Origin of the sequence: Streptomyces sp. NPDC046716, assembly GCF_040645755.1 — a bacterium.
Classification (GTDB): domain Bacteria; phylum Actinomycetota; class Actinomycetes; order Streptomycetales; family Streptomycetaceae; genus Streptomyces.
On record NZ_JBEYYU010000029.1, the window covers coordinates 53,549 to 110,057 of the forward strand.

Genomic DNA, 56,509 nt, shown 5'->3' on the forward strand with positions numbered 1-56,509 from the left:
CCGGCCGAGCCGTCCCGGAGCCTGTGGGGGCGCCTGCTCGGCAGACGAGGCTGAACTCCCCAGCGGGAGCGCCTATTCGGAGCCGTCCGCCGAGCCGCCGCCCTCGACGGCGTCCAGATCCCGCGCGTAGTACTCGATCGCGGGCCGGTACCCCACGATGTCCGGATCGGCGCTGGTCGCGGCCAGCACCGTCAGCAGCATCCGCATGCCGTCATGAGCGCGCCCCACGTTGTACAGCGCCATCGCCAGGAACGTCTTGAGGGCGTTGTCCTCGGGGAACTCGACGGTCGCCCCGCTCAGCGTGGCCACGGCGTCCGCATGGCGGCCGAGCGTGCGGTAGGTACTGCCGAGGCCGAGCATCGCACCGCGTCGGTCCTCCGCGGACAACCCGGCGCCCGCGAGCGCGTCGACATAGTGCGGGACGGCGTCCGCCTCGAGGCCGAGGACGTCATGGACCCACGCCGTCTGGAACGCGACACGGGCATCCTCGGGGAACCGGGCACGAAGGGCGAGCAGTTGCTCACGCGCCTCCTCCCGGCGGCCGCTCTCGCGCAGCCGCACGGCCTGCGCCAGCAGCGTCTCCGGATCGTCCGGCTCCACGGCGCTCACGACCCGAGCTTCCGGAACAGACCCTCCTGCACCACGGACACCAGCAGCCGCCCCTCGGCGTCGTAGATGCGGCCGCGGGCCAGACCGCGGCCACCCGTCGCGATCGGCGACTCCTGGTCGTACAGGAACCACTCATCGGCACGGAAAGGACGGTGGAACCACATGGCGTGGTCGAGCGAGGCCATGTCGAAACCGCGCGGACCCCACAGCGGCTCGATCGGCAGCCGCACGGCGTCGAGGAGCGTCATGTCGCTGGCGTACGTGAGCGCGCAGGTGTGCACGAGCGGGTCGTCGCCGAGAGGGCCGACCGCGCGCATCCAGACGGCGCTGCGCGGCTCGGCGCTCTCGACCTCCTCCGGGGTCCAGCGCAGCCGGTCCACGTAGCGGATGTCGAAGGGCTGGCGCCGGGCCATGCGCTCCAGCGCCTCGGGCAGCGCCCCCAGATGGCCCCTGATCTCTTCGGCGATGGTCGGCAGCGACTGCGGGTCCGGAACCTCCCGGGCCGGCGGCAACTGGTGCTCGAAGGCTCCCTCTTCGGGCTTGTGGAAGGAGGCGGTGAGATTGAAGATCGTGCGACCCTGCTGGACGGCGGTGACCCGCCGCGTGGTGAACGAGCGGCCGTCGCGGACCCGCTCGACCTGGTACACGATCGGCACGCCCGGACGACCCGGGCGCAGGAAGTACGCGTGCAGCGAGTGCACGGGACGGTCGCCCTCGGTGGTGCGGCCCGCGGCCACCAGGGCCTGCCCGGCGACCTGCCCGCCGAAGACACGCTGCAGGGACTCCTGCGGGCTGCGCCCACGGAAGATGTTGACCTCGATCTGCTCCAGGTCGAGCAGGTCGACAAGCCGCTCCGCGGGATTCGTCATGCGTGGTTCTCTCTCGTGTGGGCGCCCGGACGGATCCGGCGCGGGGACGCGGCCGGACCCTGACGTCCGGCCGGCCGGGAGACTACAGCTGACCGACGTCCGTGACCCGGACGACGGCGCGGCCCTCGGCGTCGGAGGCCGTGAGGTCGACCTCGGCGCTGATGCCCCAGTCGTGGTCGCCGTTCGGGTCGGCGAAGGTCTGGCGGACCTTCCACAGACCGTGCTCGGGATCCTCCTCGATCATGAGCAGCTTGGGGCCGCGCGCGTCGGGTCCGGTGCCGAGGTCCTCGTACTCGTCCCAGTACTTGTCCATGGCGTCGCCCCAGGCGTCGGCGTCCCAGCCGGCGTCGCCGTCCAGCTCGCCGAGTTCGTCGACGTTGTCGAGCGCGGCGAGCTCCACCCGGCGGAACATCGCGTTGCGGACGAGGACGCGGAAGGCGCGCGCGTTCGCGGTGACCGGCTTGACCTGGTCGGCCTTCTCCTGGGCCTCCTCGGCCGTCATGACCTCCGGGTTGGCCAGCTGCTCCCACTCGTCCAGCAGGCTGGAGTCGACCTGGCGCACCATCTCGCCCAGCCAGGCGATCAGGTCCTCCAGGTCCTCCGACTTGAGGTCGTCGGGCACGGTGTGGTCGAGCGTCTTGTAGGCGCTGGCCAGGTAGCGCAGGACGATGCCCTCGGTGCGCGCGAGCTCGTAGTGGGAGACGAACTCGGTGAAGGTCATCGCCCGCTCGTACATGTCCCGGATCACCGACTTCGGCGACAGCGGGTGGTCACCGACCCACGGGTGGCTCGTGCGGTACGTGTTGTAGGCGTGGAAGAGCAGGTCCTCCAGGGGCTTCGGGTACGAGATGTCCTGAAGCCGCTCCATGCGCTCCTCGTACTCGACCCCGTCCGCCTTCATCAGGGCGACGGCCTCACCGCGCGCCTTGTTCTGCTGGGCGTGCAGGATCTGCCGCGGGTCGTCGAGCGTGGACTCCACGACCGACACCATGTCGAGCGCGTACGACGGCGACTCCTTGTCGAGCAGGTCGAAGGCGGCGAGCGCGAACGTCGACAGCGGCTGATTGAGCGCGAAGTCCTGCTGGAGGTCGACGGTCAGCCGGACGATGCGGCCCGTGGCGTCCGGCTGGTCCAGCTTCTCGACGATGCCGCCGTCGAGCAGCGAGCGGTAGATCGCGATGGCCCGGCGGATGTGCCGCAGCTGGGCCTTGCGCGGCTCGTGGTTGTCCTCGAGCAGCTTGCGCATCGCGTCGAACGCGTTGCCGGGGCGGGCGATGACCGACAGCAGCATCGTGTGCGTGACGCGGAAGCGGGAGGTCAGCGGCTCGGGATCGGAGGTGATGAGCTTGTCGAAGGTGCTCTCGGTCCACCCGACGAAACCCTCGGGAGCCTTCTTGCGGACGACCTTGCGCCGCTTCTTCGGGTCGTCGCCCGCCTTCGACAGCGCCTTCTCGTTCTCGATGACGTGCTCGGGCGCCTGGGCCACGACGAAGCCCGCCGTGTCGAAGCCGGCCCGGCCGGCCCGCCCCGCGATCTGGTGGAACTCACGGGCGCGCAGTGTGCGCACCCGGGTGCCGTCGTACTTGGTGAGTGCCGTGAACAGCACCGTTCGGATCGGGACGTTGACGCCGACGCCGAGGGTGTCGGTGCCGCAGATGACCTTCAACATGCCCGCCTGGGCGAGCTTTTCGACGAGGCGCCGGTACTTGGGCAGCATGCCCGCGTGGTGCACGCCGATGCCGTGCCGCACGTAACGGGACAGGTTGCGGCCGAACTTGGTGGTGAACCGGAAGTTGCCGATCAGCTCGGCGATCTGGTCCTTCTCCTCGCGCGTGCACATGTTGATGCTCATCAGCGCCTGCGCACGCTCGACGGCCTGCGCCTGCGTGAAGTGCACGATGTAGACCGGAGCCTGCCGCGTGTCGAGCAGCTCGGTCAGCGTCTCGGTGAGCGGCGTGAGCCGGTACTCGTAGGACAGCGGCACCGGGCGGGTGGCCGAGCGGACCACCGAGGTGGGCCGACCGGTGCGGCGCGTCAGGTCCTTCTCGAACATCGAGACGTCGCCGAGCGTCGCCGACATCAGGATGAACTGCGCCTGCGGCAGTTCCAGCAGCGGGATCTGCCAGGCCCAGCCGCGGTCGCCCTCCGCGTAGAAGTGGAACTCGTCCATGACGACCTGGCCGATGTCGGCCTGGGCACCGTCGCGCAGCGCGATGGAGGCCAGTACCTCGGCGGTGCAGCAGATCACGGGCGCGTCCGCGTTGACCGACGCGTCGCCCGTGAGCATGCCGACGTTCTCGGTGCCGAAGATCTTGCACAGCTCGAAGAACTTCTCGGAGACGAGTGCCTTGATCGGTGCCGTGTAGAAGGTGACCTCGTCACGTGCGAGTGCGGCGAAGTGCGCACCCGCCGCGATCATGCTCTTGCCGGAGCCGGTGGGCGTCGACACGATCACGTTCGCACCCGACACCACCTCGATCAGCGCCTCCTCCTGGTGCGGATAGAGGGTGAGACCACGCTCCTGGGCCCACGACTCGAAGGCGTCGTAGAGGGCGTCCGGATCTGCGGTCTGCGGGAGCTGATCGATAAGGGTCACGTCACCATCTTGCCTGGCTTCCGCTCCGATCCGGCAATCGGATGCCCGTACGAAGATCACGAAGGTTACCCTGGGTCGCCGACGGGGCGTCAGGGTGCGCACACCCTCAAGGGGTCAACAGAGCGTCGGTACAAGGGACATGTCGACACGACGCGGACGGTCGGCACAAGTGGGACAGGGGCGGAACAGAGCCATGATGGGACCGGCACACTCGTTGTCAGGAGCGGCGGCCTGGCTGGGGGTGGGCGCGGCGGCGGCGGCCGCGGGGCACCCGATGCCCTGGCCGGTCGTCCTGGTCGGCGCTCTGATCTGCGCGGGCGCGGCCCTCGCCCCCGACCTCGACCACAAGGCGGCGACCATCTCGCGCGCCTTCGGCCCGATCTCCCGATGGCTCTGCGAGATCGTCGACAAACTCTCGTACGCCGTCTACAAGGCGACCCGGAAGCCGGCCGACCCCCGTCGCTCGGGCGGACACCGCACGCTCACCCATACGTGGCTGTGGGCCGTCCTGATCGGTGCCGGCGCTTCGGTCGCGGCGATCACCGGTGGCCGGTGGGCCGTCCTCGGCATCCTCTTCGTCCACATGGTGCTCGCCATCGAAGGACTGCTGTGGCGGGCCGCCCGCGGCTCCAGCAGCGACGTTCTGGTCTGGCTGCTCGCCGCGACCAGCGCCTGGATCCTCGCCGGCGTCCTGGACCAGCCGAACAACGGATCGGACTGGCTGTTCACCGACCCCGGCCAGGAGTATCTGTGGCTGGGCCTGCCGATCGTGCTCGGCGCCCTGGTCCACGACATCGGGGACGCCCTCACGGTCTCGGGCTGCCCGATCCTGTGGCCCATCCCCGTCGGCCGCAAGCGCTGGTACCCGATCGGCCCGCCCAAGCCCATGCGGTTCCGGGCCGGCAGCTGGGTCGAGCTGAAGGTGCTCATGCCCGTGTTCATGCTGCTCGGCGGAGTGGGGTGCGCGGCCGCGCTCAACTTCATCTGAGCCCCGCCGCGCACCACCCCCCGGCACGGTCACCCGTGCCAGGACCGCCACAGGGCGGCGTACGCCCCGTCGGCCGCGACCAGCTCGTCATGGCTGCCCAGCTCGCGGATACGGCCGTCCTCGACCACGGCGATCACGTCCGCGTCGTGCGCGGTGTGCAGCCGGTGCGCGATGGCGACGACGGTGCGGCCGTCCAGGACCCGCGCGAGCGAGCGCTCCAGGTGGCGGGCCGCACGCGGGTCGAGCAGCGAGGTCGCCTCGTCCAGGACCAGAGTGTGCGGGTCGGCGAGGACCAGCCGGGCCAGGGCGATCTGCTGGGCCTGGGCGGGCGTGAGCGCCGTCCCGCCCGAGCCGACCTCGGTGTCCAGGCCCTCGGCCAGACCCCGCGCCCACCCGTCGGCGTCGACCGCGCCGAGCGCCGCCCACAGCTCGGCGTCCTCGGCGTCGGTGCGGGCCAGTCGCAGGTTGTCGCGGAGCGAGCCGACGAAGACGTGGTGCTCCTGATTGACCAGCGCCACGTGCGAGCGGACCCGCTCCGCCTGCATCCGGGACAGCTCGGCGCCGCCGAGCGTGACCTGCCCTGTCCGCGGCGCGTAGATCCCGGCGAGCAGCCGGCCCAGCGTCGACTTGCCCGCGCCGGACGGGCCGACCAGGGCGAGCCGGGTGCCAGGCCGCACCTCGAGGGACACCTCGCGCAGCACGTCGACGCCCTCTCGGTAGCCGAAGTGCACCTCGTCCGCGTGCACGTCACGCCCGTCGGGGCGGACCGAGGCGTCGCCCGCGTCCGGCTCGATGTCCCGTACGCCGACGAGCCGGGCCAGGGACACCCCGGCCACCTGGAGCTCGTCGTACCAGCGCAGGATCAGGCCCACCGGGTCCACCAGCATCTGCGCGATCAGCGCGCCCGTCGTCAGCTGGCCGACGTCGATCCAGCCCTGGAGGACGAAGACGCCGCCGATCAGCAGGACGGACAGCAGCACCAGGACGTGCACCGCGTTGATCACGGGGAAGAGGACCGAGCGCAGATAGAGCGTGTAGCGCTCCCACGCCGTCCACTCCTTGACGCGGCGCTCGGACAGCTCCACACGGCGCTCGCCGAGCCGGTGCGCCTCGACGGTGCGACCGGCGTCCACGGTCTCCGCGAGCGCCGCGGCGACGGCCGCGTACCCCGCCGCCTCCGAGCGGTACGCGGACGGTGCCCGCCTGAAGTACCAGCGACAGCCGATCACCAGGACCGGCACCGCGATCAGGATCACCGGGGCGAGGGGCGGCGCGGTGACCGCGAGCCCGCCGATGAGGAGGGCCGCCCACACGACACCGATGGACAGCTGCGGCACGGCCTCCCGCATCGCGTTCGCCAAGCGGTCGATGTCCGTGGTGATCCGGGAGAGCAGATCGCCTGTGCCGGCCCGCTCCAGGACGCCCGGCGGCAGCCCGACCGAGCGCACCAGGAAGTCCTCGCGCAGATCCGCCAGCATCCGCTCGCCGAGCATCGCCCCGCGCAGCCGCACCTGCCGCGTGAACACGGCCTGCACGACGAGAGCGAGCGCGAACACGGCGATGACGCGCTCCAGGTGCAGGTCGCGCAGCGCGCCCGCGCTGTCCGTGACGTCCTCGATCACCCCGCCCAGCAGATAGGGCCCGACCATGGACGCGACGACCGAGACCGTGTTGACGCCGATGAGCAGCAGAAAGGCACGCCGGTGGCGCTGGTACAGCTCGCGCACATAGCCGCGCACCGTCGCCGGTGCGCCGACCGGCAGGGTGTTCGCGGTGGTCGGGGCCGCCGGATCGTAGGCCGGTGGCGCTACGCCGATCATGCCGTCTCCTCGATGTCGATCTCGATGTCGGCTTCGTCGGCCGACCGTGGTCCCGAGCGCACGGCAGCGGGCTCTTCGTCGGTCTCGCGGGTGACGACCGCGCGATACCGGGGTTCTGTACGCACCAGTTCGCGGTGCTCGCCGACCGCGACGGCCGTGCCGTCCTGGACGAACACCACCCGGTCCGCACGGTCCAGGAGCAGCGGGGACGAGGTGAGGAGCACCGTCGTGCGGCCCTGCCGCAGGGCGCGCACCCCCTGGGCGATCCGGGCCTCGGTGTGCGAGTCCACGGCGGACGTGGGCTCGTCGAGGACCAGTGCCTCCGGGTCGGTGACCAGCGACCGGGCCAGCGCCAGACGCTGGCGCTGGCCGCCCGAGAGGGAGCGGCCGCGCTCGGTGATCCGCGCCTTCATCGGATCCTCGTCCAAGGACGCCTGCGCCAGGGCGTCGAGGACGTCCGCGCACTGCGCCGCGGCCAGCGCCTCGTCGGGCCGGACCGACCCGGAGGACGGCACGGAGAGGAGTTCGGCGAGGGTGCCGGAGAGCAGCACCGGGTCCTTGTCCTGGACGAGCACGGCCGCGCGGGCGACGTCCAGCGGCAGCTCGTCCAGCGGCACCCCGCCCAGCAGGACGGAGGGCAGCCCGGACTCTTCGGCGTCGCCGGCTGTGCCGTCCGCGGTGTCCGGAGCATCGGTCGGCTCCGTCGAGGCGGGGTGTCCGCCGAGCCGGTCGGCGAGCCGGCCCGCCAAGTCCGGGTCACCGCACACGACGGCGGTGAGGAGCCCGGTCGGAGCGAGCACACCGGTGGCCGGGTCGTACAGATCGCCGGACGGCGCCGGCGCGTCCAGGAGTCCGCCCGCGGGCTCGGTGACGCGTTCCAGCGAGAGCACCCTCGCGGCACGCTGCGCCGACGGCCGGGAGAAGGAGTACGCCATGGCGATCTCCTCGAAGTGCCGCAGCGGGTAGTTGAGGGTCATCACCGCGCTGTACACGGTGACCAGTTCCCCGACGCTGATCCGGCCCTCGCGGGCGAGGTGGACGCCGTACCAGACGACCACGATGAGCAGCAGCCCGGGAAGGAGGACCTGGATCGCGGAGATGAGCGACCACATGCGGGCGCTGCGCACGGCGGCCTTGCGCACCTCCTGCGAGGCGCGGCGGTAGCGGTCGAGGAAGAGTTCCTCGCCGCCGATACCGCGCAGCACGCGCAGTCCGGCGACCGTGTCCGAGGCGAGTTCGGTGGCGCGGCCCGCCTTCTCCCGCTGGTGGTCCGCGCGCCGGGTGGCGCGGGGCAGCAGTGGCAGGACGGCGAGGGCGAGAATCGGCATGCCGACCGCGACGACGGCACCCAGCGCGGGCTGGTACACCACGAGGGCGACGCAGACCAGGACGACGGTGAGCGCGGCGGCGGCGAAGCGCGACAGCGCCTCGACGAACCAGCCGATCTTCTCGACGTCACCGGTGGACACCGCGACGACCTCACCGGCGGCCACCCGCCGGGTCAGTGCGGCGCCGAGCGCGGCGGTCCTGCGGGCGAGCAGTTGCTGCACCCGGGCGGCCGCGGTGATCCAGTTGGTGACCGCGGTGCGGTGCAGCATGGTGTCGCCGAGGGCGATGGCGACGCCGAGCAGCGCGATCAGCCCGCCGGCGGCGGCGAGCCGGGCGCCGGAGCCGTCGACGACGGCCTGCACGGCGTAGCCCACGCCGTAGGGGAGGCCGGCGATCGAGCTGAAGTGGAGCAGTCCCCAGGCGAGGGACTTGAGCTGGCCACCGATCTGGTTCCGGCCGAGCCAGAGCAGGAACCGGGGGCCGGAGCGCGCGTCGGGCACGCCCGGATCGGAGTACGGAAGGTCGGAGATCTGCATGACGTCCCAGGTATCGACATGTCGATAAGAAGATGAAGGGGATGGCGAAGTCGGCGGAGACGGAGAAGAGAGAGGGGAGAGGGAGGAGGTCGCGAGGGGCGAAGCGAGGGAGAAAGAGGAGATCAGGAGGGGTGGAGACGGGAAGCGGGCGGGAAGAGCGGAAGCGGACGGAACAAACCGTGAAAGGTTCGCGCCCCTCAGTGACCGGAGGCAAACGGTTTTTTGTCGGGCGGCAAAGATTCGGCCGGGTACGACGGTGGCAACCGGGCCCGACGCCGGAGTTCGCCGGTCGGGGTGCGAGCATGGAACGCATGCGTATTGCGGGTGCGGTTCGGGCGGGTGTCGCGGCGGCGGCCTGCGGGGTGTTGCTGACGACGGTGGCGGCGTGCGGCGCGGACGGCGGAAGCGCCACGTCAGGGGCGCACAGCTCCGAGGACGACGCGCACACCGACGCGGCGCGGGCGGCCGACTCGAAGACGATCCCCGACGTCGGCGCCCGCTACCAGAAGCAGATTCCGGCGAACTCACGGCAGGTCGTCGCGGTCTACGGGGACGGGAAGAACTCCGCGGACTCGACGATCGTCCTCTACACCAAGTCGGGCGACACCTGGAAGAAGGCCCGCAGCTGGTCCGGGCACAACGGCAAGAAGGGCTGGACGACGAACCACCGGGAGGACGACAAGCGCAGCCCCGTCGGTGTGTTCACGCTCAGCGACGCCGGAGGCGTCCTGGCCGACCCGGGGGCGAAGCTGCCCTACACGCAGACCGCGTCGATCCAGGCTCCGCACTACTGGGCGAAGTCGCACTGGCACGACTTCGACTACGTCATCGCGATCGACTACAACCGCGCGAAGGGCACCCCGCCCAACGATCCGACGCGTCCGCAGGGCCAGACCAAGGGCGGCAGCATCTGGCTGCACATGGACCACGGCAGCGGCACCTCGGCCTGCGTGAGCCAGTCGAAGGCGAACATGGAGTACCTGCTGAAGACACTCGACCCCGCGCAGCACCCGGTCGTGGTGATGGGGGACAAGGCCGAGCTCAAGGCGGCCTGACAGCAGGCCCGGTCTCAGCGGGCCCGCCGGGGACGGCCACGGTGCGACAGCCCGTGAAATACCGCCCGATGCCGGAGGCACCGCGCGAACGGGCGAGCGGAACGGGCCCGTTCGCGGAATCGGGCGGCGGACCCCAGCGGGCGTAGCTGATGCGGCCCGAGTACGGGCGCCCGGGACCGTACCGGTCCCGGGCGAGTCGGCCGGAGGCTAATCCTCGGCAGGCTTCTCCGAGTCGACGCCCCCGCGCTTCGTGCGCCAGCCGCCGCGCGTGAAGTCCGGGATCGGCTGGGGCGCGCCCTTCGCCTTGATGGAGAGATGGCTCAGCGGTACCGGCGAGGTCCAGGTCGCCGCGTCGTACACGTCGAAGTCCGGGACAAGACCGAGCCGCATCGTCTGCATCAGGCGGTAGATCATGATGTAGTCCATCCCGCCGTGGCCGCCGGGTGGATCGGCGTGCTCCTTCCACAGCCAGTGGTCCCAGTCGGCGTACGTCGAGAAGTCGCCCCAGGCGTCGTCCTTGTGGTCCGGCTCGATGTAGATGCGCTCCGGATAGTCCTCGAACACACCCTTCGTGCCGCCGAGTTGATTGATCCGCGAGTACGGGTGCGGGGTGCTGACATCGTGTTCGAGCCGGATCACCCGGCCCTTCGCCGTCTGCACGAGGCTGATCGTGCGGTCCGACTCGATGTAGGACTCCTTCCAGCTCGGATCGCCGGCGGGCATATGGGCGGCCCGGTACTCGGCGAGACCGAGGGACGGAGTGCCGAAGCTGGAGATGTGCGTGACCCGGTCACCACGGTTGACGTCCATGTAGTTGGCGACCGGACCGAAGCCGTGATTGGGATAGAGATCGCCGTGCAGCCGGGTGTGCCACAGGCGGCGCCACGGGCCCTCGTAGTAGTCGGGGTCGAACATCAGGCCACGCAGATCGTGGTTGTACGCCCCCGCACCGTGCAGCAGTTGACCGAACTTGCCCGCGTGAGCCATCCGCAGCACCCGCATCTCGTTGCGGCCGTAGCAACAGTTCTCCAGCTGCATACAGTGCCGGCGGGTGCGCTCGGAGAGGTTCACCAGCTCCCACAACTGGTCGAGCTGGAGCGCGATGGGGCACTCGACGCCGACGTGCTTGCCGTTCAGCATCGCCGTCTTCGCCATCTCGAAGTGCCAGTCCCAGGGCGTCGCCGCGTACACGAAATCCACGTCGCCGCGCTTGCACAGATTCTCGTAGTCGTGATCGCCCTTGGTGTACGTCGCCGGGGTCGGCTGCCCCGCGGCCGTCACCTTGGCGGCGGCCCGCTCCGTCTTGTCCTTCACCGGGTCGCACAGCGCGACGACCCGCACGCCCGGCATCGCCAGGAAGAGGTCGATCATGCTGCCACCGCGATTGCCGAGGCCGATGATCCCGACGCGCACCGTGGTCCGCCGCTCGAACGGGACACCGATCATCGTCGCGCCCTGCCGGGCGGGCACCGCGCTCGCCGACGTGGGCTCCTGCGCGGCCGACGCGGCGTGCGCCGGACCCGACTCCAGCGCGCCGAGCCCGAGGCCGATCCCCGCCCCGGCGACACCCGCCGTGCGCAGCACATCGCGGCGTGAACGGCCCTCGGGCTCAGGGGTGTCGAGGGGAAGGCTGTCGTCGTGCATCGGACCTCCAGGGTGGTGGGTGCGGTGCGTGGCAAACGCAAGCCACCCTGGAGGCGGGGAGAGCGGGGCGCAAGAGCCCCGAGTGGTCGGGGAGTTGGACTTCCTTTACCGGGCCTTTGGACTCCCGTGCACGGACCGATCGCCGCGCGCGGGACGGGTCGCACGCTCCAGCTCCACGAGAACCGAGTAGTAGGTGCGGCCCGTGGCGTGATCCATGCCGACCTCGCACATCCGGTTCGCCGACAGATGCGCGTCGTAGGAGCGGGACGTGACCTCCGCGGCCTCCTTCGCCGTCGCCGACTCGGTCAGCTCCTTGTGGAGCATGCCGCGGTCGCCCGCGAAGGCGCAGCAGCCCGCGTCGTCCGGCATCACGACCTCGTCGGCACAGGCCTCCGCGACCGCCCTCAACTGGTCCACGTCTCCCAGGTGTTCCATCGAGCACGTGGGATGCAGCACGGCCGAGCCGACCGTCCGCTCGATCGTGAGGCGCGGCAACAGCTCGTCGGCCGCCCACACCAGGGAGTCGACGATCGTCAGCTCGGCGTGCAACGCGCGGTTGTCGTCGGTGAGATACGGCACCACCTCGTGCGCGATGCCGAGCGTGCACGAGGACGCGTCCACGACCAGCGGGAGACGGCCGCCGGCGGTCCAGCCCCAGGCCGCTTCGACGATCCGGTTCGCCATGATCGTGTTGCCCTCGTCGTAGCCCTTGGAGTGCCAGATCGTGGCGCAGCACGTCCCGGCCACGTCGTCGGGGATCCAGACCGGCTTGCCCGCGCGGGCGGAGACCGCGACGACGGCCTGGGGGAGGGAGACGGAGCCGGGCGTGCCGAAGATGCGGTTCACACACGCCGGGTAGTAGACGGCCGTGGCGCTCGCGCGGGCGGTGCGCGGCAGCTTGCGGGCCGCCGCGGCGGGGATCTCCGGCAGCCATTCGGGGACGAGGTCGGGGCGGATCGCCTTGCGGGCGGCGGTGGTGACGCCGGTCAGCAGCCGGTCGCCGATCTTCCCGGCGGCCGCCACGGCGAGCCGGGCCGACGCCTCGACGGCCTTGAAGTTCTTCGCGGTGAGGGCCGCCACCTTCTCCTCGCGCGGCGAGTGCCGCGCGTGCCGGAAGCCCTTCATGAAGGCGCCCGTGTCGATGCCGACGGGGCAGGCCAGCTTGCAGGTGGAGTCCCCGGCGCAGGTGTCGACCGCGTCGTACCCGTAGGCCTCGATCAGCTCGTCCTCGACCGGTGAGCCCGACGGCTGGCGCATCATCTCGCGGCGCAGCACGATCCGCTGCCGCGGCGTCGTGGTCAGGTCCTCGCTGGGGCACGTGGGTTCGCAGAAGCCGCACTCGATGCACGGGTCCGCGATCAGCTCCACCTTCGGGATCGTCTTCAGGCCGCGCAGATGCGCCTTCGGATCGCGGTCCAGGACGATGCGCGGGGCCAGCACCCCGTCCGGATCGATGATCTGCTTGGTGCGCCACATCAACTCCGTGGCCCTGGGGCCCCATTCGAGCTCCAGGAAGGGCGCGATGTTGCGGCCCGTGGCGTGCTCCGCCTTCAGCGAGCCGTCGAACCGCTCCACGGTCAGCGTGCAGAAGTCGTCCATGAAAGCCGCGTACCGGTCCACGTCCGCCGGTGTTCCCGCGTCGAACGCGAGCAGGAAGTGCAGATTCCCGTGCGCGGCATGCCCCGCCACGGCGGCGTCGAAGCCGTGCCGCGTCTGGAGTTCCAGCAGCGCCTCACAGGCCTCCGCCAGGCGCGCGGGCGGTACGGCGAAGTCCTCCGTGATCAGCGTCGTGCCCGAGGGGCGCGACCCGCCCACCGCCGTCACGAACGCCTTGCGCGCCTTCCAGAAGCCCGAGATCGTCTTCGCGTCCCGCGTGAACTCATTGGTCACCGAGGCGACGGGCGCGACCAGGTCGAGCCCGTCGAGCACCTGCGCCGCCTTCTTCTCGTACGCCGCCTGCCGCTCCTCGTCCGGCGCGCGGAACTCCACGAGCAGCGCCGTCGTCTCCTTCGGCAGCCGCGCCCAGTCCTGCGGCACGCCCTGCACGCTCACCGAGGCACGCAGCGTGTTGCCGTCCATCAGCTCGACGGCCAGCGCGCCCGCCTCGTTGAAGACCGGCACCGCCGCGGCCGCCGCCGGGAGCGAAGGGAAGAACAGCAGCGCCGTCGACACCCTGCGGTCCAACGGCAGCGTGTCGAAGACGACTTCGGAGATGAAACCGAACGTGCCCTCCGACCCCACCATCAGGCCGCGCAGGATCTCGACCGGCGTCGAACCGTCCAGGAACGCGTCGAGCCGATAGCCGTTCGTGTTCTTGATCTCGTACTTGGCGCGGATCCGCCGGGTCAGTTCGGTGTCCGCCTCGATCTCGCGCTTGATCGCCAGCAGGCCCTCGCAGAGCGCCGGCTCGGCCTGCGCGAGGCCGGTGTCCGCCGCCGGGTCCGCGGTGTCGACGACCGTGCCGGACGGCAGGACGAACGTGAGCGAGGCGAGCGTCCGGTACGAGTTGCGCGTCGTGCCCGCCGTCATGCCCGACGCGTTGTTCGCGACCACGCCGCCGACGGTGCAGGCGATCGCGCTCGCCGGGTCGGGGCCCAGGACCCGCCCGTGACGCGCGAGCGTGGCATTGGCGCGCACGATGGTGGTGCCCGGACCGATCCGGGCCCGCTCGCCGTCGCCGATGACCTCGACGCCGGCCCAGAACCGCCGCACGTCGACGAGGATGTCCTCGCCCTGCGCCTGTCCGTTCAGCGACGTGCCCGCCGCGCGGAAGACGACCTCGCGGCCCTTTCCGTGCGCGTACGACAGCACCGCCGAGACGTCGTCGATGTCCTCGGCGACCACCACGACCTGCGGCACGAAGCGGTACGGGCTCGCGTCCGAGGCGTAGCGCACCAGGTCAGAGATCTTCGTCAGCACCTTGTCCGCGCCGAGCAGCTCGGTCAGGTCCGTGCGCAGCGGCTCGGGGGTGCCGCCGGCCTGCCGGTCCTGAACCCGGTCGGGCGCCGGATCGGACGGGCGGGATCCCGGACGCAGGGCTTCCGGCTTCGGCTCCAGCAGCGGCATGGCCTCTCCTCGATCGGCGGACGGTCAGTGGTCCGCGGTCTCACGGTGTCGCGGTGTCAGCAGTCCCGCTCTCGCGGGGCCTCGAACAGGGCGTTCAGCAACACCGTCAGCTGGGCGCGCTGCTCCGTGTCCAATGGGGCCAGGATCTCCTCTGCCGCCGCGCGGCGCGCGCTGCGCAGCTCCCGCAGGGCGGACCGGCCCCGCTCCGTGAGCTCGATCCGGATGACCCGGCGATTGGTGGGGTCCGGCACCCGACGGACCAGCTCGCCCGCCTCCAGGCCGTCCACCACGGTGGTCACGGCGCGCGGTACCACTTCCAGGCGCTCGGCCAGATCGGCCATCCGGGGCGGTGTGTCGTAATGGACGAGGGCGCGCAGCAGCCGGGACTGGGCGGGGGTGATCCCGACCGGCTCCAGCTGGCGCTTCTGGATGCGATGCAGGCGGCGGGTCAGCCGCAGCAGCTGTTCGGCGAGGAACCCGTCGGCGTCCGGGGTGTTCATGCCGGGAACATTACCAGGACTTTGTGCATTGTGAGTATAGGTAACAATGAGCTATGCTCCTCAAATCGCTCAGAATCGCAGAATCTAGGAGGCCCATGCCCCGCGACGACATCACCTGGACGCCGCCCCCCGACGCCAAGAGCTCGGGGCAGCCGCGGCAGATCCGACGCATCCTGTCCCTCTTCCGCCCCTATCGCGGCCGCCTCGCCCTCGTCGGGCTGTTGGTCGGCGCCGCATCGCTGGTCACGGTCGCGACACCGTTCCTGCTCAAGGAGATCCTCGACGTCGCCATCCCGCAGGGCCGCACCGGGCTGCTCAGCCTGCTGGCCCTCGGCATGATCGTCAGCGCCGTCGTCACCAGCGCGTTCGGCGTACTGCAGACCCTCATCAGCACCACCGTCGGCCAGCGCGTCATGCACGACCTGCGCACGGCCGTCTACGGCCGGTTGCAGAGCATGTCCCTCGCCTTCTTCACCCGGACCCGCACCGGCGAGGTCCAGTCCCGCATCGCCAATGACATCGGCGGCATGCAGGCGACCGTGACCTCCACGGCGACCTCTCTGGTCTCGAACCTGACGAGTGTCGTCGCCACGATCATCGCGATGGTCGCCCTCGACTGGCGCCTCACGATCGTCTCCCTGCTTCTGCTGCCGGTCTTCGTGTGGATCAGCCGCAGGGTCGGCCGCGAGCGCAAGAAGATAGCCACCGAGCGCCAGAAGCAGATGGCGGCGATGGCCGCCACGGTCACCGAGTCGCTGTCCGTCAGCGGCATCCTGCTCGGCCGCACCATGGGCCGGGCCGACTCCCTCACCCGCTCCTTCGCCGACGAGTCGGACGGCCTGGTCGACCTCGAGGTCCGGTCGAACATGGCGGGCCGCTGGCGCATGGCCATCATCTCCATCGTCATGGCCGCCATGCCCGCGGTCATCTACTGGACGGCCGGCATGGCCCTCCAGTTCGGGGGCCCCACGGTCTCCATCGGCACGCTCGTCGCGTTCGTCTCGCTCCAGCAGGGCCTGTTCCGGCCGACCGTGAGCCTGCTGCAGACCGGCGTCCAGATCCAGACCTCGCTCGCCCTGTTCCAGCGCATCTTCGAATACCTCGACCTGCCCGTCGACATCACCGAGCGCCCGGACGCCGTCCACCTCGACACCGTCAAGGGAGAGGTCCGCTTCGAGGACGTCGAGTTCCGCTACGACGCCGCGGACGACCGGCACGGCCCGGTTCTGGACGGCATCGACCTCACCGTTCCCGCGGGTGGCAGCCTCGCCGTCGTCGGTCCCACCGGCTCCGGCAAGTCCACGCTCAGCTATCTGGTGCCACGCCTGTACGACGTCACGGGCGGCCGGGTCACGGTCGACGGCGTGGACGTGCGCGATCTGGACTTCGACACCCTCGCGCGGTCCATCGGCGTCGTCTCCCAGGAGACCTATCTGTTCCACGCCTCGGTCGCGGAGAACCTGCGGTTCGCCAAGCCCGACGCGACCGACGCGGAGCTGCACGCCGCTGCCCGGGCCGCGCAGATCCACGACCACATAGCCTCGCTGCCCGACGGCTACGACACCGTGGTCGGCGAGCGCGGGCACCGCTTCTCGGGAGGCGAGAAGCAGCGGCTGGCCATCGCCAGGACCATCCTGCGCGACCCGCCGATCCTCATCCTGGACGAGGCGACCAGCGCCCTCGACACCCGTACCGAGCACGCCGTGCAGGAAGCGATCGACGCTCTCTCGGCGGATCGCACCACGCTCACCATCGCGCACCGCCTGTCCACGGTCCGTGGCGCCGACCAGATCGTGGTCCTGGACTCCGGCCACATAGCCGAGCGCGGCACCCATGACGAGCTGCTGGACCGCGACGGCCGGTATGCGGCGCTGGTGCGGCGCGACGCGCAGCTGGAGAAGACGGCGGCGTGAAGCAGGCCCCGCCGTGGGCACTGGCCCACCCGGGGGCGGTGCGGGTTGCGGAATGAATATATGTCGCACCGGAGTGAAGATATGCCGTAATTGCCCCGATATGCGGGTTACCGTTTCCGCATGCTGAACGAGACTCCGCGACGGAGCACGATCCGACTCACGCGCAGAGGGCGCATCGTCCTGCTGGCGACCGGGGCCGTCGCGGCGGCCACCGCGGTGGTGGTACCGCTGGCCGTGTCCGGTGACGGTCAGGGCAGCCCCGAGGCGCTGACCATTCCCGAGGGCTGGCGGTCGGGCCAGGTCTACGACGCCGTCGACAAGGTGCTCGGTGTGCCGGCCGGTACCACCAGGAAGACCGTGCCCAAGGCGGGCCTCAAGCTGCCGAGCGACGCGTCGGGCAACCCCGAGGGCTATCTCTTCCCGGCGACGTATCCCCTGGGCGACAAGTCGACACCGCAGTCCCTGCTCTCGTACATGGTCGACACGGCCAACAAGAAGTTCCACGGGCCGAACTCCACGGCAGGCGCCCAGCCGAACACGGTGAGTCAGTACCAGATCGTCACCATCGCGAGCATCGTCGAGGCCGAAGCCGACAACAAGGAGGACATGGGCAAGGTCGCCCGGGTCGTCTACAACCGGCTGAACCACGGCATGCCGCTGCAGATGGACTCCACGCTCAACTACGGGCTCGGCCGTTCCACGCTGGAGACCACCGAGAAGGACACCAAGAGCGACAGCCCGTACAACACGTACGCGCGCATGGGCCTGCCGCCGTCACCGATCGGCAACCCCGGCGAGCAGGCGCTGAAGGCCGCCGCCGCTCCGCCCGAGGGCGACTGGCTGTACTTCGTCACGGTCAAGCCGGGGGACACCCGCTTCACCGCGGACTTCGCGGAGCAGCAGAAGAACGTCGCGGAGTTCAACAAGAACAAGGCGGCGCAGAAGAAGGACGGCTGAGGCCCCGGGCCCGTGCCGGTACGGCGGGCGCGGCCGGACGTGCCGCGCCCTCGACACGGCTCAGGCCACGACCGCCGATTCCGGCTCGCCGCGGCCTTCCCGGTCTGCCCGCGCTCGACCGTCCGCTTGCCCTTCCCGGTCCTCCCGGTCGAGCAGCCGCTGGATCTCCCGTACCGCGGCGCGCCCCGCACGGTTCGCGCCGATGGTGCTCGCCGACGGCCCGTACCCGACGAGATGCACCCGCGGATCGAGCGCCGCGCGGGTTCCCGCCATCCGGATGCCGCCGCCGGGCTCGCGCAGCTTCAGCGGGGCGAGGTGGTCGATCGCGGCGCGGAAGCCGGTGGCCCACAGGATCACATCGGCCGCGACCTCACGCCCGTCGTCCCAGGCCACACCCGTCGGTGTGATCCGGTCGAACATCGGCAGCCGGTCCAGGACGCCGTTCGCCCGGGCCTCGCGGATCGCGTCGTTCACCGGCAGCCCGGTCACCGACACCACGCTCAGCGGCGTGAGTCCCTGCCGCACCCGCTCCTCGACCAGGGCGACCGCGGCCCGGCCCCGCTCCTCGTCGAAGGGGCCCTCGCGGAAGACGGGCGGCCGCCGCGTCACCCAGGTCGTCGAGGCGGCGTAGGGGGCGATCTCCATCAGATGCTGGGTCCCGGACGCACCCCCGCCGACCACGACCACCCGCTGTCCCGCGAACGCCTCGGGTCCCGGGTACCGCGCGGTGTGCAGCTGCCGCCCGCGGAACGTCTCCTGGCCCGGATAGCGCGGCCAGAACGGCCGGTCCCAGGTCCCCGTCGCATTGATCAGGGCGCGCGTCGACCAGACCCCGTCCGAAGTCTCGACGAGCAGCCGCCCGCCGTCCCCCTCGCGCACCGTCCGCACCTCGACGGGCCGCCGCACACGCAGCCCGAAGGTCTTCTCGTACGTGTCGAAGTACTCGGCGATGACCTGCGACGACGGCCGCGCCGGATCGGCGCCGGTCAGCTCCATGCCCGGCAGCGAGTGCATCCCGTGCACCTTGCCGTACGTGAGCGAGGGCCAGCGGAACTGCCAGGCGCCGCCCGGCCGGGGCGCGTGGTCGAGGACCACGAAGTCGCGCTCCGGCTCGAAGCCCACCCGCCGCAGATGGAAGGCGGCGGACAGGCCCGCCTGCCCCGCGCCGATGACGACGACGTCGACCTGCCGCGCGCCGTCGGCGCCGGTGGCTGCCTCTCGTACCCCGATCTCGTTCACATTTCTACCAACTCGGCCGGGGTCCGGGATCTTCCCGGACCCCGTACCGTCGTGCAGCCCGGGCTCAGCGTCCGCCGGCCACCAGGAGCGGCGCACCGCTCGTGGCCGCCACCGGCGCCACGAGCCCCCGCGCCACCAGTTCGGGGATCACGCCCTCCCCGAACCAGTACGCCTCCTCCAGATGCGGATAGCCGGAGAGCACGAAGTGCTCGATGCCGAGCGCGTGGTACTCCTCGATCCGGTCGGCGACCTCGGCGTGGCTGCCGACGAGCGCCGTCCCCGCGCCGCCGCGCACGAGACCGACCCCGGCCCACAGGTTGGGCGAGATCTCCAGGCCCTCCCGGCTGCCGCCGTGCAGCGCGAGCATCCGCTGCTGGCCCACCGACTCGCTGCGCCCGAGCGCGGACTGTGCCGCCGCGACCGTCTCGGGGGAGAGGTCGTCGAGCAGCCGGTCGGCGGTGGTCCACGCGTCGCGCGCCGAGTCGCGGGTGATCGTGTGCAGCCGGATCCCGAACCGCACGGTCCGTCCCTCCTTCTCGGCGAGGGACCGGATCCAGTCGATCTTCTCCTTCACCTGCTGCGGCGGCTCGCCCCAGGTCAGATAGACATCCGTGTGCCGCGCGGCGACCGGCCCGGCCGCGGCCGACGAACCACCGAAGAAGATCTGCGGCACGGGCTCGGGCGGCAGCGCCGAGTAGCCCGCGTCGATCCGGTAGTGGTCGCCCGCGAAGTCGTACGGCGCCTGCGCGTTGCCACCCCACACGCCGCGCACGACGGAGAGGAACTCGTCGGTTCGGGCATAGCGGTGGTCGTGGTCGAGGTGATCGCCGTAGCGGCGCTGCTCGGCCGAGTCGCCTCCGGTGACGACATTGAGCAACAGCCGCCCCTGAGTGAGGCGTTGATACGTCGACGCCATCTGCGCCGCGAGCACCGGAGAGATCACTCCGGGCCGGAACGCGACGAGGAACTTGAGCCGGCGCGTGTGCTGGGCGAGCGCCACGGTCGTCAGCCAGGCGTCCTCGCACCAGGTGCCGGTCGGCGTGAGAACCCCTTCGAAGCCCAACTGCTCGGCCGCTTTGGCGATCTGGATCAGGTAGTCCAGGCTGGGCGCTCGCACCCCGGCGACCGCACCACCCGGTGTGCCGCCCAGCGCGCCGCCGCTGAACGCGTGCCGGTCGACCAGGGTCCGGCCGTCGCCACCGGTCGGCAGGAACCAGTGCAGGGACACGGTCATGATCAGGACTCCTTGGCGTAGGTGCGCGGGGCGGTGCTGGAGGCCGGCAGTTCGCCGTTGAACCGCGTGTCGACGAAGTCGGCGAAGTCGACCTTGCGCGGAATCAACTTCAACTCCGTGAAAGCGTCCGCTATTTGCTGCTCGGAGGCGATGACGCCCTTGTCGATGGCGACGGTCACGCGCGTGCCGTTCGTCCGCTTCACCGCGTCGAGCGCGACGTCGTAGGGCAGACCGGTGTCCTTCGCCCAGACCTTCGCCCACTCCTCGGGGTGCTTGTAGACCCAGTTCTGGGCGCGCCGCAGCCGGTCCAGGTAGTCCTTGATGGCAGCGGACTTCTTCTTGTCGGCGAGAGCGGTCGGGGAGGCGACCTGGAAAGCCAGCCCGTTGGTCACTCCGTCGCCGTCGGTGAGCACCCGGCCCTGCTTCGCCCGCAGCACCTGGGAGGTGTACGGGTCCCAGACCGCCCACGCGTCGACCTTGCCGCCGGTGAACGCGGCCAGTGCGTCGGCCGGTTGGAGGTACTTCACCTTGACGTCCCCGAACCCGAGCCCGGCCTTCTTCAGGGAGGCGACCAACTGGTAGTGCGCGGAAGAGCCCTGCGCCACCGCGATCGACTTGCCCTTCAGCCCGGACGGCGTCCGCAGCGCGGAGTCCTTCGGTACGAGGATGGTGTCGCCCTTGGCGGTGCCGTGACTGGCCGACACCACCTTGATCTTCGAGTCGGCGCCGGCCGCGAAGACGGGCGGGGTGTTGCCGACGCCTCCGACGTCCACGGCCTTGGCGTTCACGGCTTCGAGCAACGGTGGTCCGGAGGTGAAGGTGGACCAGCGGATCTTGTAGTCGAGGTCGTCGAGCTCACCGGCGGCCCGCAGAACCGCTTCCGAACCACCCTTCTGGTCACCGACGTTGAGCGTGACCGAGCCCTTTCCGTCGGTACCGCCACCACCCGCGCCCGCGGTGGACGTGGTGGCGGAGGAGGCGCCGGAGCAGGCGGCGAGGAGCAGGGCGAGCGGGGTGAGCAGAGCGGGGAGGGGGAGGCGTCGCATGGCCGAAGTCCGTTCGGGGAGGTGGAGGGTGAGAAGGAGGAGGGAGGGGCGGTCAGCTCACGGGTTGTTGCGCGAGCTGCGCGGAGGAGGCGTCCTGCCGGTGGTGGGCGCCGTTCTCCCCGTCGGGTGCGGCGCTGTCCGGGCTGCCGCCGTCGGGGTCGTCGTCGACACCGAGCCGCCGCAGCAACTCGCCCCGGATCTCGGCGAAACGGGGATCGCCGATGTCACGCGGCCGGTCGAGACCGATCCGGGTCTCGTACGCGATGACGCCGTCGTCCATCACGAGCACCCGGTCGGCGAGGAGCACCGCCTCCTCGACGTCGTGGGTGACCAGCAGGACGGCGCAGCCCCGGCGCTGCCACAACTCGCCCACCAGACGTTGCGCCTTTATTCGGGTGAGCGCGTCCAGCGCCCCGAACGGTTCGTCCAGCAGCAGGAGTTCGGGTTCACGCACCAGGGCGCGGGCGAGCGAGGCGCGCTGGGCCTCGCCCCCGGAGAGGGTCTTCGGCCAGGCATTCGTGCGATGCGCGAGGCCGACCTCGTCCAGTGCCCGCTCGGCGACGTCCCGTCCCGGGGAGCCGGGCAGGCCGAGCAGGACGTTGCGCCACACCCTCTTCCACGGCATCAGGCGGGGTGCCTGGAAGGCCACGGCCTTGCGGCGCGGTACCAGGACGGTGCCCTCGATGTCCCGGTCGAGTCCGGCCAGGATCCGCAGCAGCGTCGACTTGCCGCATCCGCTGCGCCCGAGCAGGACGACGAACTCGCCCTCGGCCACGTCGAGGTGGAGATCGTCGATGACGGCCCGCCCGTCGAAGGCGCGGGTGAGCCCTGCGACGCGTACCGCGGAGCGGGCGGTGGTGGGCGGGGTCACCGGCCGGTGAACGTCGGTCGCCATTGCAGCAGCAGCCTTTCGAGGGTTCGGACGACGAAATCGGCGAGCAGGCCGAGGAACGCGTAGACGATCAGGCAGACGACGATGACGTCCGTCCGCAGGAAGTCCCGGGCCTGCACCATCAGGAAGCCGATGCCGGCGTCGGCGTTGATCTGCTCGGCGAACACGAGCGCGAGCCAGGAGATGCCGAGCGAGTAGCGCAGCCCGGTCATGGCGCCGGGCAGTGCGCCGGGCAGGACGACATGGCGTACGAGACCCCAGCGGCTCAGCCCCAATGACTCGCCCGCTTCGACGAGTTGGGTGTCGACGCCACGGATTCCCGCGTAGACGTTGAGGTACAGGGGGAACGACACGCCCAGCGTGATGATGGCGATCTTCGGGGCCTCGCCGATCCCGAACCAGATGATGAACAGCGGGATGAGCCCCACGAACGGCACGGTCCGCAGCATCTGCACGCTCGCTTCGACCAGGTCCTCGCCGATCCGGAACAGGCCCGACACCAGGGCGAGGCCGACCCCGACGACGACGCCGAACAGCAGCCCCAGCGCGACGCGTTGCAGCGAGACGCCCATGGCGGTGGGGAGCGAACCGTCGGCGAACAGATCACGGGCGACCCGCGCGATGGTGCCCGGCGGGGCCAGTACCTCGGGCGTCAACACCCCTGTGGAGCTGAGCAGTTGCCACAGCGCGAGCAGGAGGAGGGGGCCGGAGGTGCGGCGCAGCCACCGGGGGAGACGGGTGCGGCGGGCGGAAGAGGGGACGATCGGCACCAGTTCCGGCTCGGCCGTGGTATCGGCGGCGGGCCGGGCCGATTTCGCGGCACCGGACGTACCGGATATGTCGCCGGAGGATTTCTGGGGCGGGGCATGGCTGATGCTCATGGCACTCCAGGGCAGGGGAGGGTGCGCTCCGGTGGCGGTCGCGGCGGCACGGGACGTGCCTCAGCGACGTGTCGGCGCGTGCGTGTGCCGAAGCGGAACGGGAGGAGGAGAGAGGGGAAGAGCGAGGAGAAGGGCGTCAGCAGCCGCGGCGACACGCGGCGGAGGCCACCCGCAGCAGGTCGATGTGACCGCGCGTGGTGAGCAGGGCTGAACGCAACATGCGCCAGAACGTAGCCACCTGTCGACGTACCGTCAATGCCGTCTCGCTGGGTGGACCCCTGTACCAGGGTGCGGGATCAGGGCCGACGGCGTTGCGCGGCCCGGCGGCCCCGGTGGGCGACAATGGCGTGTATGTCCGATGCCTTCACGACCCATGTCCTGAACGTCACGACCGGCTCCGCCGAGCGGATCGTCGACCTCACCCGCGACTGCGAGGCCTTCCTGCGGGACGCCGCCCGCGGCCGGGACGGCCTGCTCAACATCTTCGTCCCGCACGCCACCGCGGGCATCGCCGTCATCGAGACGGGCGCGGGCAGCGACGACGACCTCCTCACGGCCCTGCACACCTTGCTCCCCGCAGACGACCGCTGGCAGCACCGCCACGGCAGCCCCGGCCACGGCCGCGACCACGTCCTCCCGGCGATCGTCCCGCCGCATGCGACGTTGCCGGTGATCGGGGGAGGAATGGAACTGGGGACGTGGCAGTCGGTGTGCCTCGTGGACACGAACGTGGACAACGCCAACCGTCAGGTTCGGTTGAGCTTCTTGGGCGGGTGACTCGTCGACCACAGGACCCGCGGTCCTCGCGGGTCCTGGCGCGGGGCGCGGCCGGACCGTGGTGGCTGCTTGCGTCAGTGGGTGAGGCTTTCGACTCGATGTGCGAGGGCGGAGTTCATCGCGCGGAACTGGGGCAGCGTGTCGGAGGTGAGCTTGCCCTGGGCGAACGGGACGGCGATGCCGGTGAAGCGTTCGCTCTGCGTGAGGCGGACGCGGTCGGGGCCGATGCGTTCGATGGTGAAGCGGTGCTCTCCGTCCGCGATCCATCCAGGCCCCATCTTCCCGAGCCAGCGCAGTTCCTTGCCCGGGTTCGCCTTCTGCACCTCGGGCGTGAACGTGGAGTCGCCGCTGTCGTCGTGCATGACGACGCGCAGCCGCGCGCCTTCGGTCAGGCGGCCGCCGGGAGACGTGACCTGCGCCGAGGTCATGAACGGGTTCCACTGTCCGTAGGCCGCGAAGTCGGTCAGCACCTGCCAGGTCTGCTCGGGCGTCGACCGGATCTCCGTCGATGCGGTCAGCCGGATCGGATGGTGGGTCGACCATGCCGTGTACCCGGCGAGGAGCAGGGCCACCGCGGACAGGGCCGTGAGCAGGCGGCGTGGACGTCGGCGGCGCCGGATCGCGGTGGGCGAAGGCGTCGTGGCGTGCGGTCGGGCTTGTGTGGCGGTGCGTGTCATCGTGGGCCTTCTTTCGCTTCGGGAGGCGAACGCATGGCTGGACACGTGCAGTGGGTCAGGAGGTGGCGCCGTCCAGGGCGCCGGTGACGAGCCGGTCGACGTAGGCGGCGTCGATGGGGCGTCCGGTGACGAGCAGGCGGTAGTACAGCGCCCCGGCGAGTTGGTCGAACAGCACCTCGGGGTCGGTCTCGGCCCGCAGTTCGCCGTGGAGCCGGGCCTGTTCGAGCAGCGTGACGACGAGTGCGTTGCGTCGGGTGAACATGGCCTGGACGGCGGCACCGACATCCGCGTGGCGTGCGGCGGCCGCGGCCACCTCCGCGACCAACCCCGCGGACATGTCTCCGGCCGTGGCGGGACGGGCGACTTGGCGCATGCGATTGAGTCCGTCGGTGATCGCGTTGAGATAGGCGGTGAGATCCGCGCGCACGTCGCCGCTGTACGCCACGGGCACGGCGTCCTGGATGCGCGCGACCACGGCGACGATCAGGTGGTCCTTGGTGGGCCATCGCCGGTACAGCGTGGTCTTGGCGACGCCTGCCCGAGTGGCGGCCTCGTCGACGGACATCCGGTCGTACCCGCGCTCCAGAAGAAGGTCGCCGGCCGCGTCGAGGATGCGCGCATCCGCTTCCTCGTCGCGTGGGCGACCGCGCCGGCCCGATGTTCCCATGCCCACTCCCTATTTCGATACAACTGTTTCGTAAATCAAGGTAGAGGCCCCTCCCTCTTTACGCAACTGTCGTAGCGATAAAGGTTCTTGTCCGCTGCGAGTGGCGTCCCTGCTTCCGCGGGCGCAGGTCCGATGCCCTTACGCTGGTGGACCTGTCACACCTGAACGAAGGACGTACATGGCTCGCCCCTACGCCCCCGGTCCGAAACAGTTCGTCTTCGCTGCCGGCGACGGCAAGGACCAACAGGTCTCCGTGGGCGATCCGCAGGAGGCCTACGTGGCGTTCTCCGCGTTCTTCCGTGGTGGGGACGCCGACACCTACACCATCGACGACGAACCGTCGGGGCAGAGTCTGATACTCATGCCCGGGCAAGGGCTGATCTCGCGGATCAAGGACGCGGACCGGCCTCGGCCGGAATACCTCCAGATCGGCAGGGCCAACCGGTACCTTCCGAGCGCGATGCTGTTCTTCGAGAACGGATGTGCCGGCCTCGACCACTTCGGGCAGTGGTTCTCCGACCTCGCCGACCTCGACGCGTCGCCGGAGACGCGCGGTGCCGCCCGCGCCGCCACGTTCACGACGGAAGCGGCGGCCATCGAAGAAGTCGCGCGGATCTGGGCGGATTCGGGCTGTGTGGACCCGAGCGACCAGTACTACGTCTTCTTCGACTCGCACGATGTCGACGACGATCGAGCCGACCGAGCCGTACTGCTCACGTTGATCGAGTTCCTCGGCGTCACGCGAGTCGACGCCCCGTCCGGGGCCGCCGGGGGCGAGGTCTGGGTGCGCACCGACCCGCGCCTCGACGCCGCGGCCGCACGGTGGTCGTGAGTCCATGAGAGACGTCGTTTTCACGCGGCAGAGCGGCTGGATCCCGAGCGTGGTGCGCGAGGACGGCGAGCTGAAGCTGATGCTCGGTGCCGGGGCCGACGCCAACCACGAGCCGCGCACGTTCACGTGTCCGATCGGTGAAGCCCATCTCGCGGTGATCCGGGCGGACCTGGCCAGGCACCTGCTGCTGTGGAGTGCGGTTCTTCCGCTGTGCGACGCCGCTGGTACCCGGGGCCGGCTCGACGAGAACGCCGCCGTCGCACTCCTGGACCCGGTCCTCCTTGCCCCGCCCGAGGACGTCGACGCGTTCTTCCGGCGCATCCCGTGGGACAGGAGCCGGCTCATCGCCCACGGCGCCGACATCGGCCTGCTCGAACGCGGTCAGGTGTGCGCGGCGATGCGCGCGGCGACGGAGACGTCGAACCACAAACGTGCGCAGGAGTACCACGCGAACCGCCGTCGCGCCGAGCGCGGAGCCGTGCTCGGTCCGCTCGACGCCGCGCTGTTGAGGTACACGGGCCAGTATCTGCACGGCGCGACGGTTCCGAGGCGGCTGCCCGACGCCGTCGACCCCGCCCTGCTGCCCGAGGTCATGCGGGTGATCACCACGGCGGAGCAGGCGTGCGCCGGGATGCGGATCGGCCGCGATCCGCGACGGGGGAAACGCGCCACGGACCGGCGCGACTGGGACCGGATGGAGACGGCGGTCGAAGCGGCGGTGCGCCGTGCCCACCCCGAACTCGTCGATGACGCGGTGCGCACGGTGGGATTCCTGATGTGCTCGGAGGCCGCGGACCGCTCCAGGAACACACCCGTGGAGGACGACGAGGAGGCTGCCGGCCACAGTGCGGGGAGGAAGACGGCCCTGTCGTTCACCGACGACAAGGGCGTCGAGAAGAAGTGGCTGCGGGACGGTCCCCGCGGTGCCGCCACGGAGTTCTGGGAGTTCGTCGGCGATCGTTCCGCCGGGGACAACGAAGTGTTCACCATCGAGGACGAGGAGATGGGCGAGGGGGTCCAGCTCCACTTCTACGCGGACTCCATCGCCCGGATCACGACGCTGCGCGAGGGCGACGGCAGGTCGGATCCGGAGTACCGGGTCGAGTACAGCCTGGTCGACGGGATCGGCGGCTACCGGAACCTGGTGAGCGCCTTCGTCCGCGGTGGCTGCGTCGCACTCGAACAGTACGGTCCCTGGATGTCGGACGTCGCCGAGTTCGAGCGTGCCCGACGGCGGCGCGACTGCCGTTAGCCCCCGCGGGAGTCGGCGCACAGGGCGAGTGGGCGGTCGGCACGATGCGGCGGTCGTCCCCGGCGCCGGTTGTCTCCCCGCGCTTCGTCCTGGCGGGCCGAGGGTTCGGCTGCCGCCGACCTCTATGCAGGGCGCGACCACTCGTCGATCCTTTGTAGCCGTGACACACACGACGAGCGAAACCACATGGCCCGGCAGCATCGGTGCCCTCACCCTGTTCGTAGAGGACTTGGAGGCCACGAAGCGGTTCTACCAGGACGTCTTCCGCCTGCCGGTGACCTTCGAAGACGGCAACTCGGCCGTGTTCACCTTCGGCAACACCCTCATCAACCTGCTGCGGTCCGCCGCGGCACACGAGTTGATCGCGCCCGCGCACGTCGCCGGCTCCGAGGCCGGCTCCCGCCTGCAGCTCACCCTCCCCGTCGACGACGTGGACGCGATGTGCAAGGAGCTGACCGCCCGGGGTGTGTCGCTGCTGAACGGTCCGATGGACCGGCCCTGGGGGATACGGACCGCCAGCTTCCGCGATCCGGGGGGCCACATCTGGGAAATCGCGCAGTGACCGCTGCCCCGTCCGCGACCTCGACGGCGACCGAGGGCGGTCCACGGCGGCAGGCGCGGCTGTCGCTCGGCGGTTGACGTGCCCCTCGCGGCCTGCGGACGCCCGCGGTCGGCGCCCGGGGCGGGCACGTCAGCGCGCCGTCCCCAGCGCCGCGTGGGCCTCGGTGAGCCGGTCGACCGCGGTGTCCAGCGCCTCCGGCGGGAGGGTGAAGGGGATGCGGAGGTAGGCGTCCAGGGCGCCGTCGGGGGAGAAGTGGAAGCCCGGGGTGAGGGCCAGGTCGCGGGTGGCCGCCAGGGTGGTCAGGCGGCGTGAGTCGGCGCCGTCGAGTTCGAGCCACAGGGAGAGACCGCCCTGCGGCAGCCGGACGCGGCACCACGGCAGGGACGCCAGCCGTGCGGCCAAATGATCGCGCTGCCGGCGCAGTTGGGCGCGACGGCGGTCCAGGATCGCCTCTCTGTGTTCCAGGAGCCGGGCGGCGACGAGCCGGTCGAACGGCGAGGGGGCGAGCGCCGCCGCGAGCGGATGCGCGGCAAGCCGGCGGACGATGTCGGGGTGGGCGCGGATCCAGCCCACGCGCAGGCCCGGCCACAGTGACTTGCTCAGCGAACCCACGTACACGACGTGCCGGTCACCGGCGCGGGCCGTGACCCGGGGCGGCGGCGCGGCCCCCTCGCGCAGATCCAGGTCCCGCAGGGTCTCGTCGACGACGGTCAGGGTGTCGTGCGCGCGCAGCCGTCGCCCGAGCTCGGCGCGGTCCTCCTCGCCCATCAGCAGGCCGGTGGGGTTGTGGAAGTCCGTGACCAGATAGGTCAGGGCGGGCCGGGCCGCCGTGAGGGTGCGGTCCAGGGCGGGGACGTCCCAGCCGGTGGGCGTGAGGGGCTGGGCGACCAGCCGGGCGCCCGCGCCCCGGAACAGGGCGAGGGCGCCCGGATAGGTCGGCGAGTCCAGGACGACCCTGCTGTTCGGCCGCAGGTACGCGGCGCTGAGCAGGCTCAGTGCCGCGTCGGCGCCGCTGGTCAGCAGGACGTGTCCGGCGTCGGTCGGGAATCCCTGCGAGCTGTGGAGACCGGCGACACGGGTGTGCAGCTCCGCGCTGTCTCCCAGCAGCGCGGCGGGCAGCGCGTCGGTCGCCTCCCGCACGGCCTGGAGCAGTTCGTCGAAGGGCGCCGCGGGCTCCGCGACGGTGAGGTCAAGCGGCGCTCCGTTCCGGCCCGCCTCGCCCCGGTCGCTGGCCCACGGCGAGAGGCGGTCGTGCAGCCGGGGCGGCAGGGAGACCGTGCTGCCGGAGCCGGTGCGGGTGACGATCAGCTGCTCGGCACGCAGGAGCTCGTAGCCCGCCGCCACGGTGCCGCGCGCCAGGCCCAGCTCGCCGGCGAGGAGCCGCTCGGCCGGAAGCCGCGCGCCGAGCGGCAGCCGGCCGTCGCGGACGGCCTTCTCCACGGCATCGGCCAGCCGGCGCGCCAGCGAGCCGTCACCGGCCCGCCAGTCACCGAGCAGCCGGGGAAACCGTGACGCCGGGACGCGCCGCACCACACCGTCCATCTGGTCCACTTTACGCGGATTGGACCACGACGGCCCGATCGGTGCCGCCTAGCGTCGAGACGAACCAGACCGCTCTCGCCGTCGCCCCTCGCCACCGCCCGGGAACCTCATGCCTCTGCACTACCGCCACGTCGACGTGTTCGCCTCGCAGGCGTACACCGGCAACAGCCTCGCCGTCTTCCCCGACGCCCCCGGCCTCTCCGCCGCGCGGATGCTCGCGATCACGCAGGAGCTCCGCCACTTCGAGTCGATCTTCCTGAGCAGGGCGGAAGGCGCCGATCACGTCACCGCCCGGGTCTTCGACCTGTTCGAGGAGCTCGACTTCGCCGGACACCCGGTTCTCGGCGCCGCCGCCGTCCTGCACGAGCACGACGGGACCCCCGGCCCCCGGCGCTGGACGTTCCACCTCCCCGGCCGGACCGTCGAGGTGTCCACCCGGCGCACGGCCGGCGGGTACCACGCGGAACTCGACCAGGGAGCGCCGGACTTCCTCGCGACCGTGCCGGACGAGGACAGGGCGGAGATCGCGGCGGCCCTGAACCTGCCCGACGGGGCTCTCGCCGATCTCCCGCTGCGCACCGTCTCCACGGGCCTGCGCTATCTCGTCGTGCCCGTGGTGGCGGGGCTCGCCGAGGCGAGGATCGTCCGCGACGACTTCGCGGAGCTGGTCGGACGGTACGGCGCGCAGTTCGCGTACCTGCTCGACGTCGAGGCGCGCGAAGGCCGCCACTGGAACAACGACGGCGTCCTGGAGGACGTCGCGACCGGCAGCGCGGCCGGCTGCGTCGGCGCGTACCTGGCCCGGCACCATGTCGTGCCCGTCGACGAGGAGTTCACCCTGCGGCAGGGGCGCTTCGCCGGCCGCCCCAGCCTCCTCACCGTCACGGCGCAGGGACGCCCCGACGCGCTCCACAACATCCGCGTCGGCGGCGACGTGAGCACGGTGGCCCGCGGAACCCTCGACACCCTGCCCGCACCCACCCCGCCCGCGAACGCCCTGCCCGAGTGAGGACACCTGCCATGCCCGACTTCGCCGTGCACACGGCCGACCGTATTCGCGCGGCCGTGGACCTCGCCGACCTGGTGGAGCCGGTCGCCGACGCCTTCACCGCGTACAGCACCACCGAGGGCGCCCGGGCGCCGGTCATGGTGCTGCCCGTCGCCCTCGGCGGCGACGCCCACATCAAGGCCGCCCACCTCCCCGGGAGCCGCCACTTCCTCGTCAAGGTCGCCAACTGGTTCCCGGGCAACCGGGCCCGGGGACTGCCCGAAGGCGGCGGGTTCGTCGCGCTCTTCGACGCGTCGACCGGAGCCGTCGCCGCCGTACTGGAGGACGAGCACCATCTCTCCGATCTCCGTACGGCCGCCGCGGGAGCCGTCTGCGCCCGTGCGCTGTCCCGTCCGGACGCGACCCGCGCGACCGTCCTCGGCACCGGGCGGCAGGCCGGACTCCAGGCGCGGGCCCTGACCCTCGTCCGCCCGATCCGCGAGCTCCACGTCTGGGGCCGCGACCACCGCCGGGCGACCGCCCTCGCCGATCGCCTCGCCACGGAGCTGCCGCACGTCGACGTCGTCGCCGCCGCCGATCCCGAGCGGGCCGTGCGCCGGTCCGACATCGTCGTCACCGCGACGGCCAGCCCCACTCCCGTCCTGTTCGGCTCCTGGCTCCGCCCCGGTCAGCACGTCACCGCTCTCGGCGCCGACGACCCGGACAAGCGCGAACTCGACGCCGCCTGCCTGCGCCGCGCCACCCGCGTCATCGTCGACAGCCGCGAACTGGCCCTGTGCCACGGCGATCTGCACGCGGCCGTCGCCGACGGCGAGATCACGGCGGACCGCGTCGACGGCGAGATCGGCGAGGTCCTGGCCGACCGGGTTCCGGGACGGCGCGCACCGGACGACATCACGGTCGCCAAGCTCATCGGCATCGGCCCCCAGGACCTCGCCGCGGCCGAGACGGCCCTCGCCCGTCTCCGGCAGCGATGAAAAGACGGGTGCTGACGAGAAGACGGGTGTTACCGTTGCCGGTGAAGTGACGACAAGGTCGCTTACGGAGATTGCGGGAGGTGAGTTGCATGGTCGCTGTGGAGACCACCGCTGTCCGCGGTGCCCGGATCATCCTCACTTCCCGGGCCTCGTCCTGACCCTCGCCTGCCTTCCTCCTCCGGAGGAGTAGTTCCGGCATGCCTGCCGTCCGGCGGGGTCCCCGTCAAGGGTCTCCACTGTGTCTCATCACCTCACTCCACCTCCATCCGATCTCCCTTCCTCCGCGTGCGTCCGCACCCCGGCCGACTACGGCTGGGACGCCGAACGCGAGCGTTCCTTCGCCCCGTCGCGGGCCGACGGGCTGGTTCCCGGACGTGTCGTACGGGCCGGGCGCGGCCTGTGCGACGTCGTCGCCGAGACCGGTCCCGTGCGCGCGGCGACCGTCCCCGCGCCGGGCGCCGATGACCGTCCGACACCGTGCACCGGTGACTGGGTGGCCGTCCGTCCGGCCGTCGCGGCCGTGGCGGAGGTCCTGGAGCGCCGGACCGCCGTGGTCCGCTCCAGCGCGTCGCGCACCTCCCGAGGCCAGGTTCTGGCCGCCAACGTCGACACCGTGGCGGTGACCGTCTCCCTCGCCGATCCGCTCACGCCGGGGCGGATCGAGCGGATGGTCGCCCTGGCCTGGGAGAGCGGCGCCACCCCCGTGGTGGTGCTCACCAAGGCCGACCGCTGCGCCGACCCCGCGTCGGCCGCCGCCGCGGTGGCAGCGGTCGCCCCGGGCGCCGAGGTGCTGGTCACCAGCGCCGCCACCGGCGAGGGCATGGACGTCCTCACCGCGGCCCTGTCGGGCACCGTCGTGCTGCTCGGGCCGTCCGGCGCGGGCAAGTCCACCCTCGGCAACCGCCTGTTGGGCGAGGACCTCCTCACCACGGGCGCCGTGCGCGACAACGACGGCAAGGGCCGGCACACCACCACCTGGCGCTCGCTGCTGCCGCTGCCCCACGGCGGGGTCCTGCTCGACACCCCGGGCCTGCGGGCCGTCGGCCTGTACGACGCCGACGAGGGCCTGGGCCGGACCTTCGCCGAGATCACCGAACTCGCGCGCGACTGCCGCTTCGCGGACTGCGCCCACACCACCGAGCCGGGCTGCGCCGTGCTGTCCGCCGTCGAGGACGGGCACCTCACCGGGCGGCGCCTCGACAGCTACCACCGGCTGCGACGCGAGAACGCCCACGCGGCCGCCCGCACCGACGCGCGGCTGCGCGCCGAGCTGGAGCGGCCGAAGAAACACGGCGCGCGCCTGCGCCGCGCCATCAAGCAGTCCCCGCACTTCAAGGCATGACAGAAAGGACTCAGGTCATGGACCTTCCCCGTATCTTCACCATCCGCGAGAGCGGCCACCGGATCCACAACCCGCTGACCGCGGTCAAGCTCGCCTCCCTCGGCGAATCGCTGCGCCTCGCCCCCGGCACCCGGATGCTCGACCTGGCCAGCGGCTCGGGCGAGATGCTCTGCACCTGGGCGCGTGACCTGGGCTTCACCGGGACCGGCGTCGACATCAGCACCGTCTTCACCGAGCAGGCCCGGGCCCGCGCCGTCGAACTCGGCGTCGCCGACCGGGTCGCGTTCCTGCACGGGGACGCCGCCGGCCACGTCGCGGACGAACCCGTCGACCTGGCCACCTGCGTCGGCGCCACCTGGATCGGCGACGGACTCGCCGGAACGGTCGAGCTGCTCGACCGCAGCCTGCGTCCCGGCGGCCTGATGCTGATCGGCGAACCGTACTGGCGGCGGACCCCGCCCGACGAGCGGACCGCCAAGGACTGCCACGCCACGGCCGTCGCCGACTTCCTCGAACTCCCGGACCTGATCGGGCGGTTCCAGGGCCTCGGGTACGACGTCGTGGAGATGACGCTTGCCGACCAGGACAGCTGGGACCGGTATGCCGCCGCCCAGTGGCTCAGCATGCGCCGCTGGCTCGACGCGAACCCGGACGACGACATGGCGCCCGAGGTGCGGGAGGAGCTCACCGACGAGCCCGCCCGCTACGCGCGCGCCACGCGTGAACATCTCGGCTGGGGCGTCTTCGCCCTCATGAAGCGCTGACGCACCCGTCGGACTTCATGAAGAAAGCCCCGCTCCTCCCGCAGTCGGGGGAGCGGGGCGTCGGCCGAGGGCGCCCGGTCAGTGGGCGAAGCCCCAGTCGAGGATCTTCGCGGCGTCGGCGAAGACCTCCTTGTCGGCCCCGACGATCGCGCCGACCAGCGTGCGGTTGTCGCGCTCGGCGGCGAAGACGAGGGAGTAGCCGGCCTCCGCGCCGCTGCCCGTCTTGATGCCCAGCGCGCCGTCGTAGCTGCTCAGCAGGTCGTTGGTGGTGACCCAGGTGTAGTACCGGGTGTGGCCGTTGGCCGCGGGGGCCTCGGTCTCGAACTTCTTCGTCTTCACGATGTCGGCGAACACCGGCTGCAGCATCGCGCGCTGGCCCAGCTTGGCCAGATCACGGGCGGTGCTGCGGTTGTCGCCGTGCGAGATGCCGTCGAACGAGTCGAAGTGCGTGCCGGTCATGCCCAGCTGCTGCGCCTCGGCGTTCATCTGGCTCTCGAAGTCGGCGACCCGCGCCTCGACGGTGTCCCCGGTGCCGAAGCTGTCGGCCAGGGCCATCGCGGCGTCTCCGCCGGACGGGATCAGCATGGCGTGCAGCAACTGGCGGGCGGTCAGGGTGTCGCCGGTCTGGAGGTCGGCGGTGCTGGCCCCGTTCTCCTGGACGTAGTCGCGGTACTCCTGCTTCACCGTGATCTGCCGGTCCAGCCACTCCGGGTGCCGGAGCACGACGAGGGCGGTCATGATCTTGGTGGTGCTGGCCATCGACACACTCTGGTCGGCCTCGGCCCCGGCCCACATCTCCCGCTCCTGGCTGCCGTCACGGGCGTCCAGCAGGTAGGCGTTGGCGAGTGCGGTGTCGGGGACGTCCTGGGACGTGGTTCTCGTCTCCGACGCGCTCCGGTCCTGGCCGGCGGGCGCGACGGCGTCGGTGCCCACCCGGTCGCTCTCGCTCGCGGAGTGTGTGGTGGGCAGGGTGTCGGCCTGGGCGAGGCCGCCGGCGGTGATCGGCAGGAAGGCGCCGAACAGCGCGACCGTCGCGACCCGGGCTCCGGTGCGGTGGAGCCGGTTGGGGCGGGCGTGGCTACCCATAGGCATCCCTTCTCCCGGCGCCGGGACGACGCCGGTTTCGTCATAAGGAAAAGATCAGTGCATACCGAACCTACTTGCGAGCCGACAGCGCATGTCAAGATCGCCATGTCATAACCGGGTAACAGGGTCAATGGTTCTGACGATCCATGAAGATTGCGTGCAGGCACCTGGTGGATCTCGTGTCGCCGCGCTGCCTGAGAGGATGCGGGCATGAAGACGATCTCCTTCCCCCGCACCGAGCTGCGCGCCTCGAACGTCGTCCTCGGGCTGATGCGCATCGCCGAACTCCCCGACGAGGACATCCGCACGCTGTACGGCAGTGCGCGGGACGCCGGCGTCAACACCTTCGACCACGCCGACATCTACGGCCCCACGCGCCACGCCTGCGAAGAGCGCTTCGGGCAGGCCGTCAAGCTCACCGCCGCCGAGCGGGAGTCGATCGTCATCCAGAGCAAGGTCGGCATCCGGTCCGGCTACTTCGACTTCTCCAAAGAGCACATCCTGCGCACCGTCGACGAGTCACTGGCGGCCCTGCGCACCGACTACCTCGACCTGCTTCTGCTGCACCGGCCCGACACCCTCGTCGAGCCCGAGGAGGTCGCGGCGGCCTTCGACGAGCTGCACACGGCCGGCAAGGTCGTGAACTTCGGTGTCTCCAACCACACCCCGGGCCAGGTCGAGCTCCTCAAGACCGCCGTGCGCCAGCCCCTGGTCGCCAACCAGGTGCAGCTGAGCATCACCCACTGTCCGATGATCGCCTCCGGGATCGCCGCGAACATGGCGGGACTCGACCAGTCCGTCAGCCGTGACAACGGCCTGCTCGACTACTCCCGGCTCAACGGGATGACGCTCCAGGCCTGGTCGCCGTTCCAGAAGGGCTTCTTCGACGGGGTCTTCATCGGCGACCTCGACACGCACCCCGAACTCAACGCCGTACTCGACGAGTTGGCCGCCAAGTACCAGGTGACGCCGACCGGCGTCGCCGTCGCCTGGATCACCCGGCACCCCGCGAACATGCAGGTGGTCCTCGGCACCACCAACCCGGGCCGGGTGGCCGAGTCCGCGGCCGGCTCCGAGCTGCCGCTCACCCGCGAGGAGTGGTACCGGCTCTTCACCGCGGCCGGGCACACGCTCCCGTAGCCGGACGCGCCCCGCTCAGGCCAGGCCGGGGGCGTCCCAGACGGGGAACCACCGGCTCAGGTCCGGCTCCACCCGCAGGTCGTCGGTGAGGGCGGCGCGCACCTCCAGCTCCAGGGAGTTGTCCCGCTTCTGCCCCTCCTTGGGGGCGAAGGGGTAGAAGGTGCCGCGCTTGTAGAGATAGACGAGCGCGACGGAGCGTCCCTGGCCGTCCTCGAAGGCGACCAGGGAGCAGAGCAGATGCGGACCGAACCCGCTCTCCTCCAGCGAGGTGTTCACCGCGTGCAGGTCGTTGACCAGACCCGCCACGTCGTCCGGCGTGTGGCGCACCTCGAGCCACGTGTAGCCGAGGCCGTCCTGGGTGAACGTCACGGGGCCGTCGAGGAGTTCGCCCATGTCCTCCTGGATGCGGGCGAACGCTCCGCCCTCGACGGTCGCGAAGCAGACGGACCCCGCCCCGGTCGGCACGAGCGACGCCGCGGCCTGCAGGGTGATGGCGGCCGAGGGGAGGGCGAAGAGCTGGTCGAGGTCGGGGCGGACCGGTTTGCTCCGGCCGAGGATGGCGTCGAGGAATCCCATACGGCGTCCTGGTTCCTTCCCGTGGTGGCTACGGGCGGCCGAGCTGCGCCGAGATGCGGCCCAGCTGGTCGAGGCGCTGTTCGAGCGTCGGGTGCGAGGACAGCAGCCGGTTGACGCTCTCCTTGTTGAACGCGGGGGCGAAGAAGAAGGCGTTGAACGGCTCGGCCTTGCGCAGGTCCCGGGTCGGGATCCGCGCCATCTGGCCGGTCACCTTGGTCAGCGCCGACGCGAGGGCGGAGGGGCGGCCCGTCAGCAGTGCGGCCGCCCGGTCCGCGGACAGTTCGCGATAGCGCGACAGCAGCCGGGTGAGCAGGAAGCTGATGGCGTACACGACGGCGCTGACCGCGGTGACGATCAGGACGGCCGCCGCCGCGTTGTTGTCGCGGTTGCCGCGGCCCATGCCGCTCCACAGGGCGGACCGGGTGATCAGCCCGGCCAGCACGCCCAGGAACGAGGCGATGGTCATCACGGCCACGTCGCGGTGCGCCACGTGCGACAGCTCGTGCGCCAGGACGCCCTCCAGCTCCTCCGGCTCCAGCCGGCGCAGCAGGCCGGTCGTGGCGCACACCATCGAGTTCTTCTGGTTGCGGCCGGTCGCGAACGCGTTCGGCACGTCGGAGTCCGCGACGGCGACCCGCGGCTTGGGCATGTCCGCCAGCGCGCACAGCCGGTCGACCGCGGCGTGCAGCTCCGGCGCCTGCTCCGGGGTGACCTCGCGCGCGCCCATGCTGAAGGCGGCGATGCGGTCGCTGAACCAGAACTGGGCGACGAACAGCGCGCCGGCGAACAGCAGGATCACCACCCACGCGCCCTTGAGCAGGACGACGAGCACTCCGACGATCACGACGTACAACAGCCCGATGAAGAACATCGTCGTGACCATGCGCGAGGTCAGCCCACGGTCGGGGGCGAAGCGGGTCTGCGCCATGGCTCCTCCAGGTCTCCGGTCTCGATTCTCCCCCTTTATCGCTGTTGGCGGCATAAACAGTGCCGGGGGATCCGTCCATGTGCCGTAGAGGCTTTCGGCCCCCTCGGGGGTCGTGAACCGGACGGTACAGTTGCCCTTATGTCGGATTTGTCCAGCCAATCTTTCCAGGGTTCCGATGACAGGGGGACATCCGCGCACGACGCTCCGCCCGTCCTGTCCGGGGCCCGACTCCTCCTGGCGGACCGCGACGAGCGGACGGCGTCCGCCGCCGCCGAGGCGCTGCGCGACGGCGGAGTGGCCCAGGTGCACACCGTCGGATCCTCCGCCGCGTTCCTCGAAGCCGGACGCAGACCCCCGTCACCCGTGCGGGCCTGGGACATCGCCGTCTGGGACACCGGGCTCGGCGGGGACGACGACGACCTGACCGCGTTCCTCGGCGAGTGGTACGCACAGCACCCCGGCGTACCGGTGGTGGTCACCGAGGAGACCCCGAGCACCCGGCGCGCGCTGGCCGCCCTGCGCGGCCGCGCCGCCGACATGGTCGAACGCGGCGACCTGCCCGGGCTGATCGCCGCGGTCGGCCGGGCCCGGCACCAGGCCTCCGTACCCGCGGCCGCCGGCCCGGCACCGAAGCCCGTCAGCATGCTCGTGGTCGGCGCCCACCCGGACGACGTCGAGATCGGTGCCGGCGGAATCATCCACCTGCGGGCCGGCGACGGCTGGGACATCACCGTGCTGACCCTCTCCCACGGGGGAGGCGGCGGCGACCCCGAACGGCGGGGCGACGAGGCCCTGGACGCCGCGCGGGTCATGGGCGCGCGCCTCGTCATGGAGGACCTGCCCGACGGCTCCATGACCGACGACAGCGCCACCGTCCGCATCATCGAACGCACGGTGGCCGAGACCCGGCCGGACGTCGTGCTCGTGCACTCCGACAGCGACACCCATCAGGACCACCGGGCGGTGCACCGCGCCACGCTCGTCGCCTGCCGCCGCGTCCCACGCCTGGCCTGCTACCAGTCGCCGTCGGCCACCGTCTCCTATCACCCCAACCGCTTCGTCGGGCTGAGCGAGTCCGACCTGGAGGCGAAGCTGGCCGCGATCAGGGCGCACGGCTCCCAGGCCGGCAGCCGCTGGTACCTCGACGAGGACCTGCTGCGCTCGACCGCCCGCTACTGGGGCCGCTTCTCCCAGGCCCGCTACGCCGAACCCCTGGAGGTCATCCGTGACGCCACACCGCTCGGATTCTTCGCAGGCGACCATGGCTGAGCCGACCCGGTCCGGCCCGGCCGCGGCCCCCGATCTCGCGGCGTCCCTCGGCCGGCCGCCCCGCGTACTGGTCACGGGCGCCGGCGGACCGTCCGGCGTCTGCTTCCTGCGCGCCCTCGACGGCGCGGCCGAGCGGTACGCCGCCGACATCGACCCGCTCGGCGCCGGCCTGTACCTGGTGCCCCGCGCCTACCGGCTGCTGCTGCCGCCCGGCGACGACCCGGCGTTCGCGCGGGCCGCCCTGGCCCTGTGCCGCAGATACGCCGTCGACGTGCTCGTCCCCACCGTGGACGCGGAACTCGTGGCGCTCGCCCGCGCCGCCGACAGCTTCGCCGACGCCGGGGTACGGGTCCTGGTCCCGGGCGCGGAGGCACTGGAGACCTGCCTGGACAAATGGCGGCTCGCGCAGGCGTGCGAGGGCGCCGTACGGGTGCCGGTCACCCGGCTGCTCGGCCCCGCGGACGCGAACGCCGACCGTGGCTTCGAGGGCGGTTTCCCGGCCATCGCCAAGCCCCGGACCGGCTCCGGCTCGCGCGGCGTGACGCTCGTCGAGGACGCGGCCGGCCTCGCCCGGCTCCCGCAGGACGGCTCGTACCTGGTGCAGGAGATGCTGCCGGGCACCGAGTACTCGGTGGACGTGCTCACCGACGGCACCGGACGGGTGGTGGCCGCGGTGCCGCGCGCCCGCGACAAGACCGACTCCGGGATCGTCGTCGCGGGCCGTGTCCTGCACGCGCCCGAGCTGTCCGCGCTCGCCGAGGCCACGGTGCACACGCTGGGCCTGCGCGGTGTCCTCAACGTCCAGGTGCGCGAGGACCGCGACGGCCGGCCCGCGCTTCTCGAGGTCAACCCCCGCCCGCCGGGCGGACTCTCGCTCACCGTCGCCGCCGGGGTCGACATGCCCCGCTGGGCCGTCGCCGGACTCCTCGGCGCCGCCCTGCCCGACCGGATCGCCCACCGCGAGACCGCCGTCGTCCGGCACTGGCAGGACGTCGTGCTGCACCCCCGCGAGCTGGGCGACATGGGAGACGCGACGGAGAGCGGCACCGGTGCGGGCGGCGGGGCGGGAGGCCCGCGATGAGCCCCCGGCCCCCGTTGGTCCTGCGCGCCGACTTCCACACCCACACCGACTACTCCGACGGCCACGACCCACTGGACCAGGTCGTCGCCGCCGCCGAGCGCGCCGGGCTCGGCACCCTGATCGTCACCGATCACGTACGCGCCGACACCACCTATCTGCCCGAGTACGTGGCCGCCGTGCGCGCCGCCCGCATCACCACCCCCGTCAGTCTGGTCTGCGGGGTCGAGGCCAAGATCATGGACACCACGGGCCGGATCGACCTGCCGGACGACCTCACCGGCATCGACCACGTGGCCCTCGCCGACCACCGCTTCCCCCTCCCCGACGGACCCGCCCACCCCGACGAGGTCCGCGAACGGCTCGCCACCGGCGTCCTCACCCCCGACGCGGCGCTGGAACTCCTCGTCCGGGCCACCGCCCGGGCCGTCCGCGCGGTACCGGCGGGCCGCAGCGCCCACGTCGCCCATCTGTTCAGCGTGCTGCCCAAGGCCGGGCTCGACGAGGCGGCCGTCGACGCCGCGCTCCTGGAACCGCTGGCCCGCGCCTGCCGCGGACACGGAGTCCCTGTCGAACTCAACGAGAAGTGGCGCTGCCCCGCCCCGCGCACCGCGGCCCTGCTGGGCCGCGCCGGGGTGCGGCTCGTCGCGGGCAGCGACGCGCACCGGGCGGACGCCGTCGGTGTCTTCCCCTGGGTACGGCAGGCCCTGGCCGAGGCGGAGGAGCGATGCACGTCCTGAACGAGATCGCGCAGACCGCCGCCGAGGTGACCGTCTTCCTCGGCGCGGTGCCGCTGGTCATCGGCGTGATCCAGTTTCTGCTCATCGGCCTGCAGCGGTTCCGGCACCTCTACGAGGACCGGGACGACCTGTACCTGCCGCGCACCGCCATCCTCATTCCCGCGTGGAACGAGGCCCCCGTCCTCACCGGCTCCGTCGAGGCCCTGCTCGCCCTCAACTACCCGGGCGACCGGCTGCGCGTCGTCATCATCGACGACGCCAGCACCGACGAGACGCCCGAGGTGATGAACGCGCTGATCCGCCGCCACCCCGGCCAGGTCCGGCACCTGCGCCGCGAACAGGGCGGCCAGGGCAAGGCCCACACCCTCAACCACGGCCTCGCCCACGTCCTGGACGACGACTGGGCCGAGGCCGTGCTCGTCATGGACGCCGACGTCGTCTTCGAGCACGACGCGCTGTGGCGGATGACCCGGCACCTCGCCGACCCCGAGGTGGGGGCCGTGACGGCGTACATCAAGGAGGGGAGCGGGAAACAGGGCAACTACCTCACCCGCTACATCGCCTACGAGTACATCACCGCTCAGGCCGCCGCCCGGCGCGCCCAGAACGTGCTGGGCGTCGTCGCCTGTCTGGCCGGCGGCGCCCAGCTCCACACCCGGGCCAACCTGGAGGCGATCGGCGGCCGGTTCGACACCAGCACCCTCGCCGAGGACACCGTCACCACCTTCGAGACCCAGCTCGCCGGGCGGCGCGTCGTCTTCGACGGCTACGCCACCGTGCTCGCCGAGGAACCGGCGGGCCTGGCCGGCCTGTGGAAGCAGCGGCTGCGCTGGGCGCGCGGAAACGTCCAGGTCACCCGCCGCTACCGCGGCGTCTGGTTCCGCGGCCGGGCCTCGGGCGGCACCCACCGGCTCGGCTCGTTCCTGTTCGGACTGATCTGGTTCTCGCTGCTGGCCACTCCGCTGCTGCTGGTGGCCTGCTCGGCCTCCCTGCTGTTCCTGTACTTCACCGACCCCGGCCACGTCTGGCCGCGCTTCCACGCGCTGTGGGTGATCAACCTGATCTGCTACCTGCTGATCACGTTGCTCTCGGCGGTGATCGACCCCGGAACCTTCCGCCGCAGCTGGTTCGAGGCGCTGATCTACCCCGGCGTGATCGCCATCTGCATCCTCGTGATCACCGCGCTGCCCGGGGTCTTCGTCCCGCTGCTCGACCGCATCGGCCTGCTGCCGCAGGACGGCTCGGTCCACCCCGTGATGATCGGCGTCTACGCCTGGCTCGCCCTGTCCATGCCCATCGCCTGGTGCGCGAAGCTGCTGACCGGAACCCGGCTGCGGTGGCTCGCGCCGCCCCTGCTGCACCTGGCCGGATACGGCTCGCTGCTGGCCGCCTGTCTGGTCGCGTCGTTCGTCCAGGAACTCCGGCACGCCCAGATGACCTGGGACAAGACCGAGAAGACCGGAAAGGTGGCGGCGCCGCGATGACAGCTCACGAGGGGCCCGAACGGCCGGAGCCGTTCGACGACAGGGCGCTGGCCGAGCGGGCCCGCGAACTCACCCGCCGGGACCGGCGGGCCGACCGCCGGCTGTTCTGGCTGGAACTCGGCGTGGTGCTGGTCATCGTGGCACTGCTGGTGGCCCGCTGGTGGTGGCTGCTCTGACGGCGCGGCCGTCGCGGCCGGGGGATCAGTCCAGTACGAACGGGTTGGCGCGCTGTCCGGCGAGCGCGAACCAGGCCGTGGTGCCCGTGTGCAGACTGGCGTAGAGCCGGTCGCCGTCGCCCGTGTCCAGACCGTCGGAGGACGCCGCCACCAGGCCGTAGCCGTCCGCGCCGGGTGCGCTGGCCTGCGCCTCGCGCAGGGACGCGAGCAGCCGGTCCGCCCGCGCCGCGTCCCCGTCACCGTTCCTGGCCCGCAGCGCGCACACGACGTGGCTGGTCCCCTCGAACCACACCTTCGAGGTGTCGGCGTCGCTGACCGACACCCCGACGAAGCCGTCGTCCTCGGCCGCGAGCCGCCGCAGCGCCCAGTCCAGGGACGCCGCGTGCCGGCTGTCGCGGGTGGCCAGGTACGACCAGGTCTGCGGATCCTCCGGCACCGGGCTGCGGTTCACCGTGCTGCCGTCGGTGCCGGTGCCGGTCCAGAAGGCGCCCTGCTCCTCGTCCCACATCGCGTCGAGGAACGCGGCCGCGGTGTCGGCCCTGCCGCCCCAGGCGTCGTCGCCCACGGTGTCGCCGAGCGCCCGGAAGAACCCGGCGACGTCGGCGTTGTGCTCACTGGAGCGCCACGCCACCTGCTTCCCGGCGGAGGTGATGCCGCCCGCGTACCCGGCGGTGCCCGTCGACCGGAACACGTGGTCCTGGATCCACCGCGCGGCCCGCAGCGACCCGGAGCGGAACGCGGCCGTGCCCGTGGCCCGGTGCGCGTGCAGCAGGGCCAGGCCCGCCCAGGCCAGCGTGCCGGTGAAGACGTCGTCGGCGGCGGCCTCCGGCACCTTCGCCCCCGACGGCGGCCGCCCCGAAGCGTAGGACTGCCGGAGCCTTCCGTCGTCCTCGGCGTCCTGCTCCTGGAGCGCCACCAGGGTCCGGGAGAGCGCGGCGGCCCGGTCCAGGTCCGCGTCCCGGCCCCGCCGGCAGTACGCGATGATCACGAGCGCGACGTCGTAGGTGAAGGCCACCGTGGAGTGATGGCGCTCCATGTAACCGCCGGTGTAGCTCCGCGGCAGCCCGCCGGGGCTGCCCGCTGCCTCGTCGACCCGACGGTCCAGGAACGTGTACGCGCGTCCGACGGCGTCCTGCGTCGAACGGCCGGAGGCCGTCCCAGACCCCGACGAGCAGCCGCCCAGGGCGCAGCCCGTCAGCAGTGCGGTGAAGGCGCGGCGGCTGATCGCGAAGTGCGGCATCCCTCCATGGAATCCCATGGAATGGCTTTATGGGTGCATATAGCGGTGTATGTGCCGTCGTACTCCCCGTGCTAGCGTGATCTGTTTCCCGCCGCGCCCTCCTCGGTACGGTCCCCTGAGAGGAAGGCTCTCCGTGAGCGATTCAGCACCCGCCGACTCCACGCCCACTCCCGCGCTGCCGCCCGTGGCGTCCTTCGCGGAGCTGGGGCTGCCGGCCGAGGTGCTGCGCACGCTCGACGAGAGCGGGGTGAGCGAGCCGTTCCCCATCCAGGCGGCCGCGCTGCCGAACGCGCTGGCGGGCCGGGACGTGCTCGGCCGCGGGCGCACCGGATCCGGCAAGACGCTCGCCTTCGGCCTGGGACTGCTCGCCCGCACGGCGGGCCGGCGCGCCCAGCCCAAGCAGCCGCTCGCGCTCGTCCTGGTGCCCACCAGGGAGCTGGCACAGCAGGTCGGCGAGGCTCTCACCCCGTACGCGCAGGCGCTGCGGCTGCGCCTGGCGACCGTCGTCGGCGGTGTCTCCATCGGCCGGCAGTCCGCCGCGCTGCGCGAGGGCGCCGAGATCGTGATCGCGACGCCCGGCCGGCTGCACGACCTGATCCAGCGCAAGGACTGCCGGCTGGACCGGGTGCGCATCACGGTCCTCGACGAGGCCGACCAGATGTGCGACATGGGGTTCCTGCCGCAGGTCACCGAGGCCCTGGACCTGGTGCGTCCCGACGGGCAGCGGATGCTGTTCTCGGCGACCCTCGACCGGGACGTCGATCAGCTGGTCAGCCGCTATCTGCACGACCCCGCCGTCCACGAGGTCGACCCGTCCGCCGGGGCGGGCACCGCGATCGAGCACCACGTCCTGCTCGTGCACGGCCCGGACCGGTACGCCGTGGCCACGGAGATCGCCGCCCGCGACGGCCGCGTCCTGCTGTTCCTGGACACCAAGCACGGCGTCGACCAGCTCACCCGCCATCTGCGGGCCAGCGGGGTGGCCGCCGCGGCCCTGCACAGCGGCAAGGCGCAGCCGCAGCGCACCCGGACCCTGGCACAGTTCAAGGACGGCCAGGTCACCGCCCTGGTGGCGACCAACGTCGCGGCGCGCGGCCTGCACATCGACGACCTCGACCTGGTGGTCAACGTGTCCCCGGCGACCGACCCGAAGGACTATCTGCACCGGGCGGGCCGCACGGCCCGGGCCGGCCGCTCCGGCACGGTCGTGACCCTGGTGCTCTCGGGCGAGCGCCGGGAGACCGGCAAGGTCATGGCGGAGGCCGGCGTCCGCGCCACGACCACCAAGGTGCGCTCCGGCGAGGCGGAACTGAGCCGGATCACCGGCGCCCGCAAGCCCTCCGGCGTCCCCCTCGACGGCGGCCCCGCCGCGGCCCGGCCCAAGAACCACAACGCGCCGTTCCGGGGTCTGGGCAGCAGCAAGGACCAGGGCGCCTCGGGTTCCGGTTCCGGCGGCAGGTCCTCCCGCAAGTCGAGCGAGGCCCGCAAGCTGGCGGAGGCCCGCAAGGCGGCCCGGGTGCGGCGCGGCGGCTGAGCCCCGCTCAGCCCAGTCGCGCGAGCAGCTCCGCGGCGAGCAGCGCCGAGGAGGCCGGGTTCTGGCCGGTGACGAGGTTGCGGTCGGTGACCACCTTCGGCGCCCACGGCTCGCCCGCGAGGACCCGCACACCGGCGTCGGTGAGCCGGTCCTGGAGGAGCCACTTCGCCTGGTCCGCGAGGCCGGCCTGGGCCTCCTCCTCGTTGGTGAAGGCGGCGACCTCGTAGCCCTGGAACGTGTTCGTGCCGTCCTCGCGCACCGCGGCGAGCAGCGCGGCGGGGCCGTGGCAGACGACGCCGAGCGGCTTGCCGGAGTCGAGCGCGCGGGTCAGCAGCGCGCCGGAGTCGGCGTCCACGGCGAGGTCCTCCATGGGCCCGTGGCCGCCCGGGTAGAAGACGGCGGCGTAGTCGTCCAGGTCCACCTCCTCGAGCTTCAGCGGGGACCGCAGCTCCGCCATCGCGTCGAGGCTGCGCGCGATCCGGTCGGCGCCCTCCTGGCCGCCGTTCATCTCCGGCGCGAGGCTTCCCTCGTCGACCGTGGGCACGACTCCGCCCGGCGTGGCGACGACCACCTCGTGGCCCGCGGCCCGGAACGCCTCGTACGGCGCGGCGGCCTCCTCGGCCCAGAAGCCGGTGGGGTGCCGGGTGCCGTCGGCGAGGGTCCAGTGGTCGGCGCCGGTGACGACGAAAAGAATCTTCGACATGGGGGTCAGCTCCGTGTTCCGCGAGGGGTACGACGATCAGTGACCTCGACCGTAGAACCGATCCGCCCCGGAGATCCACCCGAGCCCCGCATGCGGGGGAGCCGCGATCACGCCGCGGCCCCGCCGTTCCCCAGCAGCCGCGCGAGCACCAGCATCGTGTCCAGGCGGCCCTGCCCGCTCGGCTGGGCGTCCCGGGTGACCTCGGCGATCTGCCGCAGCCGGTAGCGCACCGTCTGTTCGTGCACGTAAAGCCGCCGGGCCGTCACCACGGCGTTGTCGCCGCTGTCGAGATAGGCGAACAGGGTGCGCAGGAGCGGGCCCCTGCGCCGCTCGGGCAGGTCGAGCAGTGGTCCGAGCGTCCGGACGGCCGCCGCGTCGAGCAGATCACCGGACCGGGACGCGGTGAGCGTGGCGAGATGGTCGGCGCAGCGCAGCGGCCGGCCCGCGGGCAGCACCCCGCGGCGGACCAGGTCGACGGCGTGCCGCGCCCAGCGCAGCGAGTCGGCGGCCCGGTCGACCGGCACCACGGGGCCGAGCGCGGCGCCCCTCGTGCGCAGCAGCGGGAACCCCGCGCGTTCGCCGGGCACGATCAGATACGGCGCCTCGGGCGCGTCCTGCACCAGCACCTCGTCGGGCAGGGCCGCCGCGCGCGGCACCGTGCCCGGCGGCAGGGCGACCACGGCGACGGCGTCCGGCAGCGGCCAGGCGGCCGCATCGGCGAGCGCGGTGAGCGAGGCGCTGTCGACGGTGAGGTCGGCGACCAGCGCGTCCCGCAGCCGGGCCCGCCGCCCGTCGAGCGCCGAGCGTGGCCCGTCCTCCTGGGCGAAGCCACCCAGCGCGGACTCGGTCGCCGTGCGGATCAGCACGAACGTCGTCTCGATCAGGCATTCGAGTGTGGACTCCGGCCAGCGGAACCGGTAGGCGGCCCTGATCAGCCGTCTGCGGGCCACCTGGCCCGCGACGCCCAGGGCGGTGCCCAGCGTGTCGACCGGATAGCCGGCCCGGCAGTGCAGGGCCCCGATCCGCTCGTAGAAGGCGGTGAGATCCGACAGCGGGGCGGCGCCGCCGGGTCCCGGTGTGCCGAGCGCGGCGAAGAACAGACGGACGGTCCGGTCGACCACCCGGTGCACCGAGAAGTCCCCGGTGCGGTCGAACGCGGCGGCGTACGCCGGGAGCCGGGCGGCGACCTCGCGCTCCATCTCCGCGACGGCGGCCGGGACGTACCGTCCGAGCAGACGGCGCAGTTCGTGCGGGGGAGGCGCGGAGGGGAACGGATGCGCCAGAGCGGTGGTCATGGGGGTCTCCAGCAGAGGCGGGGATCCTGGGGGGAATCTGTAGGGGTTCTGCGGGGGTACGCCATGGTGGTGTCCCCGCGCCCCGGGCGCCAGACGTAGCCTCCCGCCGAGCCGAACGGTGTCATGTAACTGACAGTTCTGTCGGCCCCCATGCTCACCGACCCCTAGGAAACCGGCGCGGGCCCGCTGATTCCCAGTCCGGTCCGCGGTGCGAGCGCCAGCACCCCGACCTTGCCGATGTGCCGTCCGCTCTGCACGAGACGGGCCGCCTCCGCCGTCTCCTCCAGCGGATACGTCACCGACAGCGCGGGCCGCAGCCGGCCCAGCTCCACCAGGCGCTGCATGGCGGCCAGTTCGTCGAGGTTCACGCCGTGGCTGCCGATGACGCGCTTGAGCCGCATCCACAGGTAGCGGTTGTCGAACTCGTGCTGGTAGCCGGTCGTCGAGCCGCACGTCACCACCGTGCCGCCGCGACCGACCACGTACACGGAGACGCCGAAGGTGGCCCGGCCGACGTGCTCGAAGACGATGTGCGGGTCCTCGCCCACCGCCTTCCTGATCAGCGCGCCGAGCCGGCGCCCCGGCACGGACGGGTCGTCCGGCACCCGGCCGTCGAGGCCGATCTCGCGCCGGTCGATCACGACGTGGCAGCCGAACTCCTTCGCCGCGCGCGCCTTCTCCTCGCTGCCGACGACGCCGACGGCGATGCCGCCACCGCCGCGCACGAGCTGCGCCGCGTACGCGCCGAGACCGCCCGCCGCGCCCCAGATGAGGACGACGTCGCCCTGCTTCATCCGGGCACCCCGCTCACTGACGAGCATCCGGTACGCGGTGCCCGCGCACAGCGGGTTGCTGGCGGCCTCCTCCCACGTCAAGTGGGCTGGTTTGGGCAGGAGTTGGTTGGCCCGGGCGACGCAGTAGTGGGCGAGGCCGCCGAAGTTCGTCTCGAAACCCCAGGCGAGCTGCGAGGCGCCGCGCATGCCGTCGGCGTGCGTCGCCGGGTCCTCGTCGTCGACGTACACGGGCGAGACGACCACCCGGTCGCCGACCCGCCAGCGCCGCACGCCCGCGCCCGCCCGCACGATCACTCCGGCCGCGTCCGAGCCGATGACGTGCTGCGGGGCGTCGTGCCGCGCCGCCCAGCCGCCCTCGCGGCCGAACTTCTCCAGGAAGGAGAAGGTGGACAGCGGCTCGAACATCGCCGACCACACGGTGTTGTGGTTGATGCCGCTGGCGAGCACCGCCACGAGCACCTCGTCCGGGGCGAGTTCGGGCATCGGGACCCGGCCGACGTGGATCGACTTGCGGACGTCCTTGTCGTCGACTCCGGTGAACGTGCCGACGTCCTCGGCCCGCAGATGCGCGGCCACGTAGTCCTCCGGGACCGGTAACCGGTCGAGGGTGTCGGGCGGCGCGTCGGCCAGCACCGCCTGGGCGAGCGGATCAAGTTCCATGACGTTCCTTCCGGGCGTGGGGAGGGGTCAGTTGCCGGTGAGTCCGAGGCCCGCCGCGAGCGTCGGCCACGACGCCTCGAACTCGCCCTGCCAGGACGACCAGGCGTGCGTGCCGCCCTGGTACAGATGGGTCTGCGCGGGCACGCCCAGCTCGGCCAGGCGTGCGCTGAACTTCTTCGCCTGACCCCACAACGTGCCCTCCAGGACGGCGCCTTCGAGGTTCCCGAAGTCGTCGCTGGGGACGCCGCTGCCCTGCGAGAGGTACAGGCGGGTGCCCTTGAGCCGGTCGGCCAGGGCGTACGGGTTGTGCGCGTTCCAGTTCGCGCGCTGGAGGAGCGCGCTGCCCCACAGGCTGCCGGGCAGTTGCAGCTCACGGGCCACGATCGCGCTCACGACCGAGACCATGCCGAGCGCGGTCGTGTCGAGGACGCCGCTGTACGAGGCGGCCGCGGCGAACGTGCCGGGCCTGCGCGCCGCGAACGCCAGCGCGCCGTACCCGCCCGTGGACACCCCGGCGACGGCCCGCCGCCCGCCCGCGTGGAACGCGCCGCGCAGCAGCTGCATCACCTCGTCCACCTGGAACGTCTCGTAGTCGGGCGAACTCCGCCCGAAGTTCCACCAGTCGGTGGGGATCCCGGTCGGACCCGACGACGGCATGACCGTGATGACGTCCTGGTCGGCGAGGAACGTCTCGACGTCCGTCTCCCGCGTCCACGACGTGTAGTCGTCGTGCGCGCCCTGCAGCAGATAGAGGACGGGCCGCTCCCGGTCGGGCGCGCTCGCGTAGGACGCCGGCAGCAGGACCCGCACCGGCACGTCGGCGCCCACGGCGGGGGAGCGGACGGTCAGATCGACGGTCCGCTCGTCGAGCCAGGTCTGCCCGACGATCGTGGCCCCGTCGGCGGCCCGCACCCCCTGCCCGACGGCCGTCACCGGCGCGCCCTGCGCCGTCGACACGCCGAGCGCGCCGCCGGTGGCGAGGAGGGCGACGGCGGCCGCGAGCGCGGTCGAACGGGCGCGGACCGGTCTGCGGGGACGGCGCATGAGGACTCCAAGTGAGGTGTGAGCAGGTTCAGTTGGCGGCGAGGTCGCGCGTCAGGGCGGCGGCCAGCTCGTCGACCACCGGCGGGTCGAGCAGCGCCAGGTGGTGGCCGGTGAGCGGGGTGACGGTGAGATCGGGGCAGTACGCGTCCCAGCCGAGCGCGGCGTCGGTGCGTTCGTAGCGGACGTCGCGCACCGTGTGCGGCGCGGACAGCGTCGCCCGGTACAGCAGGGTGCGGCCCGGGTAGGGGCGCGGCGTGTGCCGTTCGCCGCTGCGCAGATCGAGGTACGAGGTCCGCTGATGCGCGAGCACGGACGCGGGCAGCTCGACGGCCTGCTCCAGGAGCTTGAGGACCAGGTCGACCTGCCCGGCGTCGTCCAGTGTTCCCAACGCTTCGTAGGGCAGGTCGAGTTCGGCGCCGTAGGTGGCGGCGATGTACGCGGCGAAGTCCGCGAAGCGGCGCCGCGCCCCGTCGGCCGGGGTACGGTCCAGGGGCGCCGGGAGCGGCAGCACCGAGTCGACGAGGACGAGCGCCGGGACCGCGCCGTGCCGGGACAGCAGCCGCGCGGTCTCCTGGGCGACGAGCCCGCCGTACGACCAGCCGCCGACCGCCCAGGGGCCCTCGGGCCTGAGCGCGCGGACGCGGTCCGCGAACTCGGCGGCCCGGGCCGGCACGTCGTCGGGCCGCTCGACGCGGTCGAAGCCGAACACCGGGTGCCGCCCGTCGAGCCGCGCGGCGAGCCGCCCGTACACGTCGCTCGAACCGCCCGCGGCGTGGCACAGGAACAGCGGGGCGCCGGGGCCGTCGCCGGGGAACGTGCGCAGCAGGCCGGGGGTGCCGGTGTGCACGGCGGAGACGGAGGCGGCGGGGTCGGGGAGGCGCGGTGCGGCCGCGCCCTCGGTGCCGTCGAGCAGGTCCGCGACGCCCCGCAGTGTTCCCTGCCGCAGCAGGGCGCCCGGCTCCACCGGCACCCCGAACTCCCGCTCCACCGCCGTCCGGATGCGCACGGCGGTGAGGGAGTCCAGGCCCAGTTCGGTCAGCGGCACGTCCGGGTCGAGACGGTCGGCGCCGAAGCCCATCACGCCCGCGACCAGGATCCGCAGCCGGTCCAGCGGGGTCGTGCCGCTCGGCTCGGAGTCCGGCTCCGGGGCCGGTGCCGGGGGTGTCTCGCCGAACCAGAACCGGCGGTGCCGCCAGCGCGGCGGGGGCACGTCGACGATCCGGCCGCCGGGGTGCAGCGTCTCGCGCGCCGACGGCACCGGCACCCCGTGCACGAGCAGCGACGCGAGCGAGGTGCGGAACGCGAGCGCGTCGTCGGTGTCGCGGCGCAGCGTCGGCACGATCAGCGCGTCCGGCGCGCCCGCCGCCTCCAGGGTGCGGGTCAGCGGATGCAACTGCGTCGGGTGCGGGGCGACTTCGACGAAGACGCGGTGCCCGTCCTCGGCCGCCGCGCGCACCGCCTGCGCGAACCGCACCGGGCGGCGCAGATTGTGCCGCCAGTACGCCGCGTCGCAGGGGTCGCCGGCCCGCGGGTCGTCCAGGACCGTGGAGTAGCGGCGGCACAGCGGCGGCCCGCAGGGCACCGTCCCCAGCTCCCACGCGAACTCGTCGAGCAGCGGCTCCACGTCCGGCGAGTGCCCCGCCGCGGTCACCGGCAGGGCCCGCGCGAAGCCCCCGTCGCCGGTGACCCGGGCGACGAGCGCCGCCACGTCGTCGGCCGAACCGGTGACCACGCACTGCTCCGGCGAGGAGTGCACGGCGATGTGCACCGACGGCAACGCGCCCGCCACATCGGTGACGTGGTCGGCGGGCAGGTCGACCACGGCCATCGCGCCGCCGCGCAGCGTCGCCAGCAGCCGGGACCGCACGGCGACGATGCGCGCGCCCGTCGACGGATCGAGTGCCTGCGTGGCGACCGCCGCAGCGATCTCGCCGAGCGAATGGCCGATCACCGCCGCGGGCTCGACCCCGTAGGACCGCCACAGCTCGGCGAGCGCGACCTGGAGTCCGTAGAGGACGGGCATGACGACGGCGGGCGAGGACAGGTCGGCGCCGGGTTCGGTCGCGGCGCGCAGGGAGATGCCCGCGTGCTCGCGCAGGACGGGTTCGAGCCGGTCGACGGTGGCCGCGAACACCGGCTCGGTGGCGAGGAGCCGGCGGCCCATGCCGGGCCACTGCGAGCCGTAGCCGGAGAACACCCACACCGGGCCCGGGGCCCCCGCGCGCAGGGGCGGCCGGTCGGCCGTGACGAGGCGGGCGTCCGGGGAGCCGGCGGCGAAGCGGTGCAGGGCGGTCGCCGCTTCGGCCCGGTCGCGGGTCACGACGGTGGCCCGCACCCGGCCCCGGCCGGTCCGGCCCGCCAGGGTCCTGCCGACGTCCGCGAGGCGCGCCGGAGCGCTGCCGGGGGAGTCGAGCCAGTCCGCCAGCTCGCCCGCCTGGGCGCGCAGCCGGGAACGGGTCGGCGCGTCGAGCGGCAGCACCGCCGGGCGGTCCGCCGGGCCCGCCTGGGCCGGGAGCGGGGCCCGGTGCTCGGCGAGCGCCACATGCGCGTTCGTGCCGCTGAACCCGAACGCGGACACGCCGGCCGTCGCCGTGCCCGAGTAGCGGGGCCACGGTTCCGGCTCGGCGACGACCCGCAGGCCGAGCGCGTCGAGGTCCAGGTGCGGGCCGGGCGCGGTGAAGTGCAGCTGGGGCGGCAGCTCGTCGTGGTGCAGGGCGAGCACCGTCTTGATGAGCCCGGCGATCCCGGCGGCGGCCTCCAGATGCCCGAGGTTCGTCTTCACCGAGCCCAGCAGCAGGGGCTGTTGCGGGGACCTGCCCCGGCCGAGCGCGGCGCCGAGCGCGGCCGCCTCGACCGGGTCGCCGAGCGGGGTGCCGGTGCCGTGCGCCTCGACGTAGTCCACCAACTCCCGCCCGGCGCCGTGGACGTGATGCACCAGGGCGCGTTGCGCGGAGCCGTTGGGCGCGGTCAGGCCGTTGGAGCGGCCGTCGCTGTTCACCCCGGTCCCGGTGATCACGGCGAGGATCCGGTCGCCGTCGCGCTCCGCGTCCGCGAGCCGCTTGAGGACGACGACCCCGCAGCCCTCGCCGCGCACCATGCCGTCGGCGGCCGCGTCGAACGCCTTGCAGCGGCCGTCCGCCGCCAGCGCGCCCGCCCGCTGGAAACCGAGCGTCACGGCCGGCGACAGCAGCACGTTCACCCCGGCCGCGAGCGCCACGTCCGACGAACCCTCCGCCAGACTGCGCACCGCGTGGTCGACGGCGACCAGCGACGAGGAGCACGCCGTGTCCACGGCCAGCGAGGGGCCCCGCAGATCCAGCAGGTACGACAGCCGGCCCGCGGTCACGCTCAGCGCGCCGCCCGACGCGGTCCACGGGGTCACCGACTCCGGCCGGGCCGCCGTGAGATGGGCGTACTCGGTGCCGCTGACCCCCACGAACACCCCGGTCCGCGACCCCGCGAGCGACGGCGCGGGCAGCGCCGCGTGGTCGAGTGCCTCCCGTGCCACCTCCAGGAGCAGCCGCTGCTGCGGGTCGAGCGCGACGGCCTCGTCGGCGCCGATCCCGAAGAACTCGGCGTCGAAGGAGGCCAGTTGGTCGCCGGTTCCGTCGACGAGGAAGCCGCCGTGCCGGCTCATGTCGGCGGGCAGCGCCGAGCCCGGCGGCACGAAGGGGTCCCAGCGCCCCTCGGGCACCGTCGTGACCGCGTCCCGCTCCTCGGTGAGCAGCCGCCAGTACGCTGCCGGGGAGTCGGCGCCGCCGGGGAAGCGGCAGCCGAGACCGATCACGGCGACCGCCGAACTCCCGCTCTTCGGCGGCGGGTTGTCCCCAAGCGGCTCCTCGGGCCCGGTCAGCGCCGCCACCAGCGCGGCCGGGGTCGGCGACTCCCACAGCAGGGTCGCCGGCAGCCGGCGTCCCACGGCCTCCCCGAGCAGCGCGGTGAGCGCGACGGCGTCCCGCGAGGTGAGGCCCAGTTCGGCGAGCGGCCGGTCGTCCGTCACCTCCTCGGGCGGCACCCCGTACCAGGCGCCGAGCCGGGTGACCAGCAGCTCGCGGATCCGCTCGGCGCCGCTCATCCCGCCACCCCCGCCGGGAACGGCCGGAGATCCCCGGCGAGGAACCGCTCCCGGCACGCCGCCCGCGCGACCTTCCCGCTCGACGTGCGCGGCACCGAATCCGCCGGGACGAGCACCAGATCGGCCAGCCGCAGCCCGTGCCCGGCGGCGACCGCGCCGCGCGCCGCCACCATGGCGGCCCGCACCGCCGCACCGTCAGGACCGCCGCCGCGCCGCACCTCGGCGACGACCACCAGCTCCTCGCCCTCCTCCACCCCGCCGGGGCGCGGTACGAGGAAGGCCGCGAGCCGGTCCCTGCGCACCACGTCCACCACGGACTGCACGGTCTCCTCCACGTCCTGCGGATAGTGATTGCGGCCGTCGACGACGATGAGGTCCTTGAGGCGGCCCGTCACCAGCAGCCGTTCGTCGTGCAGCGCCCCCAGATCGCCGGTGCGCAGCCAGCCGTCGCGGAACGTCTCCGCCGTGCGCCCGGCCTGCTTCCAGTAGCCCGCTCCGACGTTCGGCCCGCGCACCTCGATCTCCCCGACCCGGTCCGCGCCGAGTTCCGCGCCCGTGAGCGGATCCGCTATCCGCACCTCCTGGCCGACCGGCCGGCCGCAGTCGACCAGGCGCGCGGTCCCGCCCGGCTCGATCCGGCCCGCCGCGAGCGCCGCCGCGTCGCACTCCACCGCCGCCGACGCCGTCGCGGGGTCGGCCGCCGTCACGAACACGGTCGCCTCCGCGAGGCCGTACGCGGGACACACCGCCCCCGGCGCGAGCCCCGCCGGAGCGAACACCGTCCGGAACCGCTCGAGCGTCCCGGGCCGCACCGGCTCACTGCCGTTGAGCAGCGCCGCCACCCGGTCGAGCCGCAGCCCGGCCAGCTCCTCGGCGTCGACGCGCGTGACGCAGTAGTCGTAGGCGAAGTTGGGCGCGGCGCTGATCGTGCCCGGATAGCCGCCGAGGAGGCGCAGCCAGCGCGCGGGCCGCTCCAGGAACGCCACCGGGTCGAGCAGCACCGAGGAGAACCCCGCGTACACGGGCGCCGCCACGCTCAGCACGAGCCCCATGTCGTGGAAGAGCGGCAGCCAGCCGACCGACGTGGAGCGGCCCGGCGCGGCGCCGAACGCGGTCACCGCCTGACGCGCGTTGGCGACGACGTTCGCGTGCGTCACCATCACCCCGGACGGGCTGCGGGTGGAGCCCGACGTGTACTGGAGATACGCCACGTCGTCGCCCGCCGGGCGCGGCAGCTCCGCCACCGGCACGCCCGCCCCCGCCCCACCCGTGTCGAGCACCGGGACGCGGCCGCCGACGAACGCCTCCACGGATCCCCGCGACGGCGGATCGGTGAGCACGCAGGCCGGTTCGCAGTCCTCCAGAACCGCCGCCAACCGTCCCTCGTGGCCGGGCAGTTCGGGGCCGAAGAGCGGGACCGCGACGACCCCCGCGTACAGGCAGCCCAGGAACGCCACCGCGTAGTCGAGGCCCTGCGGCAGCAGCAGCGCGACCCGGTCCGCCGGGCGCACCGCCCGCGTCAGGAGCCCGGCGACCGCGCGGGCCCGCTCGTCCACGGAGCGCCAGCCCAGGGTCCGGTGCACACCGGGGGAGTGCGGCTCGGGGAAGTCGACCTGGGTGAAGGCCCGGCGTGCGGCGCGCTCCGCCGCCCAGTGGCGCAGCCGGTCGGTGAGCAGCGGCGCGGCAGCGTCATCGGGCGGCCCGCCCGCAGGGGCGGCGGCTGTCGGGTCAGTCGTCGGGGAGGTCATGACGGCAACTCCACGGAGGTGACGGACGGTGGGGCAGAGGCCCAAGATTCCGCTTCGGCGTGTGCGGCAGAAAGACGAGACGGTGACAGTTCGCCGGGCCCCGGCTGTCAGCCGGATGACAATCGGCGCACCCGGAATGGGCATCCCGCGCAGCAGTGCGACCGCCGGTCGGGACCGGAGAATCCCGGTGACCGACAGGCCCGGCGGAAGGGGAGCGGCACATGCACCGGGGACGACTGTCGGCACTGCTCGTCCTGCTGTCCCTGGCCGGATTCCTCACCACGCTCGACAACACCGTCATCAACGTGGCGCTGCCCACGGTGCAGGACGACCTCGGGCTCGGCGTCGCCGGCCTGGAATGGGTCGCCACCAGCTACGTCCTGTCCTTCGGGGCGCTGCTGCTGGCCGGCGGCCGCCTCACCGACCTCGTCGGACGCCGCCCGGTGCTCGCCGTCGGCATCGCCGTGTTCACCCTCGCCTCGGCGGCGGCCGCCCTCGCGGACAGCGGCACCGCGCTCGTCGCGGCCCGCGCCGTGCAGGGCGCCGGGGCCGCCCTCGTCATCCCGGCGTCCCTCGCGGTCGTCGCCGCCGACCTGCCGGCCCGGCGCCGCGCCACCGCCGTGGGGCTGTGGACGGCCTCGCTCGCCGTCGCCCTCGCGCTCGGCCCGGTCATCGGCGGCTTCGTCACCGAACACTGGGGCTGGCACTGGGTGTTCCTGCTCAACGTGCCGTTCGGGGTGCTCGCCCTGCTCCTCGTCCCGGCCGTCCCCGCCGCCCGCGGACGGCGCGCCGCCCGCCTGCCCGCACTCCTGGACCTGCCCGGCGTCGCCCTCTCCGCGCTCGCCCTGTTCCTCCTCACCTACGCCCTGGTCAAAGGCGGCGAACACACCTTCAGCACCCCGCCCGTCCCGCTGTGCCTCTGGCTGGCGGCGGCGACCGGAGCGGCCTTCCTGGTGGTCGAGACCCGCACCTTCCTCCCCCTGGTGGACCTGCGGATGCTGCGCGACCGGTTCCTCGTCGGCGGTGTCGCGGCGCAGGTGCTGTGGGGCATCGGCGTCAACGGCGTCTTCTTCTTCACCGCCCTCTACCTCCAGCACGTCCTCGGCTTCTCCCCGGTGAAGGCGGGCCTCGCGTTCCTGCCGCTGGCCGGGGCGCTGCTGGTGTGCACCCCGTTCGCGGAACGCGCGGCCCGCCTCGTCGGCGCGCACCGGTCCATCGCCGCCGGACTCGCGCTGGTCGCGGCGGGCCTCCTCCTCGTCTCCGGCACCGGCGCGCACGCCTCGTACGCGGAGCTGCAACCGGGGCTGCTGCTGATCGGCGTCGGCTCGGCCTTCACCACGCCGCTGACCGTCCGCTCCGTCGAG

48 protein-coding genes (2 of these 48 cut by a window edge) are annotated in these 56,509 nt (G+C 72.5%); 21 read left to right on the forward strand and 27 right to left on the reverse strand.

All coding sequences use genetic code 11. From position 1 onward, the window contains the following. Nucleotides 1–54, forward strand: the final stretch of a protein-coding gene (locus ABZ930_RS22185) for a DUF6397 family protein (RefSeq protein ID WP_361550277.1). 825 nt of this gene lie to the left of the window's left edge; only the last 54 of its 879 coding nucleotides appear in the window; the start codon falls outside the window, past its left edge; its stop codon occupies nt 52–54. Between the two features lie 18 nt (nt 55–72). Here the strand turns inward: ABZ930_RS22185 and ABZ930_RS22190 are convergent, their stop codons facing one another. From ABZ930_RS22190 to ABZ930_RS22200, 3 genes are all read right to left on the reverse strand, one after another. Further along, nucleotides 73–609 (reverse strand): tetratricopeptide repeat protein, encoded by a 537-nt coding sequence (locus ABZ930_RS22190; RefSeq protein WP_361550279.1) that lies wholly within the window; start codon nt 607–609, stop codon nt 73–75. Continuing rightward, the gene (locus tag ABZ930_RS22195) at nt 606–1,478 is read right to left on the reverse strand and encodes an acyl-CoA thioesterase II (protein WP_361550281.1); all 873 of its coding nucleotides are present in this window, start codon (nt 1,476–1,478) and stop codon (nt 606–608) included. The genes ABZ930_RS22190 and ABZ930_RS22195 overlap by 4 nt, the downstream gene beginning before the upstream one ends. A gap of 82 nt (nt 1,479–1,560) precedes the next feature. After that, nucleotides 1,561–4,134, reverse strand: a complete 2,574-nt coding sequence (locus ABZ930_RS22200) for a DUF3516 domain-containing protein (protein WP_361550283.1) — start codon at nt 4,132–4,134, stop codon at nt 1,561–1,563. 133 nt (nt 4,135–4,267) lie between these two features. On the opposite strand from ABZ930_RS22200, the gene ABZ930_RS22205 reads away from it, so the two are divergent. Further along, entirely contained in the window at nt 4,268–5,062 is a 795-nt protein-coding gene (locus ABZ930_RS22205) for a metal-dependent hydrolase (protein WP_361550285.1), read from the forward strand. A gap of 29 nt (nt 5,063–5,091) precedes the next feature. Here ABZ930_RS22205 and ABZ930_RS22210 read toward each other — a convergent pair whose 3' ends face one another. Then, entirely contained in the window at nt 5,092–6,882 is a 1,791-nt protein-coding gene (locus ABZ930_RS22210) for an ABC transporter ATP-binding protein (protein WP_361550287.1), read from the reverse strand. Then, nucleotides 6,879–8,747 carry an ABC transporter ATP-binding protein gene (locus ABZ930_RS22215; RefSeq protein WP_361550289.1) on the reverse strand — a complete coding sequence of 623 codons (1,869 nt, stop codon included), beginning with the start codon at nt 8,745–8,747 and terminating at the stop codon, nt 6,879–6,881. Before ABZ930_RS22215 ends, ABZ930_RS22210 begins: the two co-directional genes overlap by 4 nt. A 311-nt stretch (nt 8,748–9,058) precedes the next feature. On the opposite strand from ABZ930_RS22215, the gene ABZ930_RS22220 reads away from it, so the two are divergent. Beyond that, entirely contained in the window at nt 9,059–9,802 is a 744-nt protein-coding gene (locus tag ABZ930_RS22220; protein ID WP_361550291.1) for a hypothetical protein, read from the forward strand. Between the two features lie 207 nt (nt 9,803–10,009). On the opposite strand, the gene ABZ930_RS22225 is transcribed toward ABZ930_RS22220, so the two are convergent. The 3 genes from ABZ930_RS22225 to ABZ930_RS22235 all read right to left on the reverse strand — a co-directional run bounded on the left by ABZ930_RS22225 (nt 10,010) and on the right by ABZ930_RS22235 (nt 15,012). Next, nucleotides 10,010–11,446 (reverse strand): Gfo/Idh/MocA family oxidoreductase, encoded by a 1,437-nt coding sequence (locus tag ABZ930_RS22225; protein WP_361550293.1) that lies wholly within the window; start codon nt 11,444–11,446, stop codon nt 10,010–10,012. Between the two features lie 105 nt (nt 11,447–11,551). Then, on the reverse strand, nt 11,552–14,512 hold the full coding sequence (locus tag ABZ930_RS22230) for an FAD-binding and (Fe-S)-binding domain-containing protein (RefSeq protein WP_361550295.1): 2,961 nt from the start codon (nt 14,510–14,512) through the stop codon (nt 11,552–11,554). Nucleotides 14,513–14,568: 56 nt separating this feature from the next. After that, nucleotides 14,569–15,012, reverse strand: coding sequence for a MarR family transcriptional regulator (locus ABZ930_RS22235; protein WP_361550297.1), 444 nt, complete (start codon nt 15,010–15,012; stop codon nt 14,569–14,571). Between the two features lie 95 nt (nt 15,013–15,107). Between ABZ930_RS22235 and ABZ930_RS22240 the strand changes: the two genes are divergently transcribed. After that, nucleotides 15,108–16,925 carry an ABC transporter ATP-binding protein gene (locus ABZ930_RS22240; RefSeq protein ID WP_361550299.1) on the forward strand — a complete coding sequence of 606 codons (1,818 nt, stop codon included), beginning with the start codon at nt 15,108–15,110 and terminating at the stop codon, nt 16,923–16,925. 120 nt (nt 16,926–17,045) lie between these two features. Then, nucleotides 17,046–17,882, forward strand: a complete 837-nt coding sequence (mltG, locus tag ABZ930_RS22245; protein WP_361550301.1) for an endolytic transglycosylase MltG — start codon at nt 17,046–17,048, stop codon at nt 17,880–17,882. A gap of 60 nt (nt 17,883–17,942) precedes the next feature. On the opposite strand, the gene ABZ930_RS22250 is transcribed toward mltG, so the two are convergent. From ABZ930_RS22250 to ABZ930_RS22275, 6 genes are all read right to left on the reverse strand, one after another. Beyond that, complete coding sequence (locus ABZ930_RS22250; RefSeq protein ID WP_361550303.1) at nt 17,943–19,121, reverse strand: NAD(P)-binding domain-containing protein; 1,179 nt, start codon at nt 19,119–19,121, stop codon at nt 17,943–17,945. A gap of 64 nt (nt 19,122–19,185) precedes the next feature. Continuing rightward, complete coding sequence (locus tag ABZ930_RS22255; RefSeq protein ID WP_361550305.1) at nt 19,186–20,355, reverse strand: LLM class flavin-dependent oxidoreductase; 1,170 nt, start codon at nt 20,353–20,355, stop codon at nt 19,186–19,188. A 2-nt stretch (nt 20,356–20,357) separates the two neighbouring features. Continuing rightward, nucleotides 20,358–21,401, reverse strand: a complete 1,044-nt coding sequence (locus ABZ930_RS22260; RefSeq protein ID WP_361550307.1) for an ABC transporter substrate-binding protein — start codon at nt 21,399–21,401, stop codon at nt 20,358–20,360. Between the two features lie 52 nt (nt 21,402–21,453). Then, the gene (locus ABZ930_RS22265) at nt 21,454–22,296 is read right to left on the reverse strand and encodes an ABC transporter ATP-binding protein (RefSeq protein ID WP_361550309.1); all 843 of its coding nucleotides are present in this window, start codon (nt 22,294–22,296) and stop codon (nt 21,454–21,456) included. Beyond that, nucleotides 22,269–23,174, reverse strand: coding sequence for an ABC transporter permease (locus ABZ930_RS22270; protein WP_361550311.1), 906 nt, complete (start codon nt 23,172–23,174; stop codon nt 22,269–22,271). The genes ABZ930_RS22265 and ABZ930_RS22270 overlap by 28 nt, the downstream gene beginning before the upstream one ends. 136 nt (nt 23,175–23,310) lie before the next feature. After that, nucleotides 23,311–23,394, reverse strand: coding sequence for a putative leader peptide (locus ABZ930_RS22275; RefSeq protein WP_349817350.1), 84 nt, complete (start codon nt 23,392–23,394; stop codon nt 23,311–23,313). Nucleotides 23,395–23,525: 131 nt separating this feature from the next. Here ABZ930_RS22275 and ABZ930_RS22280 point away from each other — a divergent pair, with 131 nt between their 5' ends. Continuing rightward, nucleotides 23,526–23,951, forward strand: coding sequence for a YjbQ family protein (locus ABZ930_RS22280; protein ID WP_361550313.1), 426 nt, complete (start codon nt 23,526–23,528; stop codon nt 23,949–23,951). Between the two features lie 74 nt (nt 23,952–24,025). Here the strand turns inward: ABZ930_RS22280 and ABZ930_RS22285 are convergent, their stop codons facing one another. Both ABZ930_RS22285 and ABZ930_RS22290 read right to left on the reverse strand, forming a co-directional pair. Then, on the reverse strand, nt 24,026–24,628 hold the full coding sequence (locus ABZ930_RS22285) for an SRPBCC domain-containing protein (protein ID WP_361550315.1): 603 nt from the start codon (nt 24,626–24,628) through the stop codon (nt 24,026–24,028). Nucleotides 24,629–24,683: 55 nt separating this feature from the next. Further along, on the reverse strand, nt 24,684–25,295 hold the full coding sequence (locus ABZ930_RS22290) for a TetR/AcrR family transcriptional regulator (RefSeq protein ID WP_361550317.1): 612 nt from the start codon (nt 25,293–25,295) through the stop codon (nt 24,684–24,686). Between the two features lie 178 nt (nt 25,296–25,473). On the opposite strand from ABZ930_RS22290, the gene ABZ930_RS22295 reads away from it, so the two are divergent. From ABZ930_RS22295 to ABZ930_RS22305, 3 genes are all read left to right on the forward strand, one after another. After that, nucleotides 25,474–26,127, forward strand: a complete 654-nt coding sequence (locus ABZ930_RS22295) for a DUF6357 family protein (RefSeq protein WP_361550319.1) — start codon at nt 25,474–25,476, stop codon at nt 26,125–26,127. Between the two features lie 4 nt (nt 26,128–26,131). Then, nucleotides 26,132–27,379, forward strand: a complete 1,248-nt coding sequence (locus ABZ930_RS22300) for a DUF6357 family protein (RefSeq protein ID WP_361550321.1) — start codon at nt 26,132–26,134, stop codon at nt 27,377–27,379. 160 nt (nt 27,380–27,539) lie between these two features. Next, the gene (locus ABZ930_RS22305) at nt 27,540–27,941 is read left to right on the forward strand and encodes a VOC family protein (RefSeq protein ID WP_361550323.1); all 402 of its coding nucleotides are present in this window, start codon (nt 27,540–27,542) and stop codon (nt 27,939–27,941) included. 129 nt (nt 27,942–28,070) lie between these two features. Here the strand turns inward: ABZ930_RS22305 and ABZ930_RS22310 are convergent, their stop codons facing one another. Beyond that, complete coding sequence (locus ABZ930_RS22310) at nt 28,071–29,483, reverse strand: PLP-dependent aminotransferase family protein (RefSeq protein ID WP_361550325.1); 1,413 nt, start codon at nt 29,481–29,483, stop codon at nt 28,071–28,073. A gap of 109 nt (nt 29,484–29,592) precedes the next feature. On the opposite strand from ABZ930_RS22310, the gene ABZ930_RS22315 reads away from it, so the two are divergent. The 4 genes from ABZ930_RS22315 (at nt 29,593) to ABZ930_RS22330 (ending at nt 33,575) form a co-directional block, all read left to right on the forward strand. Continuing rightward, nucleotides 29,593–30,492 (forward strand): PhzF family phenazine biosynthesis protein, encoded by a 900-nt coding sequence (locus tag ABZ930_RS22315; RefSeq protein ID WP_361550327.1) that lies wholly within the window; start codon nt 29,593–29,595, stop codon nt 30,490–30,492. An 11-nt stretch (nt 30,493–30,503) separates the two neighbouring features. After that, the gene (locus ABZ930_RS22320; protein WP_361550329.1) at nt 30,504–31,469 is read left to right on the forward strand and encodes an ornithine cyclodeaminase family protein; all 966 of its coding nucleotides are present in this window, start codon (nt 30,504–30,506) and stop codon (nt 31,467–31,469) included. Between the two features lie 238 nt (nt 31,470–31,707). Continuing rightward, a complete protein-coding gene (gene rsgA, locus ABZ930_RS22325; RefSeq protein ID WP_361550331.1) occupies nt 31,708–32,811 on the forward strand; it encodes a ribosome small subunit-dependent GTPase A in 1,104 nt (367 codons plus the stop codon). 17 nt (nt 32,812–32,828) lie between these two features. After that, on the forward strand, nt 32,829–33,575 hold the full coding sequence (locus ABZ930_RS22330; protein ID WP_361550333.1) for a methyltransferase domain-containing protein: 747 nt from the start codon (nt 32,829–32,831) through the stop codon (nt 33,573–33,575). 78 nt (nt 33,576–33,653) lie between these two features. On the opposite strand, the gene ABZ930_RS22335 is transcribed toward ABZ930_RS22330, so the two are convergent. Continuing rightward, entirely contained in the window at nt 33,654–34,661 is a 1,008-nt protein-coding gene (locus ABZ930_RS22335) for a serine hydrolase (protein WP_361550335.1), read from the reverse strand. A gap of 210 nt (nt 34,662–34,871) precedes the next feature. Here ABZ930_RS22335 and ABZ930_RS22340 point away from each other — a divergent pair, with 210 nt between their 5' ends. Next, nucleotides 34,872–35,801: an aldo/keto reductase gene (locus tag ABZ930_RS22340; protein ID WP_361550337.1), complete on the forward strand. Its 930-nt coding sequence runs from the start codon at nt 34,872–34,874 to the stop codon at nt 35,799–35,801. Between the two features lie 15 nt (nt 35,802–35,816). Here ABZ930_RS22340 and ABZ930_RS22345 read toward each other — a convergent pair whose 3' ends face one another. Both ABZ930_RS22345 and htpX read right to left on the reverse strand, forming a co-directional pair. Beyond that, complete coding sequence (locus ABZ930_RS22345) at nt 35,817–36,377, reverse strand: hypothetical protein (protein WP_361550339.1); 561 nt, start codon at nt 36,375–36,377, stop codon at nt 35,817–35,819. A 28-nt stretch (nt 36,378–36,405) separates the two neighbouring features. Beyond that, nucleotides 36,406–37,305, reverse strand: a complete 900-nt coding sequence (gene htpX, locus ABZ930_RS22350) for a zinc metalloprotease HtpX (protein WP_361550341.1) — start codon at nt 37,303–37,305, stop codon at nt 36,406–36,408. A gap of 138 nt (nt 37,306–37,443) precedes the next feature. On the opposite strand from htpX, the gene ABZ930_RS22355 reads away from it, so the two are divergent. Genes ABZ930_RS22355 through ABZ930_RS22375 form a run of 5 tightly spaced genes read left to right on the forward strand, consistent with a single transcriptional unit; the run spans nt 37,444 to nt 42,052 of the window. After that, on the forward strand, nt 37,444–38,574 hold the full coding sequence (locus ABZ930_RS22355; RefSeq protein WP_361550343.1) for a PIG-L deacetylase family protein: 1,131 nt from the start codon (nt 37,444–37,446) through the stop codon (nt 38,572–38,574). Beyond that, nucleotides 38,567–39,655, forward strand: coding sequence for an ATP-grasp domain-containing protein (locus tag ABZ930_RS22360; protein WP_361550345.1), 1,089 nt, complete (start codon nt 38,567–38,569; stop codon nt 39,653–39,655). The genes ABZ930_RS22355 and ABZ930_RS22360 overlap by 8 nt, the downstream gene beginning before the upstream one ends. After that, nucleotides 39,652–40,392 carry a PHP domain-containing protein gene (locus tag ABZ930_RS22365; protein ID WP_361550347.1) on the forward strand — a complete coding sequence of 247 codons (741 nt, stop codon included), beginning with the start codon at nt 39,652–39,654 and terminating at the stop codon, nt 40,390–40,392. The genes ABZ930_RS22360 and ABZ930_RS22365 overlap by 4 nt, the downstream gene beginning before the upstream one ends. After that, nucleotides 40,380–41,876, forward strand: a complete 1,497-nt coding sequence (locus tag ABZ930_RS22370) for a glycosyltransferase family 2 protein (protein WP_361550349.1) — start codon at nt 40,380–40,382, stop codon at nt 41,874–41,876. The genes ABZ930_RS22365 and ABZ930_RS22370 overlap by 13 nt, the downstream gene beginning before the upstream one ends. Next, nucleotides 41,873–42,052 (forward strand): hypothetical protein, encoded by a 180-nt coding sequence (locus tag ABZ930_RS22375; RefSeq protein ID WP_361550351.1) that lies wholly within the window; start codon nt 41,873–41,875, stop codon nt 42,050–42,052. The genes ABZ930_RS22370 and ABZ930_RS22375 overlap by 4 nt, the downstream gene beginning before the upstream one ends. Before the next feature lie 25 nt (nt 42,053–42,077). Here the strand turns inward: ABZ930_RS22375 and ABZ930_RS22380 are convergent, their stop codons facing one another. Beyond that, nucleotides 42,078–43,310: a hypothetical protein gene (locus ABZ930_RS22380; protein ID WP_361550353.1), complete on the reverse strand. Its 1,233-nt coding sequence runs from the start codon at nt 43,308–43,310 to the stop codon at nt 42,078–42,080. A gap of 115 nt (nt 43,311–43,425) precedes the next feature. Here ABZ930_RS22380 and ABZ930_RS22385 point away from each other — a divergent pair, with 115 nt between their 5' ends. Then, nucleotides 43,426–44,826, forward strand: a complete 1,401-nt coding sequence (locus tag ABZ930_RS22385; protein ID WP_361550355.1) for a DEAD/DEAH box helicase — start codon at nt 43,426–43,428, stop codon at nt 44,824–44,826. A 7-nt stretch (nt 44,827–44,833) separates the two neighbouring features. On the opposite strand, the gene ABZ930_RS22390 is transcribed toward ABZ930_RS22385, so the two are convergent. The 6 genes from ABZ930_RS22390 to ABZ930_RS22415 all read right to left on the reverse strand — a co-directional run bounded on the left by ABZ930_RS22390 (nt 44,834) and on the right by ABZ930_RS22415 (nt 55,145). Further along, complete coding sequence (locus tag ABZ930_RS22390; RefSeq protein WP_361550357.1) at nt 44,834–45,529, reverse strand: type 1 glutamine amidotransferase domain-containing protein; 696 nt, start codon at nt 45,527–45,529, stop codon at nt 44,834–44,836. Nucleotides 45,530–45,636: 107 nt separating this feature from the next. After that, a complete protein-coding gene (locus tag ABZ930_RS22395; RefSeq protein WP_361550359.1) occupies nt 45,637–46,824 on the reverse strand; it encodes a helix-turn-helix domain-containing protein in 1,188 nt (395 codons plus the stop codon). Between the two features lie 164 nt (nt 46,825–46,988). Then, nucleotides 46,989–48,278, reverse strand: a complete 1,290-nt coding sequence (ccrA, locus tag ABZ930_RS22400; RefSeq protein WP_361550360.1) for a crotonyl-CoA carboxylase/reductase — start codon at nt 48,276–48,278, stop codon at nt 46,989–46,991. Nucleotides 48,279–48,305: 27 nt separating this feature from the next. Continuing rightward, nucleotides 48,306–49,322 carry an alpha/beta hydrolase family protein gene (locus tag ABZ930_RS22405; protein WP_361550362.1) on the reverse strand — a complete coding sequence of 339 codons (1,017 nt, stop codon included), beginning with the start codon at nt 49,320–49,322 and terminating at the stop codon, nt 48,306–48,308. Nucleotides 49,323–49,350: 28 nt separating this feature from the next. Then, the gene (locus tag ABZ930_RS22410) at nt 49,351–53,397 is read right to left on the reverse strand and encodes an acyltransferase domain-containing protein (protein WP_361550364.1); all 4,047 of its coding nucleotides are present in this window, start codon (nt 53,395–53,397) and stop codon (nt 49,351–49,353) included. Beyond that, entirely contained in the window at nt 53,394–55,145 is a 1,752-nt protein-coding gene (locus ABZ930_RS22415) for a fatty acyl-AMP ligase (protein WP_361550366.1), read from the reverse strand. Before ABZ930_RS22415 ends, ABZ930_RS22410 begins: the two co-directional genes overlap by 4 nt. A gap of 221 nt (nt 55,146–55,366) precedes the next feature. Between ABZ930_RS22415 and ABZ930_RS22420 the strand changes: the two genes are divergently transcribed. Continuing rightward, a protein-coding gene (locus ABZ930_RS22420) for an MFS transporter (RefSeq protein ID WP_361550368.1) crosses the window boundary here: on the forward strand, nt 55,367–56,509 show its 5' portion. 279 nt of this gene lie beyond the right edge of the window; the window shows 1,143 of its 1,422 coding nt (coding positions 1–1,143); it begins with the start codon at nt 55,367–55,369; its stop codon lies off the right edge, out of view.

Excerpts from the sequence above, each read along its gene's own strand:
- ABZ930_RS22290 (WP_361550317.1), bottom strand. The coding sequence starts at position 25,295 with ATGGGAACATCGGGCCGGCGCGGTCGCCCACGCGACGAGGAAGCGGAT.
- ABZ930_RS22365 (WP_361550347.1), top strand. The coding sequence starts at position 39,652 with ATGAGCCCCCGGCCCCCGTTGGTCCTGCGCGCCGACTTCCACACCCAC.
- ABZ930_RS22335 (WP_361550335.1), bottom strand. The coding sequence starts at position 34,661 with ATGGGTAGCCACGCCCGCCCCAACCGGCTCCACCGCACCGGAGCCCGG.
- ABZ930_RS22410 (WP_361550364.1), bottom strand. The coding sequence starts at position 53,397 with ATGAGCGGCGCCGAGCGGATCCGCGAGCTGCTGGTCACCCGGCTCGGC.
- ABZ930_RS22355 (WP_361550343.1), top strand. The coding sequence starts at position 37,444 with ATGTCGGATTTGTCCAGCCAATCTTTCCAGGGTTCCGATGACAGGGGG.
- ABZ930_RS22360 (WP_361550345.1), top strand. The coding sequence starts at position 38,567 with ATGGCTGAGCCGACCCGGTCCGGCCCGGCCGCGGCCCCCGATCTCGCG.
- ABZ930_RS22310 (WP_361550325.1), bottom strand. The coding sequence starts at position 29,483 with ATGGACGGTGTGGTGCGGCGCGTCCCGGCGTCACGGTTTCCCCGGCTG.
- ABZ930_RS22260 (WP_361550307.1), bottom strand. The coding sequence starts at position 21,401 with ATGCGACGCCTCCCCCTCCCCGCTCTGCTCACCCCGCTCGCCCTGCTC.
- ABZ930_RS22315 (WP_361550327.1), top strand. The coding sequence starts at position 29,593 with ATGCCTCTGCACTACCGCCACGTCGACGTGTTCGCCTCGCAGGCGTAC.
- ABZ930_RS22205 (WP_361550285.1), top strand. The coding sequence starts at position 4,268 with ATGATGGGACCGGCACACTCGTTGTCAGGAGCGGCGGCCTGGCTGGGG.
- ABZ930_RS22275 (WP_349817350.1), bottom strand. The coding sequence starts at position 23,394 with ATGTTGCGTTCAGCCCTGCTCACCACGCGCGGTCACATCGACCTGCTG.
- ABZ930_RS22280 (WP_361550313.1), top strand. The coding sequence starts at position 23,526 with ATGTCCGATGCCTTCACGACCCATGTCCTGAACGTCACGACCGGCTCC.
- ABZ930_RS22380 (WP_361550353.1), bottom strand. The coding sequence starts at position 43,310 with ATGGGATTCCATGGAGGGATGCCGCACTTCGCGATCAGCCGCCGCGCC.
- ABZ930_RS22390 (WP_361550357.1), bottom strand. The coding sequence starts at position 45,529 with ATGTCGAAGATTCTTTTCGTCGTCACCGGCGCCGACCACTGGACCCTC.
- mltG (WP_361550301.1), top strand. The coding sequence starts at position 17,046 with ATGCTGAACGAGACTCCGCGACGGAGCACGATCCGACTCACGCGCAGA.
- ABZ930_RS22225 (WP_361550293.1), bottom strand. The coding sequence starts at position 11,446 with ATGCACGACGACAGCCTTCCCCTCGACACCCCTGAGCCCGAGGGCCGT.
- ABZ930_RS22345 (WP_361550339.1), bottom strand. The coding sequence starts at position 36,377 with ATGGGATTCCTCGACGCCATCCTCGGCCGGAGCAAACCGGTCCGCCCC.
- ABZ930_RS22210 (WP_361550287.1), bottom strand. The coding sequence starts at position 6,882 with ATGATCGGCGTAGCGCCACCGGCCTACGATCCGGCGGCCCCGACCACC.
- ABZ930_RS22220 (WP_361550291.1), top strand. The coding sequence starts at position 9,059 with ATGCGTATTGCGGGTGCGGTTCGGGCGGGTGTCGCGGCGGCGGCCTGC.
- ABZ930_RS22255 (WP_361550305.1), bottom strand. The coding sequence starts at position 20,355 with ATGACCGTGTCCCTGCACTGGTTCCTGCCGACCGGTGGCGACGGCCGG.
- ABZ930_RS22295 (WP_361550319.1), top strand. The coding sequence starts at position 25,474 with ATGGCTCGCCCCTACGCCCCCGGTCCGAAACAGTTCGTCTTCGCTGCC.
- ABZ930_RS22320 (WP_361550329.1), top strand. The coding sequence starts at position 30,504 with ATGCCCGACTTCGCCGTGCACACGGCCGACCGTATTCGCGCGGCCGTG.
- ABZ930_RS22340 (WP_361550337.1), top strand. The coding sequence starts at position 34,872 with ATGAAGACGATCTCCTTCCCCCGCACCGAGCTGCGCGCCTCGAACGTC.
- ABZ930_RS22285 (WP_361550315.1), bottom strand. The coding sequence starts at position 24,628 with ATGACACGCACCGCCACACAAGCCCGACCGCACGCCACGACGCCTTCG.
- ABZ930_RS22195 (WP_361550281.1), bottom strand. The coding sequence starts at position 1,478 with ATGACGAATCCCGCGGAGCGGCTTGTCGACCTGCTCGACCTGGAGCAG.
- htpX (WP_361550341.1), bottom strand. The coding sequence starts at position 37,305 with ATGGCGCAGACCCGCTTCGCCCCCGACCGTGGGCTGACCTCGCGCATG.
- ABZ930_RS22230 (WP_361550295.1), bottom strand. The coding sequence starts at position 14,512 with ATGCCGCTGCTGGAGCCGAAGCCGGAAGCCCTGCGTCCGGGATCCCGC.
- ABZ930_RS22270 (WP_361550311.1), bottom strand. The coding sequence starts at position 23,174 with ATGAGCATCAGCCATGCCCCGCCCCAGAAATCCTCCGGCGACATATCC.
- ABZ930_RS22235 (WP_361550297.1), bottom strand. The coding sequence starts at position 15,012 with ATGAACACCCCGGACGCCGACGGGTTCCTCGCCGAACAGCTGCTGCGG.
- ABZ930_RS22405 (WP_361550362.1), bottom strand. The coding sequence starts at position 49,322 with ATGCGCCGTCCCCGCAGACCGGTCCGCGCCCGTTCGACCGCGCTCGCG.
- ABZ930_RS22240 (WP_361550299.1), top strand. The coding sequence starts at position 15,108 with ATGCCCCGCGACGACATCACCTGGACGCCGCCCCCCGACGCCAAGAGC.
- ABZ930_RS22215 (WP_361550289.1), bottom strand. The coding sequence starts at position 8,747 with ATGCAGATCTCCGACCTTCCGTACTCCGATCCGGGCGTGCCCGACGCG.
- ABZ930_RS22370 (WP_361550349.1), top strand. The coding sequence starts at position 40,380 with ATGCACGTCCTGAACGAGATCGCGCAGACCGCCGCCGAGGTGACCGTC.
- ABZ930_RS22300 (WP_361550321.1), top strand. The coding sequence starts at position 26,132 with ATGAGAGACGTCGTTTTCACGCGGCAGAGCGGCTGGATCCCGAGCGTG.
- ABZ930_RS22265 (WP_361550309.1), bottom strand. The coding sequence starts at position 22,296 with ATGGCGACCGACGTTCACCGGCCGGTGACCCCGCCCACCACCGCCCGC.
- ABZ930_RS22395 (WP_361550359.1), bottom strand. The coding sequence starts at position 46,824 with ATGACCACCGCTCTGGCGCATCCGTTCCCCTCCGCGCCTCCCCCGCAC.
- ABZ930_RS22330 (WP_361550333.1), top strand. The coding sequence starts at position 32,829 with ATGGACCTTCCCCGTATCTTCACCATCCGCGAGAGCGGCCACCGGATC.
- ccrA (WP_361550360.1), bottom strand. The coding sequence starts at position 48,278 with ATGGAACTTGATCCGCTCGCCCAGGCGGTGCTGGCCGACGCGCCGCCC.
- ABZ930_RS22415 (WP_361550366.1), bottom strand. The coding sequence starts at position 55,145 with ATGACCTCCCCGACGACTGACCCGACAGCCGCCGCCCCTGCGGGCGGG.
- ABZ930_RS22375 (WP_361550351.1), top strand. The coding sequence starts at position 41,873 with ATGACAGCTCACGAGGGGCCCGAACGGCCGGAGCCGTTCGACGACAGG.